Origin of the sequence: Luteimonas yanweni (genome assembly GCF_039548475.1) — a bacterium.
In the GTDB taxonomy this organism is placed as follows: domain Bacteria; phylum Pseudomonadota; class Gammaproteobacteria; order Xanthomonadales; family Xanthomonadaceae; genus Luteimonas.
This window is the reverse complement of record NZ_JBCLVC010000011.1, coordinates 56976-111999: the sequence shown is the minus strand read 5'-3', so window position 1 is coordinate 111999 and position 55024 is coordinate 56976. Positions and strand designations below refer to the sequence as shown.

Here is a 55024-nt window from a genome sequence, read left to right as displayed (position 1 = left end):
TGAAGATCTTGGTGCCGGTGATGGAGTACGCACCGTCGCCGACGGGCTCGGCGCGCGTGCGCAGCAGGCCCAGGTCGGTGCCGCAGTGCGGCTCGGTCAGGCACATGGTGCCGGTCCAGCTGCCTTCCAGCAGCGGTTTAAGGAAGACCTCGCGCTGCCAGTCCTCGCCGTGCTGGCGCAGTGCTTCAACCGCGCCGTGCGAAAGCAGCGGGAAGTTGCCCCAGGCAAGGTTGGCGGAGTTGATCATCTCGCTCACCAGGGTGCCCACCAGGTGCGGCAGGCCCTGGCCGCCGTACTCCGGCGCCGCGGTCAGGCCAGGCCAGCCGCCTTCGACGTACTGCGCATAGGCGGCCTTGAAGCCGTCGGGCGTGGTGACGTCGCCGGTGGCGGGGTCATGGCGGCAGCCCTGCTGGTCGCCGATCGCGTTGAGCGGCGCGAGCACGCTGCCGCTGAAGCGCGCGGCTTCCTCGAGGACCGCATCGATGACGTCGGGCGTGGCATCGGCGTAGCCGAGGCGGGCGAACTGCGTCGGTGCCTCGAGCACCTCGTTGAGGACGAAGCGGATATCGTCGAGCGGGGCGGTGTACTGGCTCATGTCCGGGGACGTGTCCTTGCGATGGGGTGGAATGGGATGGCGGGGCTCAGCGCAACACGCCCGGCAGCCCCGGTGCGGGGCTGAGCGCGCTCTTGCGCGTCACCTTGTAACTGCGGGCGGACCCCTTGTCCGCCGGTGCGGCCTCGATCCTGCCTTCGAGCCCGTAGTCGACGCCGCGGCCCGCGGCGAGCGCGTCGGCCAGCACCATGCGTGCGCTGGAGGCCGGCACCATCGAGACCGCGACCACGTCCGCCGATTCGGGCCCGACCTCGAGTGCCGGCGCGTGCCGCAGCGCGCCGGCTGCCTGGCCACCGACGGCAACTTCCAGGTCCACCGATTCGAAGCGCATCGGGATGCTGCTGTAGTTCTGCAGGCGCAGGTTGATCGACCAGCTGCCGTCGGCCTGCACGGTCAGCTGCTGGATGCTTGCCGCGGGCTCCGAAATGCGGCGCACCGGACCGCTGGAACAGGCGGTCGCAAGCAGCACGACCAGCGACGTGAACGCGAGGATTCGACGGCCCATTGCTGCCTCCGGAACGGTTGGCCCGAGCATAGCATCGCTAGATACGGTGGCGGATGGTCCTTCCACCTGTCGGGAACCGCCATCGTTTAGCGTTTAAAGTGACTCCCGGACATCACGGAGCTGCGACAGAGATGAGTGCCGATCACACCCGGAACGGTTTCAAAGAGCGCTTGCCATGGACCATCGCCGCCATCGCGGTGGTCGCGCTGGTGGCGAGCCTGGTCTGGGACCGTCCGGACAAGACGGACGCGGACGCGACGCTGGCCCAGCTGACCGAACGCATGGACGCCCTGGAAAGCACGCCGCGGACCCCGGCGCGACGCGCACCGGTGGGCATCCGGCCCGAGTTGGCCGGCGGCATCGGTGGCGACCTCGGCTCCGGTTTCGGCGTCGGGGAGCCGCAGACGCCCGAAGAGATCGCCGCGGCGCGCGACCAGCAGCTCAAGGAGCTCGAGGCCAGCTTCGCCCGCGACGTGCCCGATCCGGTCAGCGGCCCGCGCACCGAGAACCTCCTGGTCGAGACCATTTCGGGTGACACCATGGCCGGCACCGGCCTGCGCCCGGGCAACGTCGACATCGCCTGCAAGCAGTCGAGCTGCCGCATCGTCGGCAGTTTCGACAGCATGGGCGACGCCCAGGACTGGGGGCTGTTCTACGTCACCGCCGCGGGCGGCAACGTGCTGTCGCAGACGCGGATGGTGTTCGTGCCCAAGCCGGGCGGAAAGACCGAAGTGCGCATCTATTCGGAGCGCGCGAAGGGCTGAGCGGAGGCGCGGCGAAGGGAACTCGGCACGCTGCGCCCGGCCCAGCCCTCAGCCCGCGACGGCCGCGCGCTGGCTGATGCGCAGCGCGATGCCCAAGGCGGCGGTTTCCGCAGACTCCCCCGCAAGGTCGGCCTGCAGCAAGGGCCGTTCTTCGAGGTAGCGCGCGGGCAGCTGCAGTTCCAGCGCGTCGTCGACGGCCACTGCGGCCAGTCCCGGGATGTCGGGACTCTCATGTCCGCGGTGCAGCAGCACCGCCAGCCGCAGCAGGGTCGACAGCCTGCGCGCAGCCGGCAGCAAGCGGTCGGGCAGGGCTTCGAACACGGTCTTCGGCACCTTGCGCCGGTGCGCGCGAACCAGCGCCGCGAGGAACTGCTGCTCCTGGCGCGAGAAGCCGGCGATGTCGGACTGCGCCAGGATGTATGCGCCGTGCACCTGGTAATGGCTGTGCGCGATCGTCAATCCCAGTTCGTGCAGCTGCGCCGCCCAGGACAGCATGACCCGGTCGTCGAGCGTGAGCGCCCAGGTGGTCGCGACCTGGTCGAACAGCCTGCCCGCGGTGGCCTCGACCCGGAGCGCCTGCGCGCGGTCCATGCCATAGCGCTGGGCCAGCGCATCCACCGAAGCCTCGCGCGGATCCTGGTCGCCGGCACGGCCGAGCATGTCGTACAGCACGCCTTCGCGCAGCGCGGCCTTGCTTACCGCCATCCGCTCCAGGTCCAGGCTGCCAAAGGCCGCTTCGAGCACCAGCAGCCCGCCGGCGATGATCGGCCGGCGTTCGGCAGACAGGCCCGGCAGCTTGATGTCGTCGATATGGCCGGCGCGCAGCAGTTCGTCGCGGACCACGGGCAGGGCGGCGGCCGTGACCGCGCCCTTGGTGAGCTTCATCGCCGCGCAGATCTCGCCGATGGCCTTGTTGGTGCCCGATGCGCCGATCGCCTCCTGCCAGCCGAGGCTGCGGTAGGTCGCCGCGAACTGCTGGAATTCCACGGAGGCTTCGATCAGGGCGTCGCGCCACTTGCGCCGCGACAGCCGCCCGCTGCCGAAGTAGCGCATCGTGCTCGCTACCGCGCCCAGCTGCATGCTCTCGCGCTCCAGGGTCTCGAAGCCGCGGCCGATGATGCATTCGGTCGAACCGCCGCCGATGTCGATCACCAGGCGGCGGTGCCCCGCCTTCGGTGGTTGCGCGTGTGCGACCCCCAGGTACACCAGGCGCGCCTCCTCGCGTCCCGCCACGATCTCGATGGCATGGCCGAGCGCGGTCTCTGCCGGCATCAGGAAGGCCTGCGGCGCCGCCAGCTTGCGCACGCTGTTGGTGGCCACCGCGCGCACCCGATGCGGCGGGATGTCGCGGATGCGCTGGCCGAAGCGCGCCAGGCACTGCAGTGCGCGCTGTCGCACCTCCGTGACCAGGCCGCCGCGGGCGTCCAGGCCCTCGGCCATGCGCACGGTCTCGCGCAGCCGGTCGACGATGCGCAGCTGGCCCAGCGTGTAGCGGGCCACGACCATGTGATAGCTGTTGGAGCCGAGGTCGATCGCGGCAAGCATGTCGCCATCGACCAGCGGCTGGCTCTGCGAAGCCGGGGGCGCCGTCAGCGGGCTCATCCGCAGATGTCCGCAAGCAGCGACGCCTGCGCGGAATGCGCGGCCTCGCCCTTGGCCGGCGCGAGTTCGCGGTAGCTGCCGTCCGGCTGCAACTCCCAGGCGTTGGTGTTGTCGGCAAGATAGGTTTCCAGCGCCTCCCGGCGGACGCGGTCGGCGACTGTCGGGTCCAGGATCGGGAAGCAGGTCTCGACCCTGCGCAGCAGGTTGCGCTCCAGCCAGTCGGCGCTGGCACACCAGGTTTCCGGCGCGCCATCGTTGCCGAACCAGTACACGCGGCTGTGTTCAAGGAAGCGGCCGACAATGGAGCGCACGCGGATGTTGTCCGAGACGCCGGGCACGCCAGGGCGAAGGGTGCAGGCGCCGCGCACGATCAGGTCGATCTGCACCCCCGCCTGCGAGGCCGCGTACAGGGCGCGCACCACCTGCGGCTCGTTGAGCGCGTTCATCTTGGCGACGATGCGCGCCGGGCGGCCGGCGGCGGCCAGCCGGGCTTCGCGCCTGATCGATGCCAGCACCGCGGCGTGCAGGGTGAACGGCGACTGCAGCAGGCGCTTGAGATGGATCGCCGGCGCGAGCCCCGAGATCTGCTGGAAGATCTGGTGCACGTCGCTGCCGATGTCGGCATCGGCGGTCATCAGGCCGATGTCGGTATAGGCCCGCGCGGTTCCGCTGTGGTAGTTGCCGGTGCCCATGTGCACGTAGCGGCGCAGGCGGCGACCCTCGCGGCGCACCACCAGCAGCATCTTGGCGTGGGTCTTGTAGCCGACCACGCCGTAGACCACCTGCACGCCGGCGTCCTGCAGGCGGTCGGCCAGGCCGAGGTTCGCCTCTTCGTCGAAGCGCGCGCGCAGCTCGACCACCACGGTGACGTCCTTGCCGTTGCGCGCGGCCTGCACCAGGTGCTCGACGATCGGCGAATCGCGCCCGGTGCGGTACAGGGTCTGTTTGATCGCGAGCACGCCGGGATCGGCCGCGGCCTGCTTGAGCAGTTCGAGCACCGGGCTGAAGGCGTCGAAGGGGTGGTGGAGCAGGATGTCGCCCTCGGCGATGCGTTCGAACATCGCGTCGCCACCCGGCAGCTGTCGCGCCTGGAAGGGCGGGAACTTGAGCTCGGGGCGATCGACGTCGTTGTAGACGTGGATCACCCGGTTGAGGTTGACCGGGCCGTTGATGCGATAGACGGCGTTCTCCGGCAGGTCGAAGTTCCGCAGCAGGTCCTCGACGATCGGCGCCGGGCAGTCGGCGGCGATCTCGAGCCGCATCGCGCGCAGGTAGCCACGGCCGAGCAGTTCGTCGCGCAGCGCCAGGGCGAGGTTTTCGACCTCGTCCTCGTCGAGGATCAGCTCGGAGTTGCGCGTCACCCGGAACTGATAGGCGCCCTGGACCTTCATTCCCGGGAACAGGTCTTCCACGAACTCGGACAGCATCGCCGAGAGGAACACGAAGTCGTGCTCGCCACCCGACACGCGCGGCGGCAGGCGGATGATCCGCGCCAGGGAACGCGGCGCGCGGACGATGGCCAGATGCCCGCTGCGGCCGAACGCATCCTTGCCCTTGAGCACCACTACCAGGTTGAGCGATTTGTTGAGGATCTTCGGGAACGGGTGCGACGGATCCAGCCCCAGCGGCGACAGCACCGGCAGGATCTCTTCGCGGAAATACGCGCGCAGCCAGCGGCGCTGGCGCGTGTTCCAGGTCTCGCGCGCCAGCACGCGCACGCCGGAGTCGGCCAGGGCCGGGCGCAGCACGTCGTTCCAGCAGGCGTATTGCGCGGCCACCAGTTCGGCGGTGCGCTCATGGATCCGGCGCAGCACGGTGCCGGGCGAAAGGCCGTCCGGCGGCAGCGGCACGTCGAAGTCCTGCGCATGGCGCACGGTGGCCGCGCGGATCTCGAAGAACTCGTCGAGGTTGGTGCAGGAGATACACAGGAAGCGTAGCCGCTCGAGCAGCGGCATGGTCGCGTCCTGCGCCTGCGCGAGCACGCGGAAGTTGAAGTCGAGCTGCGACAGCTCGCGGTTGAGGTACAGCGCGGGATCGCGGAGCGAGTCCGCGACCGGGTCCGAGGCAGGGTCACTTGCCTTGGCGGTGGCCGCCTGCGCGCGCGCCGCGAACGTGCGCGTCGTGCGGGCGTCAGGCGGATTGGCCGGTGATGGTCTGGTCATGGGGTTCTTCATGGTGGTCCGGCGTTCGCGCCAGGACGCGTTCGGCGCCGAAATGGCAGGAGAATGTGCTGCCGCGCCCGACTTCGCTGCTGATGTCCAGCCGCGCCTGGTGCAGCTGCAGCACGTGCTTGACGATCGCCAGGCCCAGGCCGGTGCCGCCGGTTTCGCGGGTCCGGCTGCTGGAGACACGGTAGAAGCGTTCGGTCAGGCGTGAGAGGTGTGCGGCGGGAATACCGTAACCGCTGTCCTCGACCGACAGCGAAACCCCGCCCTGCGTCGCGGGCTCCAGGCGGACGGATACCGTGCCGCCGCTGGGCGTGTAGCGCACCGCGTTGGCGACGAGGTTGGAGAACGCGCTGTGCAGTTCGCGCGTGGAGCCGAGCAGGTCGACCCCGGCCAGGTCCTCGACCTTGACCTGGTGGCGGCCCTGGCTGATCGCTTCGGCCTCGCGGCGCAGGGTGGCGAGCATCGGCACCATCGCGACTTCATCGTCTTCGATGGTCTCCTGGGCCTCCAGCCTGGACAGCATCAGCAGGTCTTCCACCAGCCGGGTCATGCGCTGCGACTGGCGCCGCATCTCGCCGATGATCGGCTCCCAATCGGCGGTTTCGGCGGCCTCGGCCGGGTCGAGCATGTCCAGGTAGCCGTGGATCACCGTCAGCGGGGTGCGCAGCTCGTGGGAGACGTTGGCCACGAAATCGCGGCGCATCTTCTCCAGGCGCATCAGCTTGCCGACGTCGCGTGCGACCAGCAGCCACAGCGCGTCGGAGTAGGGGATCAGGCGCAGGCTGATGCGGATCGCCGGATCCGCGGGCGAGGCGGCGTCGACGATCGGCTCGGCGTGGCGGCCGGCGCTCAGCCAGTGCGCGATCGGCAGCGGCTGCAACCGTTCGCAGAGGCTGGCGCCGCGGTCCTGCGGGTACTCCAGGCCGAGCAGCCTGCCGGAAGCGGCGTTGCACCAGATCACCCGCTGGGTATTGCGGTCGACGACCACGAGCGCATCCGGCAGGGCGGCGGCGACCGCGCGGTAGGCGCGCATCATCTCCACCAGCCGGCGCTCCCGGGTGCGGACTTCCTGGCGTGCACGATGCAGCAGGCGCTCCACGGCGGACCAGACACCACCGCGCGCGCTGGGTGGCGGCAGGCGCATCCGTGCGTCCAGGTGGCCCATGATCCGGCGCAGGCGCAGCAGGTGCGCCGCCAGCAGCGCCAGCGCCGCCAGCGCCACCGCGGGCCAGGGCTGGCCCACCGCCAGGCCGGTCAGCAGGGCGGCAACCAGCACCCCCGCCAGCGTTGCCAGGGTCCGCTGCCACGAAATCTTGAGGGTCGGCGGCATGCCGCCAGTCTAGACCGAGGCGGAGAATCGGTAACCCGCGCCCCGCACCGTCTGCACCATGCCGTCGAGCGCGAACGGCTCCAGGGTCTTGCGCAGGCGGCGGATGTGCACGTCGACCGTGCGTTCCTCGACGTAGACGCTGCCGCCCCAGACGTGGTCAAGCAGCTGCGAACGCGAATACACGCGGTCGGGATGGGTCATGAAGAAGTGCAGCAGGCGGTACTCGGTGGGTCCGATCGACACCGGCTCCCCGTCCGCGAACACCCGGTGCGCGGCGCCGTCGATGCGCAGGCCGCCCACGGTCACGCTGCCGTCCTCGTCGTCCTCGCGGGAGCGACGCATGACCGCGCGGATGCGTGCCAGGAGTTCGCGCGACGAGAAGGGCTTGACCACGTAGTCGTCGACGCCGGCCTCGAGGCCGCCGACGCGGTCGTTTTCCTCGCCGCGGGCGGTGAGCATGATGATCGGGATCTCGCGGGTCAGCGATTCGCGGCGCCAGCGCCGGGCCAGCTCGATCCCGGTGGTGCCCGGCAGCATCCAGTCCAGCAGGATCAGGTCGGGTACGCGGTCGGCGATCGCCTCCTGGGCCTGGCGGGCATCGGCCGCATGGACCGGCTCGTAGTCGCCCTTGCGCACGGCGAACGCCACCATGTCGCGGATGGCGGGTTCATCGTCGACGATCAGGATGCGCTTCTGCACGCTGCTACCGCTCGCTCTTGGCCATGGCGGTCATTAGACGACGGTTTGGTGACAGTGCGGTGACAGCGCCGCGCGGCGCAAGGCGTCAGCGCCTGTGCAGGTCAGGATCGCGGATGCCCTGGCGGCGGAGCTCGAGGACGGTGGGGGTGATCGCGGCGATGCGTGCGTCGATGCGGGCGCGCGCGTAATAGTCGAGGTCGTCGCGCTTGCGCAGGGTGTTGAGCTGGAGCAGGGCCTGCTCGGCACGGCCGCTCAGGAAGGCGGTTTCGGCCCAGGCCTCGCCGGCGCGGATCGGGTCGCCGGCGCTGTCGCTGGCGCGCGCGAACACGCGGTGGAATACGGGGTCCTCGCCGGAGCCGGCCATCAACGGGCGCAAGATGTCCTGCGCGCGGCGGCCCGATGCGGCGTTGTTGCGCTCGACCAGGGTCTCGGCATAGCCCAGCACCACGGCGCGGTTGCGCGGCATGCGCCGCACCAGGCTTTCATAGCGCGCGTCGGCCTGGGCGTGCAGGCCCTGGCGTGACTCCGCGCGCGCAAGTCCCAGCAGCAGCCAGGTGTCGCCGGGATGCGAGGCCAGCAGTGCTTCGAAACCGCGGGCGGCGTCCGCGCTCTGGTCGGCCAGGAGCTGCGCCACCGCCAGGCCGTAGCGCTGGGGATCGGTGAGCGTGCCGCCGCGGGCCAACTGGCCATACTCGGCGATGGCCCGCCCCGGCGTTTCCGCGCTGAGCGCGCGCAGGCGCTCGCGCGCCCAGCCGAACTGGTCGCCGGTGGCGGCATCCATGGTGCCGGGGCGCAGCAGGGGCGGAAGCAGGGGGTTGTTCCCGGCCAGCCCGGTGGTCGCGAAGCTGCCGGTGCGCCGGTCGGCGTGCTGCTCGGCCAGCTGCCGCGCTTCGCTGATGCGGACCGTGGTGACGGGGTGGGTGCGCAGGTAGTCCGGCGCGCGTTCGCGCTCGCCGCCCTGGTTGGTGCGCGACAGCGCCTGCATGTGTTCGAACATCCCGGCCATGGCCGTGGGCTCGTAGCCGCTGCGCGCCAGCGTGCGCATGCCGACGCGGTCGGCCTCGGATTCATTGGACCGGGTGTAGTCGATCTGGCGCTGGACCAGCAGGCCCTGGGCACTGGCGACGGCCGCGATCGCGGCGTTTCCGGCGGAATCGCTGCTGGTCTGCGAAGCCACCGCCATCGCGCCCAGCATCGCCAGCAGGATCGGGATGCTGTCCCGCTGGGCGCGCTCGGCGCCGCGCAGCACGTGGGCCTGGGTCACGTGCGCGATCTCGTGGGCGAGCACGCCTGCGACCTCGTCCTCGCTTTCGGCGATCAGCACCAGGCCGGCGTTGGTGCCGATGTATCCGCCCAAGGTGGCGAAGGCGTTGACCGAGCGGTCCTTGATCATGAAAAACGTGAACGGCTGCTCGGGCTGGTCGCTGGCCTCGGCCAGCCGGTTGCCCATGTGGCGCAGCCACGAGTCGATCAGCGGGTCATCCAGCACGTAGTCGTAATGGCGCAGCTGCGCCAGCAGCATCTGGCCGTACTCGCGCTGCTGCGCCGGGCCGAGCAGGGTGTCGGCGGAGGAACCGATGTCGGGCAACCTCTGCTGCGCAGGTGCCGCCGAGGCGGCCAGGGCGAGGGCGAAGGCGAGGGTGGCGGGAAGCAGGCGCATGCGGGATCGGATGGGTCGGGCCGATGAGGGTGTGTGGGTGACAGGATGGGGGCGACGCCTGCTGCAGGCGTGAACACCCCGTTAATCCGTCCGGTCGATCCGGCCCCGATGCGTGGCGTGCACGTCGCACCGCGCAAGATCGGTGAAAATGCGGTCTGCCCGCGCGGAGTCGGTTCCGCGCGACATCCAGTACCCGCCACGGCACCGACCGCAGCCGGCGGCACACGTTCCCGGAGATCCCTCTTGAACGACAACGCTTCCCCCGAGATCACCCTGTACACCAGCGCCGTCTGCGCCTACTGCGTGGCGGCCAAGAACTTCCTGCGCAGCAAGGGCCTGGAATGGACCGAGGTGCGGATCGACACCGATCCCGCAGAGCGCGAGCGCATGGTGTCGCGCGCCGGCCGGACCTCGGTGCCCCAGATCTTCGTCGGCGACGCCCACGTGGGCGGCTACGACGACATGATGGCGCTGCACCGGGCGGGCGGGTTCGAGCCCCTGCTGCAGGGAAAGGGCGCGTGAGCGGGAGTGGTGAAGGCGACCGCGTCCGCGAGTTCGCCGCCTTCCGCGAGCGCATGAACGAGCGCATCCTGGCCGAGCCCAACCAGGTGGTGCGGCGCTTCTTCGCGCTCGATACGCAGGCCTACCAGGCGGGGGCGCTGGACGTGAAGACCAAGGAGCTGCTGGGACTGGTCGCGTCGCTGGTGCTGCGCTGCGATGACTGCATCAGTTACCACGTGGCCAAGTGCCGCGACGCAGGGGTCGGCCGCGACGCCATGTTCGAGGCGTTTTCGATCGGCCTGGTGGTGGGTGGCAGCATCGTGATCCCGCACCTGCGCCGGGCCGTGGACTTCCTGGACCAGCTGGAAGCCGGCGCCGAGGCGCCGCCGAGCCACGCCCACGACTGAGTGCCCCGCAGGCGACGACCGACGGCGCCGGGCGGCTTTTGGCATAATCGGGCGCTGCATTCCGCCTCCCCCGACGCCCCGCCTTGTGCCCGGCGTCCCCCCAGCATGGACCCCACACTCATGACCCAGACAATCACGGTCATCCGCGGCGATGGCATCGGCCCGGAGATCATGGACGCCACCCTGCACGTGCTTGACGCGATGAAGCTCGGGCTTGTGTACGAAGAGGCCGATGCCGGCCTGGTGGCGCTCGAGAAGCACGGCGACCTGCTGCCGCAGGCCACGCTGGATTCGATCAGCCGCAACCGGGTCGCGCTCAAGAGCCCGCTGACCACGCCGGTGGGCGGCGGCTTCTCGTCGATCAACGTGCAGCTACGCCGCCACTTCGACCTGTACGCCAACGTGCGCCCGGCGACCTCGTTCCCGAATACGCGCTCGCGCTTCACCGAGGGCGTGGACATCATCACCGTGCGCGAGAACACCGAAGGCGCCTACACCGCCGAGGGCCAGGAAACCGCGCCCGACGGCAGCTGGGCGGTCTCGATCACCCGCAACACCCGCAAGGGCTCGGAGCGCATCGTGCGCTACGCCTTCGACCTGGCGCGCCGGGTGGGCCGCAAGAAGGTCACGGTGGTGCACAAGGCAAACATCCTGAAATCGACCTCGGGCATCTTCCTCAACGCCGCGCGCGACGTGGCCAGGGAATACCCGGACATCGAATGCGACGAGATGATCGTGGACAACACCTGCATGCAGCTGGTGATGCGTCCGGAGCAGTTCGACGTCATCGTGACCACCAACCTGTTCGGCGACATCATCTCCGACCTCTGCGCCGGCCTGATCGGCGGCCTGGGGCTGATTCCCGGCGCGAACATCGGCAAGGACGCGGCGATCTTCGAGGCCGTGCACGGCTCCGCGCCGGACATCGCGGGCAAGGGCGTGGCCAACCCCTGCGCGCTGCTGCTGGGCGCGGTGCAGATGCTCGAGCACATCGGCATGGTGGAAGAAGCCGCCAGGCTGCGCGCGGCGATCGTTGCCACCCTGGAAGCCAAGGATTCGCTCACCCCGGATCTGGGCGGCACCGGCACCACCATGGGCTTCGCCCAGGCGATCGCCGGCCGCGCCGCGGCCTGACACCGGCAAGCGAAACGGCATGGCAGACGGGCGCTTCGGCGCCCGTTCCGTTTCTGGAACACCGCTGTGCCGGTGCTCGCCTCGACAGTGGGGATCGCGCGGCCCACAATCGCCAATCCTTTCATGCGGATAAAGAGATGGATACCCGTCCCAGTGCCCTGGCGCTGACCCCGCTGCTGCTGTTCCTGGCGCTGTTCTTCGGATCCGGACTTTATTTCACGCTGCAGGGCGAGCCCATGGGCTTCTATCAGCTGCGCGCGCCGGTGGCGATCCTGCCGGCGCTCGCGCTGGCCGCCTGGATCGCCCACCGCCGGGGCCTGAGGCCGGGCGAGGTGCTGCTGCGCGGCATGGGCGACCCGAACATCATGACGATGTGCCTGATCTTCCTGCTCGCGGGTGCGTTCGCCTACGTCTCGCAGGCTGTCGGTGCCGTGGATGCGGTGGTCTCCCTCGGCATCGGCGCGGTGCCTCCGGCACTGCTGCTGCCCGGCCTGTTCGTGGTGGCCTCGCTGATCTCGCTGGCGATCGGCACGTCGATGGGCACGATCGCGGCAGTGGTGCCCATCGCGCTCGGCGTGGCGGACGCGTCGGGCCTGGATCGCGCGCTGGTCGTGGGCGCGGTGATCGGCGGCGCGATGTTCGGCGACAACCTGTCGGTGATCTCGGACACCACCATCGCCGCCACCCGCAGCCAGGGGGCGGAGATGCGCGACAAGTTCCGCGAGAATTTCAGGATCGCCCTCCCGGCTGCGCTGGCGACGATGGCGCTGCTCGCATTGCTCGGCGATCCGGCCCCTGTGGCCACCGACGAGCCGGCCTCGGCCTGGCTCGTGCTGCCCTACGTGCTGGTGCTGGTCCTCGCACTCAGCGGCCTGGACGTGATCCTGGTGCTGGGCATCGGGGTGGCGCTGGCCGGGGTAACCGGGCTGGTGCTGGCGCCGGACTACGACCTGGTGCAGTACGCCGGTGACATCTGGACCGGCTTCGAGGGCATGACCGAAATCCTGCTGCTGTCGCTGCTGATCGGCGGTGTGGGCGCGCTGATGAAGGCGGCCGGCGGGCTGGAGTGGCTGGCGCGCGCGATCGCCCGCTTCGCGCGTGGCCAGCAGGGGCCGCGGACCGGCGAGTGCAGCATCGCCGCGCTGTCTGCGACGGCCGACGTGTTCACCGCCAACAACACCGTTGCGATCCTGGTCAGCGGCGAGGTTGCCCGCGACATCGCCGCCCGCCACGGCATCAGCCCGCGCCGCGCGGCGAGCCTGCTCGACATCTTCGCCTGCGTCCCGCAGGGCCTGCTGCCCTATGGCGCCCAGATCCTGCTCGCCGCGGGCCTGGCCTCGGTCTCCCCGCTGGCCCTCTCCGGCAGCGTCTTCTACTGCTGGATCCTGGCCCTGGTCGCGGTCGGCTTCATGGCCTGGCCGCGCCGCGTGCCCGCGCCTGCCGCGGAGCCGGCGGCTCCCCGCGCGCCGTAGCGAGGGAATGCAGTAACAGCTGCAGCTGCGGAAAAGCGGAGGCCTTTGCCACGGACCCACACGGATCTTCCGCGGATCCACTCGGACAGGGCAAAAGCGATTCCTGCCAAACGCACGACCGCCACAAGCGCGAAGGGCGCCCCCTGGGGCGCCCTCCTGAAGCGTGCCGCGTCGCGCCAGCCGTCAGTTGCGTGACTGCAGCTTGGACAGAAGGCGCAGGAACTCGATGTACAGCCACACCAGGGTGACCATCAGGCCGAAGGCGCCGTACCACTCCATGTACTTCGGCGCGCCCTGCTCGGCGCCGGCTTCGATGAAGTCGAAGTCCAGCACCAGGTTCAGCGCCGCGATCACGATCACGAACAGGCTGAAGCCGATGCCGACGATGCCGTTGCCGTGGATCATCGGGATGTTCACCCCGAAGAAGCCCAGCACGATCGTCGCCAGGTACACGAGGAAAATGCCGCCCGTGGCCGCGACCACGCCCAGCTTGAAGTTCTCGGTGGCCTTGATCAGCCCGGACCGGTAGGCGAACAGCAGCGCGAACAGGGTGCCGAAGGTCAGCATCACCGCCTGGATCACGATGCCTTCGTACAGATGGTTGTACAGCGCCGAAATCGCGCCCAGGAAGAATCCCTCGACCAGGGCGTACAGCGGCGCGGTGACCGGTGCCCAGGTCTTCTTGAAGACCGTGACCATCGCCAGGATGAAGCCGCCGATCGCGCCGCCCCACATGTAGACGGAGAAGCCCGGGGCGATCTCGCCGCCGGGCGTGAACGCCTGGCTCCAGGCGAAGGCTGCCGTCAGGACCGTCAACAGCAGCAGGAAGGCGGTCTTGTTGACCGTTCCGTTGATGGTCATGGTCCCGCCGCCATCGCGGGTCACGACCGTGCCGCTGCCCAGGTCTAGGAAGGTGGAGTCGGATAGGACCGGGTTGCCGCTGCGCATGGATTCCCCCCAAGGGTCTGGTGTGCGTGTGCCAACGCCGAGAATACACGGCCGGGCCCGACAGGGCGCCGCGGGGATGGTGCGAAAGGGGGGACTCGAACCCCCACGCCTTGCGGCACTGGTACCTAAAACCAGGGCGTCTACCAATTCCGCCACTTTCGCATCGGTCCGGACCGGGTCCCGGAACAAAAAACGCCCGGCGGGGCCGGGCGCTTCGGGTCTTGGTGGGCCGTCAAGGATTCGAACCTTGGACCTATTGATTAAGAGTCAACTGCTCTACCAACTGAGCTAACGGCCCCGAGCGGGAAATCTTAGCAAAACGATGGCCGGCGGATCAATACCGCTGGCCATCGGGAAAGCTGGGGTGGAAGACGGGATTTGAACCCGCGACCCCCGGAATCACAATCCGGTGCTCTAACCAACTGAGCTACATCCACCATATGGGTCCCGCGTCGAACCGACGGGGCCGCGCATTGTAGCGCGGTCGTCAGCGAAGTGCGACGGTCGGATACACGGCTGGTCTGGCGCGCCCGGCAGGACTCGAACCTGCAACCACCGGCTTAGAAGGCCGGTGCTCTATCCGGTTGAGCTACGGGCGCAGAAGAGTGGTCGGGGTAGAGGGATTCGAACCCCCGACATCCTGCTCCCAAAGCAGGCGCGCTACCAGACTGCGCTATACCCCGACGAATGCCGCCCGCCGGTACTGCCGCGGCTGGCCCGGGGCATTGTCGGGAGGGCTCCAGACGGTGTCAACGCGCGGTGCTGGCGGCAGCGGCCGGATTCCGCCAAAATGTCCCGTTCCGTCGCCGGACCCGGGCCCGCCCGTCGTCCGGCCAAACCAGACTATCAACGCCCGCGGCCCTGGCCGCGGTGGCAGGAGTGGGTATGCAAGTTTCAGTCGAGACCGTGGGCAGCCTCGGGCGCAAGATGACCTTCAGCCTGCCGGCCGGGCGCCTGCAGGACCAGGTGGGTGGCCGCCTACGCGAGATCGCGCGCACGGCGCGCATCAAGGGCTTCCGTCCCGGCAAGGTGCCGGCCAAGGTGATCGAGCAGCGTTTCGGCGCGCAGGTCCGCAGCGAAGTCCTCGACGGCATGCTGCGCGAAGGCTTCGACAGCGCCGTGCGCGAGAACGCGCTGCGCATCGCCGGCCAGCCCAGCATCGAGCGCGAGGGCGACGCCGACGACCTGTCCTACGTCGCCACCTTCGAAGTGGTGCCGGACTTCGGCGAGATCGACGTCTCCGGCCTCAAGGTCGAACGCGCGGTCGCCGAGGTCACCGAGGAAGACATCGATCGCATGATCGGGAACCTGCGCCAGCAGCGCCGCAGCTGGAGCGCGGTGACCCGCCCCGCGAAGCAGGGCGATGCGGTCGACATCGAGACCTGGTCCGAAGTCGACGGCGAACGCATGCCCGCCGAAGGCACCGAGCGCGGCGTGTCTGTTATCGGGTCCGGCGCGATGTTCGCCGATATCGAAGCGGCGCTGGTGGGCATGTCCACCGGTGACGGGAAGGAGGTCGAGGTGACCTTCCCCGAAGGCTGGCGCGTGCCGCAGCTGGCCGGCAAGTCGGCCAAGGTGCACCTGCGCGCCGAGCAGGTGTCCGAGGAAGTTCTGCCGGAAGCCGATGCGGCGTTCATCCGCAGCTTCGGCGTCAAGAGCGGTGAGATGGACCAGTTCCGCGTGGACATCCGCACCAACCTCGAGCGCGAGCTCAAGCACGCGCTGATGAACCGCCTGCGCCGCGCGGTCGGCGAGCAGCTGGTCGCGGCCTACGCGGAGGTGGAGCTGCCGCCGAAGCTGGTCGAGCAGGAGGCGCGCGCGCTGGTGGCCCAGGTGGCCGAGCAGGCCCGTCGCGAGGGTCGCCCCTCCGAGCCGCCGGCCAACGCGCACGAGAACTTCATGGAGCCGGCGCGCAAGCGCGTGCTGGTCGGCCTGCTGGTGGGCGAGGTCGCCCGCAAGCACCAGCTGATGCTGGACCGGAAGCGCCTGGACGAGAGCCTGCGACTGATCGCCTCGACCTACGAGGAGCCGCAGCAGGTCATTGACTTGTACCGGAACGATCCCCAGCTTATGGGTGGACTGCAGAACCGGGTGATGGAGGAGCAGGTGATCGACTGGATCGCCGAACGCGCCGAGCACACCGACACGCAGCTGACCTTCCAGGAGGCGATCGCGCCGCAGGCGTGACGCTTCCGCTGACACGGGATTGAAATGAGCATCGAGACCAAGGCCCTGAACCTCGTGCCGATGGTGGTTGAACAGACCAGCCGCGGCGAGCGCGCGTACGACATCTATTCGCGCCTGTTGAAGGAGCGGGTGATCTTCCTGGTCGGCGGCATCGACGACCACGTGGCCAACGTGATCGTGGCGCAGATGCTCTTCCTCGAGGCCGAGAACCCCGAGAAGGACATCAACCTGTACATCAACTCGCCCGGTGGCATCGTCACCGCCGGCATGGCGATCTACGACACCATGCAGTTCATCAAGCCGGACGTGAGCACGATCTGCGTCGGCCAGGCGGCCAGCATGGGCGCGCTGCTGCTGGCCTCCGGCGCGGCCGGAAAGCGCTACGCGCTGCCGAACTCCCGGGTGATGATCCACCAGCCGCTGGGCGGCTTCCAGGGCCAGGCCACCGACATCGAGATCCACGCGCGCGAGATCCTCTCGATGAAGCAACGCCTGAACGAGATCCTGGCGCGCCACACCGGCCAGTCGCTCGAAACCGTCGCGCACGACACCGAGCGCGACAACTTCAAGAGCGCCGAGGCCGCGCGTGAATACGGCCTGGTGGACGAAGTCCTCGAGCGCCGGCCCGAAGAGTCCATCCAGCCGTCCTGACGCGCAGGGCGCCACGCTGCCCGCGCCGCGGCACTGATGCCGCGGCGCCCCCGTATCCCGGTACGCTTGCGGCCCCGGGCCCGGGTGCTATTCTCGACTCCGACCCCCCGAAACACCGATTGGCGAACGCATGACCGAAGATAGACAGGGCCGTTCCGGCGACAGCAGCAAGATCCTCTACTGCTCGTTCTGCGGGAAGAGCCAGCATGAGGTCCGCAAGCTGATCGCGGGCCCGAGCGTGTTCATCTGCGATGAATGCGTCGAGCTGTGCAACGACATCATCCGCGAGGAGCTCGAGGAGAAGGCCCAGAGCGCGCGCAGTTCGCTGCCCAAGCCGAAGGAGATCCTCGAGGTCCTCGACCAGTACGTGATCGGGCAGCAGCGGGCCAAGAAGACGCTCGCGGTGGCGGTGTACAACCACTACAAGCGCATCGAGAGCCGCCAGAAGAACGACGAAGTCGAGCTCGCCAAGTCGAACATCCTGCTGGTCGGCCCCACCGGCTCCGGCAAGACGCTGCTGGCGGAAACGCTGGCGCGCATGCTCAACGTGCCGTTCACCATGGCCGATGCCACGACGCTCACCGAGGCCGGCTACGTCGGCGAGGACGTCGAGAACATCATCCAGAAGCTGCTGCAGAAGTGCGACTACGACGTCGAGAAGGCGCAGCAGGGCATCGTCTACATCGACGAGATCGACAAGATCTCGCGCAAGAGCGAGAACCCGTCGATCACCCGCGACGTGTCGGGCGAGGGCGTGCAGCAGGCGCTGCTGAAGCTCATCGAAGGCACCGTGGCCAGCGTGCCGCCGCAGGGCGGGCGCAAGCATCCGCAGCAGGAGTTCCTGCAGGTCGACACCCGCAATATCCTGTTCATCGTCGGTGGCGCGTTCGCCGGCCTGGACAAGGTCATCCAGCAGCGCAGCACGGACGCCAGCGGCATCGGTTTCGGTGCCAAGCTCAAGAGCTCCGAGCGCAAGGCCGAGGTCGGCAAGGTGCTGGCCGCGGTCGAGCCCGAGGACCTGATCAAGTTCGGCCTGATCCCCGAGTTCGTCGGCCGCCTGCCGGTGGTCGCCACGCTTGAGGAACTGGACGAGGCCGCCCTGGTCAAGATCCTGTCCGAGCCGAAGAACGCCATCACCAAGCAGTTCCGCAAGCTGTTCGAGATGGAAGGCGTGGAGCTCGAGTTCCGGCCTGATGCGCTGTCCGCGATCGCCCGCAAGGCGCTCAAGCGCAAGACCGGTGCGCGCGGCCTGCGCACCATCGTGGAATCGGTGCTGCTGGACACGATGTACGACCTGCCGTCGCAGGAGAACGTGAGCAAGGTGGTGGTGGACGAGTCGGTGATCGAACACAAGTCCGAGCCCTACCTGATCTATGAAACCCCTGCCGCGCCGCCGGCCAAGGCCGCCTCGGGCGACTGAGCGCAGCTTCCACGGGAGCGTTCCCATCGAGCCCGGGCCTTGCGGCCCGGGCTTTTTTCCGGGTCCCGGTTGTCCGCAAGGCATCGCCCGGGGCGCCGCCCGGGCGCCTGTCCGCCCGATGCCAGCTGGTCGATGAACGCGCGCCGCGGCAGGCGCCGGCGCATCCGGGGCGCAACGGCTGGCAGCGCTTGCATCCGCTTCCGCCGGGCCCCATAACCAGAACCATGCGGCAGCCGGCCGCCCGTATTCCAGGAGTCCAGATGAGCACCCAGGCCACCACTTTTGACCTGCCGGTCCTGCCGCTGCGCGACGTGGTGGTGTTTCCGCACATGGTCATCCCGCTGTTCGTGGGACGCGACAAGTCCATCCGCGCGCTGGACCTGGCGATGGAAGGCGACAAGCAGGTGCTGCTGGTCGCGCAGAAAGCCGCCGAAACCGACGACCCGGGTGCCGACGACCTGCATCCGGTAGGCACGCTGGCGCAAGTGCTCCAGCTGCTGAAACTGCCCGACGGCACGATCAAGGTGCTGGTGGAAGGCGTGCAGCGCGCTTCGGTCGATTCCGTGCGCGAGGTCGATGGCACGCTCGTCGGCACCGGCACCGCCGTGGATCCGGTCGAGAGCCGCGAGCCACGCGAGGTCGAGGCCATCGCGCGTTCGTTGATGGGGCTGTTCGAGCAGTATGTGAAGACCAACCGAAAGCTGCCGCCGGAGCTGCTGCAGACGCTCGCCGGCATCGACGAGCCCTCGCGCCTGGCGGATACGGTCGCCGCGCACCTGGGCGTGCGCCTCGGCGAGAAGCAGAAGCTGCTGGAAACCTTCGGCACGGCCGAGCGCCTGGAGATGCTGGTCGGCCTTGTCGACGGCGAGATCGACGTGCAGCAGATGGAGAAGCGCATCCGCGGCCGCGTGAAGTCGCAGATGGAGAAGTCGCAGCGCGAGTACTACCTCAACGAACAGATGAAGGCGATCCAGAAGGAACTGGGCGACATGGACGACGCGCCCAACGACCTCGAGGAGTTGGCGCGCAGGATTGCCGCCGCCGGCATGCCAAAGCCCGTTGAAGCCAAGGCGAAATCGGAGCTCAACAAGCTCAAGCAGATGTCGCCGATGGCGGCCGAGGCCGCGGTGGTGCGCAACTACCTGGACTGGCTGCTGGGCGTGCCGTGGAAGAAGCGCAGCAAGGTGCGCAAGGACCTCAAGGTCGCGCAGGACGTGCTCGACGCCGACCATTACGGACTGGACAAGGTCAAGGAGCGCATCCTCGAATACCTCGCGGTGCAGACCCGAGTGAAGCAGATGAAGGGCGCGATCCTGTGCCTGGTCGGTCCGCCGGGCGTGGGCAAGACCTCCCTCGGCCAGTCCATCGCCAAGGCCACCAACCGCAAGTTCGTGCGCATGTCGCTGGGCGGCGTGCGCGACGAGGCCGAGATCCGCGGCCATCGCCGTACGTACGTGGGTTCGATGCCGGGCCGGATCGTGCAGAACCTCAACAAGACCGGGGTCAGGAACCCGCTGTTCATGCTTGACGAGATCGACAAGATGTCGATGGACTTCCGCGGCGACCCGTCCTCGGCGCTGCTGGAAGTGCTGGATCCCGAGCAGAACAACGCCTTCAACGATCACTACCTGGAGGTCGACCTCGACCTGTCGGAAGTGATGTTCGTCGCGACCTCGAACTCGCTCAACATCCCGGGCCCGCTGCTGGACCGCATGGAGGTGATCCGCCTGCCCGGCTATACCGAGGAAGAGAAGATCAACATCGCCATGCGCTACCTGCTGCCCAAGCAGATCAAGGCCAACGGCCTGCGCGACGACGAGTTGAAGATCGCGGAAAGCGCGGTGCAGGACATCGTGCGCTATTACACGCGCGAGTCCGGCGTGCGCAACCTCGAACGCGAGATCGCGAAAATCTGCCGCAAGGTGGTGAAGGAGATCGCGCTCGCCGGCCCGCAGAAGAAGAAGCCGCGCGCGCTCAACGTCACTTCGAAGAACCTCGACCGGTACCTGGGCGTGCGCCGCCATGATTTCGGCCGCGCCGAAGAGGACAACGAGATCGGCCTGGTCACCGGCCTGGCCTGGACCGAGGTCGGCGGCGACCTGCTGCAGATCGAATCCACCCTGATCCCGGGCAAGGGCGGGCAGCTCACGCTGACGGGCCAGCTGGGCGACGTGATGAAGGAATCGGCGTCGGCGGCGCTGTCGGTGGTGCGCGCGCGCGCCGAGCGGCTGGGCCTCGAGCCCGACTTCCTGCAGAAGCGCGACGTGCACGTGCACGTGCCGGACGGCGCCACGCCCAAGGACGGTCCAAGCGCGGGCATTGCGATGGTGACGTCGCTGGTATCGACCCTGACCCGCATCCCGGTGCGCGCCGACGTGGCGATGACCGGCGAGATCACCCTGCGCGGCAAGGTCACGGCCATCGGCGGGCTGAAGGAGAAGCTGCTCGCGGCGCTGCGCGGCGGCATCAGCACGGTGATCATCCCGGAGGAGAACCGCAAGGACCTCGCCGACATCCCGAAGAACGTCACCCAGGGCATGAAGATCGTCCCGGTGAAGTGGATCGACGAAGTTCTCGACCTCGCGCTCGAGCGGCCGCTGCCCCCGTTGCCGTCGCCGGCGCCGGTGGAAGAGGTGGTGAGGAGCCCTCGCAAATCGTCGCCAAGGGCGGATGTCAAGCACTGACGTTGCAGTGTTTTTCTTGCGCGGCACCATGCGCACTGGTATAAATTCGCGCTCGCAGCGCGGCTTGTGGCCGCCGGCGATTCCGGAGCCGCGGCGGCCAGGCCGCCCGCAGGCCCGCCACCAATTCGAGCGACCGCAGGGTCGCGCAGGAGCACCGAATACATGAACAAGAACGATCTGGTCCAGGCCGTTGCCGACGAGGCCAACCTGTCCAAGGCCGATGCCGCACGTGCAGTCGACGCGGTGCTGTCCTCGGTGGGCAAGGCCCTGAAGCAGGGCGACACCGTTGCCCTGATCGGCTTTGGCACCTTCCAGGTCAAGGAGCGCGCCGCCCGCACGGGCCGCAATCCGCGCACGGGCGAAGAGATCGCGATCGCCGCCTCGAAAAATCCCGTCTTCAAGGCTGGCAAGGCTCTGAAGGATGCTGTAAACTAAGCGGCCCGCTTAGGGGTGTTTAGCTCAGCGGTAGAGCGTCTCCTTTACACGGAGAGGGTCGGGGGTTCGATCCCCTCAGCACCCACCACGGATTGACGTTCGCAACAGGTTCGACAAAGCGGAGTGGTAGTTCAGTTGGTTAGAATGCTGGCCTGTCACGCCGGAGGTCGCGGGTTCGAGTCCCGTCCACTCCGCCAGTCACACCAGGAAGGCGCCCGAAAGGGCGCCTTTCTTTTTTCCGGCGACGCGCGGCCTCGCGTTCCCGGCGCCTGCGGGTCGCCCTGCGTGCCGGAGCCGCTGCGGCAAGCCATGCGCTAGACTGCGCGGCTACGTCCAACGCGCGACCCCCGACATGCTGCAAGCACTTCGAGAAAAAACTTCCGGCTGGATCGCCCTCGTGATCGTGATCCTGCTCGCGATCCCGTTCGCGTTCTTCGGCATGGAGCAGTACCTGTTCCAGAATTCCGCGAACTACGCGGCAAAGGTCGAGGCACCGCCGTCATGGTGGCGTTCGGCGCCGGATATCTGGCCCGTGCGCAAGGCGTTCTGGGTGTCGCGTGAGGTATCGCCGGACGAGTTCCGCAACGAATTCGAGGCCGCGCGCCAGCAGGCGCGCGCCACTGAAGGCGAAGCCTACGATGCGCGCGCCTTCGAACAGATGGACAACAAGCTGCGCGTACTCGACCAGCTGGTCGACCGCACCGTGCTGGCGCTGGCGGCGCAGAACGCAGGCGTCGCGGTCGGCAACGCCCGCGTCGCCGAAGTCGTGTCGACGATGCCCGAGTTCCAGGTGGAAGGCCGCTTCGATCCACAGCGCTACCAGATGCTCCTGCAGGCGCGCGTGCCCGCGCAGACGCCGCGCGAGCACCAGGAGGAGATCCGCGAGCGCCTGCAGATGGCGCTCCTGCCCAGCCGCGTCGCCGGTACCGCCTTCGCCAGCACGGGGCAGGTGGAGCGCACGATGCAGCTCCTGGGCCAGCAGCGCGATGTCGACATGGCCCTGGTGCCGGCGCCGGCGCCGTACACCGGCGCGATCGCCGCCGCCGACATCCAGGCGTGGTACGACGACCACCGCGAAGACTACCGGGCGCCGGAGGAGGTCTCGATCGAGTACGTCGAGATCCTCGCCGACACCGTGCCCGAGCCGGCCCCGGCCGACGAAGCCACGCTGCGGTCGCGTTACGAGCTCGAGAAGGGGCGTTTCGTCGAGCCCGAGCAGCGCCTGGTGTCGCACATCCTGGTGCGGGTGCCCGAAGACGCCGACGCCGCGGCGCGTGAGGCCGCCAAGGCCGAAGCCGAGGACATCGCCGGCCGCGCGCGTGCCGAGGGCGCGGATTTCGCCGCCATCGCGCAGGCCGAGTCCGACGACGAAGGCTCGAAGGCCGCGGGTGGCGACCTGGGCTGGCTCGAGCGCGGGATCATGGGCGAGAGCTTCGACAACGCCGTGCACGCGGCCGCGCCGGGCATCGCCAGCGAACCGGTGCTGACCGATTTCGGCTGGCACGTGCTGCTGGTGCGCGAAGTGCGCGAAGGCAAGGAAGTGCCCTTCGAGGTCGCGCGTGCCGAGCTTGCCGCGGCGCAGGCCGTCTCCGACCGCGAGCGCGCGTTCAACGATCTGATCGGCCGCCTGGTCGACCAGGTCTATCGCAACCCGAGTTCGCTGGCGCCGGCCGCGCGCGAGGCCGGGCTGCCGGTGCAGAAGGCCGGTCCCTTCGTCCGTGGTGGCGGCGAGGGCATTGCCGCCGACCCGGCCGTGCAGCGCGTCGCGTTCTCCGAAGCCCTGGTCCAGGACGGTACCGTCAGCGATCCGATCGAGCTGGGCAGCAACCACAGCGTGCTGATCCGGGTGACGGCGCACGCGCCGGAACGCGAGCGCGCCCTGTCCGAGGTTCGCGACGAGGTGGTCGCCGCCATCCGCGCCGACCGGGCGCGCCTGGCCGTGCTTGCCGAAGCGGACGCGGCCGTGGCCGGCATCGCGGAAGGCAAGGCGCTGGCGGAGATCGCCGAAGCCAGGGGTTGGCAGCACCTGGCCCTGCCGGACATGCGCCGCGGCATGCCGATGCCGTCGGCCGAAGCCAACCAGGCCATTTTCGCCGCGCCCGAGCCCGCGGAGGGCGCCGTGTCCGCCGGGCGCGTGCTGCAGGACGACGGCAGCATCGTGGTCTATGCGGTGAACAGGGTCGTGCCCGGCGAGACCGGTCCCGCGGGCGCCGAGGAACGCGAGATGATCAGGACCCAGCTGACGCGCATGGCGGGAGACGAGGACGCCATGGCGCTGCTGCGTGTGTTGCGCGAACGGATGCGCGTGACCACGGTCGAGGCGCGCCTCTAGCCTGCGCCCGGCGGACCACGCCGTGCGGACGGCGGCCACGAAAAAGCCCGGCGAATGCCGGGCTTTTCCGTTCCACTTCGCGTCGGGTCCGTGGCCCGGCGCGCCGCAGCGGCTCGTCAGCCAGCGTCAGCCGCGGGCTCTTCAAGCCCGGTCATGCTGACGATGTTGTAGCCGGCATCGACATAGGTCACCTCGCCGGTGATGCCGGCGGCCAGGTCCGAACACAGGAACGCGGCCACGTTGCCGACGTCGTCGATGCTCACCGTGCGCCGCAGCGGCGCATGTGATTCGACGTGCCCGAGGATCTTGCGGAAGCCGCCGATGCCCGAGGCGGCCAGGGTCTTGATCGGGCCGGCCGAGATCGCGTTGACGCGCGTGCCTTCCGGGCCGAGGTTGTAGGCCAGGTAGCGCATCGTGGCCTCCAGGCTGGCCTTGGCCACGCCCATCACGTTGTAGCTGGGCAGGGTCCGCACGGCGCCCAGGTAGCTCAGCGTCAGCACCGCGCCGTTGCGGCCCTTCATCAGCGGGCGCGCGCCCTTGGCCAGCGCCGCGAGCGAATAGGCCGAGATGTCCTGCGCCACCAGGAAGGCGTCGCGGGTCAGGCCGTCCAGGAACTGGCCTGCGATCGCTTCGCGCGGGGCGAAGGCGATGGCGTGGATGAGGATGTCGAAACCATCGTCCCAGTGCTTGCCAAGGTCGGCGAACAGGGCTTCGATCTGCGCATCGTCGCTGACGTCGAGCGGGAACACGGGCCCGCCGCCCAGGCGCGAGGCCACGTCTTCGACCCGCGACTTGAGCTTCTCGTTCTGGTAGGTGAAGGCCAGTTCGGCGCCTTCGCGGTGCATCGCCTCGGCGATGCCGTTGGCGATGGAGCGCTGGCTGGCGATGCCGGTGATCAGTGCGCGCTTGCCCTGCAGGAATCCCATGGTGGTGTTCGACTCGGTGGACGGAGCGGGCTAGTTTGCCACGGGCGCAGCCGCCGGGGCCGCCGCGGCGCCGGCCGCGGGCACCAGGATCTGGCGACCGGCGGGGCGTGCACCCGCCTGCGCCGGGTTGAGGCGGCGGAGTCGTGCGGTATCCAGGCCCATGCGCCGCGCATAGCCCTCCAGTCCCCCGGGCTCGCCCGCAAGGTCGACCGCGACCAGCCGCGGCACCGGTCGCTCCAGGGATTCGCGCCACGCCTGGTCCGTGCCTGCTTCGACCATCAGGCACGACAGCGCGTGCAGCTTGCGCACGTAGGCGCGGGTGATGCCGGACAGGCTGTCCAGCGCCTCGGGCCGGGCGGCCGCGGCGCGCTGGTCGTGGCGGCGCAGCGCGCCAAGCACGCGGTATTCGCCGGCGTTGAAGGCCATCACCGCCAGTCGCCAGTCGCCTGCGAACATGCCGTGCAGCGTCTTGAGGTAGCGGACCGCCGCGCGCGTCGCGTCGACCGGCGACAGGCGGCCGTCGTAACCGCGGCGGATGGGGATGTCGTGGTTGCGCGCGGTGACCGCGATGAACTGCCACAGGCCCGCCGGCCCGCTGCCACTGCGCGCACCGGGGCGGTAGCCGCTCTCGACGAAGGGGATCAGCGCGTACTCGGTTGGGAGATGCGCGCTGCGCAGCGCGTCCACCACGTAACCGAACAGCGGCAGCACCTCGCCTTCGGAGGCCGCCAGCTGTTCGGGCACGTGGGCGTAATGCGCGCGCCAGCGCGGGCTGGCGTCCTCGCAGGCGGGCTGTGCCAGGCCATCGACGAAGCGCTGGTAGATGCCCGCGCCGCTGGTGGCCGCCGCCGGGACGGGCACGACGGCCAGGTGGCCAGCTGGACCCGCTGCGTCCAACGGCGCCGCGGCGGCGACCACCGCCTGCGGTTCCTGGTCGCCGGCATGCAGGGGTCCGGTTGCAGATGCCAGCAGCAGCGCCAGTGCAGCGCCCGCGCCGACCCTCATGCCCGGAACCCGTCCTTCCAGCGCCGCAGTGCGGCGAACGCGTCCACGCGCGACGGGCCGTCATCGCCGGACCAGGCGGCGATTGACGCACGCACCCCGGGTGCGTCCACGCGCAGGAACGGATTGCATGCGCGCTCGTCGGCAAGCGTGGACGGGAGCGTGGGCAGGGAGTCGTCGCGCATGGCGGCCACCTCTTCGCTGCGGCGCGCGAGCGCCGGGTTGTCAGGGTCGACCACCCGTGCAAAGGCGGCATTCGACTGCGTGTACTCGTGCCCGCAGCACACCAGGGTGTCGCCGGGCAGGGCGGCAAGCCGGTCGAGTGAAGCCAGCATCCGCGCCGGCGTATCTTCGAACAGGCGACCGCAGCCGAGACTGAACAGGGTATCGCCGCAAAACAAGAGCCCGTGACCGTGGAATGCGATGTGGCTCACGGTATGGCCCGGCACCGCGATCACTTCGAAGGTACGGCCGGCGGCTTCGACCTGTTCGCCGTCGCCCACCCGCCGGTTCGCGAGCGGGATCCTTGGGTCGTCCGGGGAGACCACGTCGAGGCCGGGCCAGCGCGCGCGGAGCGCCGCCACGCCGCCGATGTGGTCGTCGTGGTGGTGGGTAAGCAGCACCGCGTCGGGGCGCCAGCCACCGGCTTCGGCGGCCGCCAGCACCGGTGCGGCGTCGCCTGGATCGACCAGCAGCGTCCCGCGGCCGTCACCGGCCGGCAGCATCCAGATGTAGTTGTCGGCGAAGGCCGGGATCGCAACCGGTTGCATGGGCAGGGACGTGGCGGGGCAGGGCGTCTAGAATGGCGACCATGCTCCTCCGTTCCCGCCCCGGTCAACCCGACGCAACCCAGGCCTGGTTCGCGTCCAGCGAAGGCGCGGCGCTGCTCGCCAGCGAACACGACGTGATCGGTCACGCCCTTGCCGAGCGGCCGGCGCAGCCCTGGCTGTGGCTCGCGCCCCTGCCGCTGCCCCGCCCCGCGGATGGCCGCGGCCTGGCCCTGTACGTACGCGGCCAACGCTTTGCGGGCGACGTCGCCTGCGGACTGCCGCTGCCGCTGCCCAGTGAGACCTTCGGTACCGTCGTGTTGCAGCACGTGGTGGTGCCCGATGACCACGGCATCGCGCTGCTGGACGAGGTCGTGCGCCTGCTGGTCCCGGGAGGCCGCGTGCTGCTGTTCGCACTCAATCCGCTGTCGCCCTACCGCTGGCGCTGGCGCGGCCACGGGCTGCGCGCGGTCGAACCGCTGTCCTGCCGCCGGATGCTGCGCAAGACCGGCCTCGAGCCCGACGTGGTGTCCGAGGGACTGGGCCCACGCTGGGAGCCCGAGGTCGATGCGCGCCGCCAGCGCGGCGTGGGCCTGCGCGCGGCCTATCTGGTCCGGGCGGACCGGCGCAGCCTGCCGCTGACGCCGGTGCGCCCGCGGCGCCTGCTGGTGCCGCAAGGGGCCGCCACGGCATGAAGGCGGTCGAAGTGCATACCGACGGGGCCTGTCTCGGCAACCCCGGCCCCGGCGGCTGGGCCGCACTGCTGCGCTACGGCGCGCAGGAGCGAGAACTGGTCGGTGGCGAGCTGCTTTCGACCAACAACCGCATGGAACTGATGGCGGCCATCGTGGCCCTGGAAACGCTGACCGAGGCATGCAAGGTCACCCTGCATACCGACTCGCAGTACGTCCGCCAGGGCATCACCCAGTGGATGGCCAACTGGGTCCGCCGCGGCTGGAAGACCTCCGGTGGCGACCCGGTCAAGAACCGCGACCTCTGGGAGCGCCTGCACTCCGCCGCTGGCCGCCACGCCATCGACTGGCGATGGGTGAAGGGCCACTCCGGCGACCCCGACAACGAGCGCGTCGACGACCTGGCGCGCAACGAGGCCATCCGGTTCAAGGCCGCCGCGCGCTGAGCGCAGCGTCCGGTCCATCCCTCCCTCCAAGCCAGGCCCCGACACCCGCATATGCGCCAGATCGTCCTCGACACCGAAACCACCGGCCTGGAATGGCGCAAGGGCAACCGCGTCGTCGAAATCGGCTGCGTCGAGCTGGTCGAGCGCCGCCCCACCGGTCGCACCTGGCAGCGCTACATCCATCCCGAGCGCGAGTTCGAACCGGGCGCGCAGGAGGTCACCGGCCTCACCCTGGACTTCCTTGCCGACAAGCCGAAGTTCGCCGCGATCGCCGACGAGTTCCTGGAATTCATCGACGGTGCCGAGCTGGTGATCCACAACGCCGCGTTCGACGTCGGCTTCCTCGACTACGAGCTGTCACTGCTGGATGGCGGCGGCCGCCGGCGGATCGCCGAGCGTGCCGCCGTGCTCGACTCGCTGGAGCTGGCGCGCCAGCGCTTCCCGGGGCAGCGGAACTCCCTTGACGCGCTCTGCCGCCGCCTGGGCGTGGACAACACGCATCGCCAGCTGCACGGCGCGCTGCTCGACGCCCAACTGCTGGTCGAGGTCTATCTCGCGCTGACCTCGGGCCAGACCGAACTGGGCCTGGCCGGTCCGTCGCTGACCGAAGCCGAAGCGATCGCCGTCCAGCTGCCGCGCGCCGTGGCCCTGGCGCCGCGACCGCTGGTGGTGGTGGACGCCGCGGACATGGAGGCGCACCGCGCACGGGTTGACGCGATCAGCGCGCGCGCCGGGCAGGCACTGTGGGAAGCGGTGGGCGAGGATGCGGGAGTCGCCGAGCCGGCCTGAGCACCGGCGGCGCCACGCGCAGCGTGAACGTGGCGGGGGATACCGCCGTCAGTGGCGACGCACCAGCAGCACGGTCACGTTGTCCGAGCCGCCGCCATCCAGGGCTGCGGCGACCAGTCCGTCCACGCATTCCTGCGCGCTGCATTCGCCGTGAGCCAGCACGCGGGCGATGTCCTTGTCGTCGACTTCCTCGGTCAGCCCGTCGCTGCACAGCAGCAGCTGCATCCCGGGCGCCAGCTCGCCGGACATGGTCTCGACGTTGAGCGTCTGCGGATCGGTCACGCCCAGCGCCTGGGTCACTACATTGCGGTGCGGATGGCTGCGCGCCTGGTCGATGCTGATCGCGCCCTGGGTGATCAGTTCCTGCACGTAGCTGTGGTCCTGGGACAGCTGGGCCAGCTTGCCGTCGCGCCACAGGTAGACGCGACTGTCGCCTACCCAGGCCACTTCGAAGCGGTTGCCGTTGATCCGCGCCGCGACCACCGTGGTGCCCATGGGCAGCGCGTCCTGGCGCTTGCGGGAGGCGCCGATGATCTCTTCGTCGGCGATGCGGATGGCTTGCGCCAGCGACGTGCCCTGGCGCGTCTCGCGCACGATCGCCTCGCGCGCCAGCGCGCTGGCGACCTCGCCATACTCGTGGCCGCCCATGCCGTCGGCGACCAGCCACAGCCCGAGTTCGCTGTCGCCGTAATAGGTGTCTTCGTTCAGCTCGCGCCGCAAGCCGACATGGGAGAGGTGGCCGAATTCGATCATGCGAGGGCCGCGGCGGTTCCCGGAAAGGCTGAATGGGATAACGGCGACGGCCGGTCGGAGAGGTCAGCAGGCATGAAATTGCGGCGAATGTTGATGTGACGGAATGATGGCACAGGGATCCGTGAGCGGCGCGCGCAAGAGCCCGCGCGGTCCGGGTTCCGCCAGATACGCAAAAACCCCCTTGCGGGGGCTTCTGCGTATCTGGCGGAGAGGGGGGGATTCGAACCCCCGAGGCGCTATAAACGCCTGCCTGATTTCGAGTCAGGTACATTCAACCGCTCTGCCACCTCTCCGGTGTCCCGGCCAACGAAGGCCGGGGGCGCAATGATACGGGGCGCCGGCAGGCCCGACAAGACGAGGCGCTACACTGGCCGGCCCCCATGCCCGGTTGAAGCGATGTCCGAGATCACCGTCCCCGTGTCCTTCGGCGAGTTGCTCGACAAGATCGCCATCCTCCAGATCAAGTCCGAGCGCATGACCGACGCCGCCAAGCTGGCCAACGTCCGCAACGAACTCTCTGCGCTGGAAAAGACCTGGATGGCGCACCCCGTGGCCGGGCAGGACATCGTCCGCCTGCGCGCCGACCTCAAGGCCGTCAACGAACGGCTGTGGGTGATCGAGGACGACATCCGGCTGAAGGAGAAGGCGCAGGCCTTCGACGAGGAATTCGTGCGCCTGGCGCGCAGCGTGTACGTGCAGAACGACGAGCGCGCGCGGATCAAGAAGGAGATCAACCTCGCACTCGGTTCGAGCTACGTGGAAGAGAAGTCCTACCAGGACTACGGCGCCGGCCCGGAGTCCTGATCCCGTGTGTGGGAGCGGCCCTGGCCGCGGTCGCGTCTCTCGCGCTTGCTATGGATGGTCGGCGCGGTAACGCTCGAAGGCCGCGATCGCATCTTCCACGCTGATCAGGTCCATGACTCCGTCACGTTCGATCTTCGTCCCCCAGCGCAGCGCCATGGCCGGCTTGCCCAAAAAGCGTCGCGCCGCGTCGTCATAGCGGTCCACGCAGTAGCGCCGGTCCGAATACGGCCCGCTTCGCGACGGATCGGTTGCCGCGTGCAGGCCCAGCACCTTGGTGCCCATGGCGTTGGCGATGTGGGTCGGGCCGGAATCCGGCGTCATCACCAGGTCGGCGCGCTCCAGCAGCGCGGGCAGCTGCTTGAGCGTGTCCTTGCCCACCAGGTCCAGCAGCGGGACACCGGCATTGGCGATGATGGCGTCGGCGGTTGCCCGTTCCAGCTCGCTGCGGCCGCCGCAGAGCACCACCCGCCAGCCCTGTGCCACGGCGTGCGCGGCCACGGCCGCGTTGCGGCCGGCGCTCCAGTTCCGCAGCACGTGGCTGGAACAGGGCGAGACCACCAGGGTCGGCCGGCCGTCGTCGGACCACTGCGCACGGGCCCAAGCGCGGGCGTCGTCGGGTACCGGGAGCGCCCATTCGACGCGATCCTGGCGCAGGCCGAGCGGCCTGGCGAATGCGCCGAGCACGTCCAGCACGTGCGGGCCGGCATCGGCCGGGATGCGCTCGTTCACGAACAGCCCGTGCAGTTCCTTCGAACGTGCGCGGTCGTAGCCGATCCGCCGCCGCGCCCGCACCGCGCGCGACAGCAGGTTGGCGCGCAGCGCGAGTTGCATCAGCAGCAGGGCGTCGAACTCGCGGCCGGCCAGCTCCCGGCGCAGCATGCGCATGCCCTCGCGGCCGGTCTTCTTGTCGTAGACCACGAACTCCACGCCCGGCGAACCCTCGAGCAGGCGCTGCTCGCCCTTGCCGATGATCCAGGTCAGCGCAACGCCGGGCCAGGCCCGCTGCAGCGTGCGCACCAGCGGCAGGACATGGGTCACGTCGCCCAGGGCCGACAGGCGCAGCAGGCAAATCGAACGCGGTGGAGCGGTATCAGGCTGCGACAAGCTTGTTAGACTCGGAAGGATGGCAATTTTCGACGCCGCAGAGAGCCTGACGCCGTTCCGCGCCGGACCCGGCGGGCGCGGGCTTGGCTCGATTCTGTTCGACCAGACGCAGCTGCGGCAAGCGGATCCGCGCTGGTTCGATCCAGAGGCCTGGGGGCCGCGTGCCATCCCGGTGTCCGGCAGCGGTCGCGGCGGGGCCTGGTTCATCGAGGACACCAGCAACGGCCCCTGCGTGCTGCGGCACTACCTGCGCGGCGGGCTCGTCGCCGGCCTCAGCCGCGACCGCCACCTCTGGCGCGGCGCCGGGCGCGTGCGCAGCTTCGCCGAGTTCCGCCTGCTGCGCGAGCTGCGCAAGCGCGGCCTGCCGGTGCCGGAGCCGATCGCGGCATCCTACGTCCGCACTGGCGCCACGTACCGCGCGGCGATCCTGATGCAGCGGCTGCTGGACGTGCGTTCGCTGGCGGATTGGGCGGGAGACGACCCGGCAACGACGCCCTGGGAAGAGACCGGTCGCCTGCTTGCGCGGTTCCACCGCGAGGGCTTCGACCACGCCGACCTCAATGCCCACAACATTCTTTACGACACCACCGGCCAGGGCTGGCTGATCGACCTCGACCGCGGCCGCATGCACATCCCAGCGACCGGCTGGCGCATGCGCAATCTGGCGCGGCTTGAGCGCTCGCTGCTGAAAACGCGGGGCGATCGCAGCGAGGCCGGGGTCCGCGAGGACTTCGCGCGCCTGCGCCGGAGCTACGACAAGCGCTGGGAACGGGGCATCTGAGCATGGCCTGGGCGCTGAGGTTCCAGGGCGTGGGCAGCGCGTCGGCGGTGGCCCTGGGTTCGTCGATGGCGACCATCGAGCGCGATGGCGCGCCATGGCTTGCGATCGACTGCGGCGCCGAAGGCCTGACCAGCTTCCTGGCCCACTACCGCTCGCCGCCACCGGCGCTGTTCGTCACCCACGTGCACCTGGACCACGTCGCCGGCTTCGAGCGGCTGTTCGTGGCCAATTACTTCGATCCCGCGCGCCGCGGGCGCACGCCGCTGTACGTGCCGGTGGACGTGCTGCCGCTGCTGCACCGGCGTGTCGCCGACTATCCCAACGCGCTGGCCGAAGGCGGCGCGAACTTCTGGGACGCGTTCCGCGTGGTCCCGGTGGGCGAGTCCTTCTGGCACGACGGCGTGCGCCTGGAAGTGTTCGAATCCCGCCACCATTGGCCGCGGACCGCCTTCGGCCTGCGCCTGCGTGGCAGCCTGGTCTGGAGCGGCGACACGCGGCCGATCCCCGGGGTGCTGTCGGCAATGGCGGCCGCGGACGAACTCGTCGCCCACGACTGCGGCCTGGTCGGCAATCCATCGCACAGCGGCATCGACGACCTCGAGCGCGAATACCCGCCGGAGCTGCTCGCCCGGTGCGTGCTGTACCACTACGCAAGCGAAGCCGACGGTGACGTCCTGCGCGCGCGCGGCCACCGCGTGGCGCGCCCTGGCGAGGTGATCGCGCTGGCCGATCCGGTGCCGCATCCGGCATTGGCGCCCTGAATGGAGGCGGCCCCGCCAACTTGCCTCGGCACCCGCGTCGATCAATACCGTTGCTGCCTTCCGGCCCTGGCGGAGTTTTCGATCTAGCGTCGCGAGGGGCCGACGGGGCCACCATGGAAACCTGCGAGCGCGCCCGATGCACGGCGCGCTTGGAACTGGCGGAGAGAGGGGGATTCGAACCCCCGAAGCGCGGTTTAGACGCTTACACACTTTCCAGGCGTGCTCCTTCAACCACTCGGACACCTCTCCGCACCTGCCCCTGCGTCTTGCCTGCCTTGGCGCGGCCGCACGGGACCCGCAATTCTAGCCTTCCTCGGGTTGTGTCGACAAGGAACATCGGCGTGTCGGCGAAGGTTCGGGATCGGCGTGGCAGGGACGTGACAGGGACGTGGCACGGCGCGCGGTACGGCGGGCTGGTGGGTACTCCGCCGGCAATAAGGAGCAGCTCCACCGCGACGCCGGCGGAGTACCCGCCCATCCTCCGCCCCGCATCCAGCGACCCCCGACCACCTCACGCCGCATGGCAGAATGGCGCCATGTCCTACCTAGTCCTAGCCCGCAAGTGGCGCCCGAAGCGTTTCGCCGAACTCGTGGGCCAGGAGCACGTGGTCCGCGCTCTGGTCAACGCCCTTGATTCCGGCCGCGTCCACCACGCCTTCCTGTTCACCGGCACCCGCGGCGTGGGCAAGACCACCATCGCGCGCATCTTCGCCAAGAGCCTCAACTGCGAGCGCGGCGCCTCCAGCGACCCCTGCGGCGAGTGCGAAACCTGCCAGGCGATCGATGCCGGCCGCTACATCGACCTGCTGGAGATCGACGCCGCCTCGAACACCGGCGTCGACAACGTCCGCGACCTGATCGACAACGCGCAGTACATGCCCTCGCGCGGGCGCTACAAGGTGTACCTGATCGACGAGGTGCACATGCTGTCGAAGCAGGCGTTCAACGCGCTCCTGAAGACGCTCGAGGAGCCGCCGGAGCACGTCAAGTTCCTGTTCGCGACCACCGACCCGCAGAAGCTGCTGGTGACCGTGCTGTCGCGCTGCCTGCAGTTCAACCTCAAGCGCCTGGACGAGGAGCAGATCGGCGGCCAGATCACGAAGATCCTTGCCGCCGAAGGCATCGACGCGGAGGCGGGCGCGGTGCGCCAGATGGCGAAGGCCGCCGATGGCAGCCTGCGCGACGGCCTGTCGCTGCTCGACCAGGCCATCGCCTACTGCGGCGCCGGCGACGGCGTGGCGCTGACCGACCAGGCGGTGACGGGCATGCTCGGCTCGGTCGACCGCAATCAGGTGGCCGGGCTGCTGGCGTCGCTTGCCGAAGATGATGGCGCGGCGCTGATGGACACGATCGAAGTGCTGGCCGGCTTCTCGCCCGACTGGGCGGGCGTGCTCGACGCGATGGCCGAGGCCTTGCATCGCATCCAGATCAGGCAGCTGGTGCCGGGGAGCGTGGGCGAAGCCGACGGCGTCGACGTCGACGCGCTGGCTTCGACGCTGCGGCCCGAACTGGTGCAGCTCTGGTACCAGATGGCGGTCGGCGGCCGTCGCGACATCAACCTCGCGCCTAGCGCGCGCGTGGGCTTCGAAATGAGCCTGCTGCGCATGCTGGCGTTCCGGCCCGGCGAGGGCGGGGCGGCATCCGGTAGCGGCGCGGGTGGCCAAGCGACAGCGCCGGGCGCCGGCCGTTCGGCCGCGGCTGCGGCGCGCGCGGCGCTGCAGGGAGCCGTCGCGTCCCCGGCCGGCGCGTCCCTTGCTGCGCCATCGACAGCGCGTCCGGCCCCGACGGCGTTCGCGCCTGCGTCCGCGGAGGCGCTGCCGCCGCGAACGGAGGCCCCGGCGTTGCCCGCTGATCCGCCACCGTGGCCCGAGGCGGCCCCGGTCCATGCCGGTCCGACCCGATCGCAACCCTCGACCGGGCAGTCGTCCGCCAGGCCCGCTGCCGCGCCGGATGCCGCGCCGGTGGCGCCAAGGCGAGCCCAGCCAGCCGCTCCGGCAACGTCACACTCGGCAGCGCCGCCCCCTGCAGCGCCATCCCCTGCAGCGCCATCCCCTGCAGCGCCATCTCCGGCACCAGCCGGCGCGGCGACCATGTCGCCGGCCGCCGTCGATGCCGCCACATGGCCGGACTTCGTCGCCGGCCTCGGCCTTCGCGGGCCGGTGCGCGAACTTGCGGCCAGCTCGGGCTTCGTGGCCGCTGGCGATGGCGTGCTGCGGCTGTCGCTGCCAGAGGCGGACGACCATCTCCGCGCGCCGTTCCTGGTGCAGCAGCTTTCCGATGCGCTGGCCCCGGCCCTGGGTGGCGCGCCGCAGATCCGCTTCGAGGCCGGCGCGGCCGCCGCGGGTGAGACCCTGCACGCGCGCAACGAACGCGCGCGCGACGAGCGCCAGGGCGCCGCGGAATCGACCTTCCTCAATGATCCGGACGTGCAGCGCCTGATGGAGCGCCAGGGCGCACGCGTGGTCCCGGACTCGATCCGTCCCATACAAGAACAGGAGCACTGACATGCGCGGGAACATCGCCCAGCTGATGCAGCAGGCACAGAAGATGCAGGAGAACCTGCAGAAGGCCCAGGCCGAACTGGCCAACATCGAGGTCACCGGAAGCGCCGGCGGCGGCATGGTCACGGTCACGCTGACCGGCCGCAAGGAATGCCGGAAGGTGCGCATCGATCCCAGCGTGCTGGCCGACCCGGAGATGGCCGAGGACTTGGTGGCCGCTGCGTTCAACGACGCCAGCAACAAGGTCGACAGTGAGTCGCAGGCAAAGATGGGCGCCGCCACCGCCGGCATGCCGCTGCCCCCCGGCATGCAGATGCCGTTCTGAACCGGAACGCCGCGACGCCATGAGCGTGCCCCTGCTGGAACAGCTGGTCGAGGCCTTCCGCGTGCTGCCCGGCGTGGGCCAGAAGACCGCTCAGCGGATGGCCTACCACGTGCTTGAACGCGGGCGCGACGGCGGCCGGCGCCTGGCCGATGTGCTGGGCGAGGCGGTGGAAAAGATCGGCCACTGCGAGCGTTGCCGCGATTTCAGCGAAACGCCGCTATGCGTGACCTGTGCCAGCGCGTCGCGAGACACCCAGCTGCTGTGCGCGGTGGAGTCGCCCGCCGACCGCCTGGCGATCGAACAGGCCACGGGCTATCGCGGCCTGTACTTCGTGCTGCAGGGCCGGCTGAGTCCGCTCGATGGAATCGGCCCGCGCGAACTCGGCCTGCACGTGCTTGGTGAGCGCCTGGCCGAGGGCGGGGTGCAGGAACTGATCATCGCCACCAACCCCACCGTCGAGGGCGAGGCCACCGCGCACTATCTGGCGCAGCTCGCCCGCCAGCACGGCGTGCGGCCCAGCCGGCCGGCGCATGGCCTGCCGCTGGGCGGCGAACTCGAGTACGTCGACCGCGGCACGCTGTCGCACGCCTTTGGCAGCCGCGGCGAGATGGCCCAGGAGCCCCAATGACCATTTTCCACAAGATCATCGCCCGCGAGATTCCCGCCGACATCGTCTACGAGGACGAGCACCTGATCGCCTTCCGCGACATCGCGCCGCAGGCGCCGGTGCACGTGCTGTTCGTGCCCAAGGTCGACGTCGCCACGCTCAATGACCTGCAGGCCGACCAGGCCGTGGTCGTGGGCCGGCTGGCACTGGCCGCGGCTGCGTATGCGAAGCGGGAAGGCTTCGACGCGGAGGGCTACCGCATCGTCATGAACTGCAACGAGGACGGCGGCCAGACGGTGTTCCAGATCCACCTGCACCTGTTGGCCGGCGCGCCGCTGGGACGCTTCGGCACACCGGCCTGACGTCCCACGCCGGCTACCAGTAGCCCCACCACGGCCACGGCGCCGGCCGCGCCACCAGGTTGCGCGGCCGCTCGGGCCAGAGGTAGACCACGTCGGCATCCACCAGCGGGAAGCGGTAGCTGTAGCCGCCGATGCTGCGGCTTTCGTGCCCGGCCAGGCGCCCGGTGAAGGTCACCTCGCGGTTCCTTTCGAACACCGCCGGGTCGTAGAAGCCCGAACGGCAGGCGATGAAGCGGCCACCGGTGTCGTCGTCGGCCCAGTAGGGGCGGCCGTAGTGGTCCAGGCGGGTCGAGACCATTTCGAAGCAGGTGCTGTCGGCGCGCGGCTCGACCTGGACGATGCGCCCGCCCCAGCGGACCAGGCTGCCGCTGGCATCGGACTCGGCGGCCACGCGCGGGGTGAGCGCGGCGTACTCGCCCCGCAGCGGCCCGGGGTGGGACGCACAGGCGGCCAGCAGGACCGTGGCGGCCAGTGCGGGAAGGATGCGTTTGCGCATGGATGTCTCCGGATGGTGCGGCGTTCGCCGGCGTCAGGGGCGGTGCGCGAGCAGGTCGCGCAGCAGGGCGCGCTGTCCGCCCTCCTGCCCGGGAGCGTAGCGCCAATCGTCGAAACGCGTGCTGAGGGCGAGCAGGTCGGCCGACGCCGGGCGGGTCGCCACCACGCGCCTGGCCCAGTCGCCGGCGGTCTCGTGCCGGTGTCGCTCCAGGCCCATGCGCGCGTAGCGGGCGGCGAGCCGGTGCCAGGCGCGCAGGACCGGGTCGCGTTCGCGCTCGCCGCGGGCTACCAGCCAGAGCATCGCCGCCAGCGCGAGCGTGGCCACCAGCGCGAACAGCAGCGCCAGCTGGCCGCCGCCCAGCTCGCGGCCACCGAAGGCCTGCAGGATGCGCTGCTGGCGGTCCGCATCGAAACCGAGCACCAGGTCGTTCCAGCCGCGCCGCATCCAGTCGCCCACGCCCAGCATCGGGCCCAGCGCCTGCAGGCCGCCCGGGCTGCGCCCGGCGCGATCGGCGATGGTGTCGTAGATGCGTTCGGGCGCGACGGCCGCGGTCGGGTCCACGCGCACCCAGCCGCGCCCGGGCAGCCAGGCTTCGGCCCAGGCGTGGGCATCGGAGTTGCGCACGATCCAGTAGTCGCCCACGGGATTGCGGTAGCCGCCCACATAGCCGGTCACCACGCGTGCGGGGATGCCGGACGCGCGCATCAGCACGACGAAGGCCTGGCTGAAGTGCTCGCAGAAGCCTTCCCGGTGCTCGAACAGGAATTCGTCCACGGCGTGGCGGCCGGGCAGGGGCGTGCTCAGCGTGTAGCCGAACTCGGCGCGGATCCAGGCCAGGGCGCGGTCGACGATCGCCGCGTCGGCGGCGGCGCCCTCGCCGGCGTCCATCCGCCACTGCCGGGCCAGCGCCTGCGTGCGCGGATTGAAGCCCTCGGGCAGCCGCAGCGCGGCGCTGCGCAGGAGTGGCCGGAGCTCGGGTTCGAACGAGACCGGCACGGCCGACGTCATGCGCCAGCGCGTCACCGAGGCCAAGGGGCGGCGCGTGGCCAGCGTGTGGTCGTAGGCGCGCTGCACGCCGTCGGGCGTCGCCACCGGGAGCTCCAGGGCGACCAGCATGCGGCGTTCGGTGGGTTCGACGTCGACCTCGTAGCTGTAGCGCGTGGCGCCGTGCTCGATGGCGGCCGGCGGCAGCGCGCTGAACCACTGCGAGGCGGTCCACTCGCGGCCGTCGTAGTTCCACAGCACGGGACCGCGCCAGTACATCTCCGACGTCGGCGGCGTGGCGCCGTCGAAGGTGACGCGCAGGGCCGGGCTGTCGTCGACCAGCATGTCGATCCACTCGCCGGGCGACATGCTGTCCGACAGTCCGGTGCGGGTGATCGCGCGCTCCGGCATGCCCCACAGCGGCGTGGCCATGCGCGGGAACAGCCAGAAGGCGGCCAGCGCCAGCGGCAGGCCGATGGCGACCATGCCGCACACCCGCCGCAGGCGCTCGCGCGGCGGCATGGCGGCGGCATCCCCGCTTTCGGCCTCGGCCAGTCGCAGCATCGACGCAAGCGCCAGCAGCGCGGCACCGAGTCCGAGCAGCAGGCTCAGCGGCCCCTGGTCGAGGAGGAAGGTCGCGAACGGTGCGAACAGGGCAAAGCCCAGCAGGCTGCGCGCATCGCGCAGGGTGGCCAGTTCCATCGGCTTCAGCGCGAGCATGGCCGCCAGCAACGCGCAGCCGGTGTCGCGGCCGAAGTTGAACCCGGATCCGGCCAATACCACCGCCACCAGCGCCACGGACAGCAACAGGCGCAGCGCTGCCGGCAGGCGGCGGCGCCAGGACAGCACGCCGACCACGGCGGCGACCGCGGCCAACCCCGCGGCAAGCGGCCCCGGCAGCTGCAGCAGCAGCGGCAGCAGGCACGCGCCCGCCGCGGCCAGGGTCCAGCCCCGCGCCTGCACGTCGAGCGCCGGGCTGCGGCGGCCTGCCTCAGCCACGTCGGCCATCCGGCTCACCCGCGATGGACGGCAGCAGGGCCAGCGCGCGCAGGCAGGCATGCCGGTGCGCCACGCCGCGGCCCGGGCCGATCGCCTGCCGCGGCAGCTGCAGCCGGTAGCGGCGGCCCTCGCGTTCGGCCTGGTCCACCCAGCGCGCCAGGCGCCGGATGCGGTCCTCGTACGCAAGCGGCAACAGCGACCAGTCCAGCACCACGTCCGCGCCCTGCGCCTGCTCGTACTCGCGCACCAGCAGCGATCCGCGCCGCGCCGACGGCTTCCAGGCGATGGCCCGCCGCGAATCGCCGCGTCGATAGGCACGCAGGTGGTGCACGTCGTCACCCGACGGATGCAGCCGCGCCTGCGGCGCGTCGCCGGCACCGTGCGGCAGCGGCGGCCCGTCGGCTTCGGCGCGTGGATACACGAGCAGTGGCTCCGCCGGCCAGGCATAGGCCCAGGCGCGGGCGATGCCGAGCGGCCGCGTCGTCGACACGGTGATGCGCCCGGGACGCAGCCAGCCGCGGCGTTCCGTTGGCAGCATCAGCCGCGCCTCGCCGGCGCCGTCCACCAGCGAGCAGGTGGCCTCGGCGTCGCCGGTGCGCAGGCGCAGGCCACGGCGCGGGCGCGCTGCATCGGCGCGCAGATGCACGCGCAGCGTGATCGGCGCGCCGGCGGGCACGGGTTCGGCATCGACTGCCACCATCCGCAATCCCGACAGCTGCAGGTGCGCGGCGAACAGGCTGGTGTTGCCGGCCCCGGCCAGCAGCAGGGCCAGCAACAGGGCGGGGTTGTTGTTGTAGTTCAGGGCGCCCAGCAGCATCACCGCCAGCAGTGCGGCGAAGAAGGCGCCGAAGGCGGTGGGCAGGACGTAGATGCGCCGGCGGTCGAAGGCGACCGGCAGCGGCTCCCGGCTCCTCGGCCGCGCCAGCGCCCCCAGGCGTGCGCGCAGGCCGGAAAGCAGCCCCGCCGGCATGCTCAGTCGACCGCGACGGCGTGCAGGATCGCCTGCGCCAGCGCGGTCTCGTCGCCTGCGTCGGCGTCGGCCACCAGCCGATGCGCGGCCACCGCGGCGAACAGCGCCTGGATGTCGTCGGGCAGTACGTGGCCGCGCCCGAGCAGCAGCGCGTGCGCGCGCGCCGCGCGCAGCAGGGCGATGCCCGCGCGCGGCGACAGCCCAACGCGGACCCCGGCGTGGTGGCGACTGCGCTCGAGCAGCGCCTGCACGTAGCGCACCAGCGCATCGCTGGCGTGCACCGACAGCACCGCCTCGCGCAGGCGCAGGACGTCATCCCCGCCGAGCATCGGCATGGCCCGGGCGATCAGGTGGCGACGGTCGCTACCGGCCAGCAGCGCGCGCTCGGCCTCGGCGTCGGGATACCCCAGCTGCAGCCGCAGAAGGAAGCGGTCCAGCTGCGAGTCCGGCAGCGGATAGGTGCCCGCGAGGTCGACCGGGTTCTGGGTCGCGATCACGAAGAACGGATCGGGTAGCAGGTGCGTGCTGCCATCCACGGTGACCTGGTGCTCGGCCATGGCCTCGAGTAGGGCGCTCTGCGTGCGTGGCGGGGCGCGGTTGATCTCGTCGGCCAGCAGCACGTGCGCGAACACCGGCCCGGGATGGAAGGTAAAGCCCGCGGCCTGCGCGTCGTACACCGACACGCCGACGATGTCCGAGGGCAGCAGGTCGGAAGTGAACTGCACCCGCTGGAAGCCGAGGCCCAGCGTCGCCGCCAGCGCATGCGCCAGCGTGGTCTTGCCCAGGCCGGGCAGGTCCTCGATCAGCAGGTGGCCATCGGAGAGCAGCGCGGTGAAGGCGAAGCGCACCGCCTGCGCCTTGCCAAGCACCAGTGAGTTCACCTGCGACTCGGCAAGATGCAGGGACTTGCGCAGGGCGTCGGGTAGCATGTCCGGGTTTGCGGACCGTGCAGTCATGCCGGGCTCCGTAAGGGTCCACCGAAGTGTAACGAGGTCGTTGCCGGATGCGGGAAAAGATCGACGCACGTGCGACCTTCGTCGCCCTGTGGTGCGCGCTGCTGCTGCTCAAGGCGGTGGTTGCCGCGCGCCTGCCGCTGTTCGTGGACGAGGCCTTCTACTGGCAGGAGAGCCGGCACCTGGCCTGGGCCTATTCGGACCTGCCGGGACTGACCGCATGGCTGATCCGCATCGGCACCACGGTGTTCGGCGAAGGCACGCTGGCGCTGCGCATGCCCTTCCTGCTGCTGGCGTCGCTGGTGCCCTGGCTGGTGGCGCGGATCACCGCGCGCGAATACGGCGAGCGGTCGGGCTGGGTGGCCGGCATCGCGGCGCTGCTGTTGCCGCTGTCGGGCACCCTGGGGCTGATGGCGCTGCCGGATGCGGCGATGGTCGTGGCCACGCTGCTGTGCCTGGATGCGGGCACGCGCCTGCTGCGCGGGGTCGGCTACGGCGCCGCGCTGCAGCTGGCCGTGGGCCTGGCGATCGGTGCGCTGAGCCACTACCGCTTTGCGGCCGTGATCGGCGTGGGTGCGCTGGCCTTGCTGGCGCTGCCGCAGGGGCGGCAGGCGCTGCGCGACCCGCGGCTGTGGATCGCGATCGCCTTCGGGGCGGCCGCCTGGACGCCGCTGCTGGCCTGGAATTTCGAGAACGCGGAGGCCGGTCTGCGCTTCCAGCTGGTCGACCGCCATCCCTGGGCATGGCATCCCGAAGGCACGTGGTTCATCGCCATCCAGGCCCTGCTGGCGACGCCACTGCTGTTCGCCGCGCTGCTGTGGGCCGGCTGGCGCGGCGCGCGCGACGCGAGCGAGCCGGTGCGCTTCATCGCCTTGTCGGGCGGCCTGGTCGTGCTTGGATTCTTCGTGCTCGGCTTCTTCGCCGACACCGAGCGGGTCAGCTTCCACTGGCCGCTGCCCGGGCTCGTGGCGCTGCTGCCGCTCCTGCCGGCATTGCTGGCGCGGTGGCCGCGCTGGCTGCGCGTGCTGGCATGGGCCAGCGCAGGCATCGGGCTGGCCGCGGTGCTCGGCTACCACGCGCTGGTTTCGGTGCCGGAACTGAGGGCGCGCACGGCTTCGCTGAAATGGTATCCGTCCAATTTCGCCGGCTGGGACGTGCTTGCCGACGCCGTGCGCGAACTGCACGCGGAGATGCCGGCTGGCACGCGGCTGGTGGCGGACAACTTCAAGATCGGCGCCGAGCTCGGCTTCGCGCTGCACGATCCTTCGATCGAAGTGCTGGAGCATCCGGTCAACCGTCAGCACGGGCGCGCGCCGCAGCTGCGCCTGTGGGGCCTCGAAGCGACCGGGGCCACCGATGCCGGCGGTCCCGTGCTGCTGGTGATCGCCGCCAGCGAGGTGGAATACAAGCACCTGCTGCTGCGCTACCACGCGCTGTGCCGCCGCTTCGGGCCACTGCCGCCGCCGCGCGTGCTCAACGTCGACCACGGGCGCACGCGCTTTTTGCTGTTCGCGATCGCGGAGCGCGGGGACGCCGATGCGGCTTGCACGCTGCCGGCGATGGCCTGGATCGACGCACCCGCCGCCGACGCACGGGTCGGGACCGCCTTCGATGTCCGCGGCTGGGCGTTCAAGGACGGCGTCGGCATCGAGCGGGTCGAGGTGCTGCTCAAGGGCGCGGTGGTGGCGGAGGCCGATTACGGCATCGACAGCCCGGGCGTGGCCACGTACTGGGGCATCTCCACCGATGCCGGCCACCCCGCGGTGGGCTTCTCCGCGCGCGTGGACCTGCCCCCCGGCAGCGCCGGCGAGCACTGGCTCGGGCTTCGGCTGCATGGCCGGGACGGCAGCGTCGAGGACTGGTCGGAACAGCGCATCATCGTGGATGCCGCCGCCCCGGAGCGCGCCGCCGCGGACCAGCCGGTGGAGGTCGCGCGCTGAAGCTCAGGGCAGCGACAGTCCGGATTCGCGCAGCAGGCGGACGGTGTCCAGCAGCGGCAGACCGACCAGGGCAGTGGGGTCGCGGCTTTCGATGGCCTCGAACAGGACGATCCCAAGGCCTTCGGACTTGAAGCTGCCGGCGCAGTCGAAGGGCTGCTCGCGGTCGACGTAGCGTTCGATCTCGTGCAGCCCAAGCCGGCGGAAGCGCACCAGGGTAGTGTCGAGCGCCGTGGCCACGCCGCCGGCGCTGGCCAGGGCCACGGCGGTTCGGAAAGCCACCGCGTGTCCCGACATCGCCTGCAGCTGGGCGATCGCCGCTTCGCGGCCACCGGGCTTGCCAAGGGCCAGGCCGTTGAAATCCGCGACCTGGTCGGAGCCGATCACGCGCGCGGCCGGGTGCAGCGCGGCGACGGCACGGGCCTTGGCCCCGGCCAGGCGCAGGGCCAGCACAGACGGGGTTTCGCCTGCCAGCGGGGTTTCGTCCACCTCGGGCCGCACGGTGCCGAACGGCAGGCCCAGCCTGGCCAGCAGCTCGCGGCGGTAGGGCGAGGTGGAGGCCAGCACCAGGCCCGGATCGCCGGTCACGGCAGCGGCGCCCGGGCGCGTTCGATGTGCCGAAGCTGCTGGTCGATGCGCGCACGGGCGGCGTCGATCGAGCCGCGGACGGCGTCGAGCTGGTCCACGGACGCGGCGGATCCGTGCTGCTGCAGCCACAGGCGCTGGCGGAGCATTTCCTGCAGCGCTTCGCGCACCGGATCGCCGCCTTCGCCAGCCACGGCTTCGATCTCGCTGCGGGCGGCGCGCAACCGCGTTTCCAGCGCGTCGGCGGCGTCCAGCACGCCGGCCATCGCCTGGCGGTGCCGGATCCGGCCCGCGCGGCGGCCAAGCACCGCCCCGGCCGTCGCCACGATGAGTACCAGGAGTGCGATCGACAGCAGTGTGGGCGTCAAACCGGAGGCCTCGCGTGCGGGCCCGCAGTCTGCCGGGGAACCCGAGCCCGTGGCAAACCGGTGCCGCGGGGCGACTGGGCATGGATTCCCGGCGCCGGCCGGGTTTGACACGGGCCGGCCCGAGGCCTAACATTTTGCGGCTTATGTCCGCAGACGTGCCCGAAGTAGTGGACGCTTGGCGCATGGTTGCGGCCCGGCGGGAGTTCGTCGGCCGCCTGCCGCTGTCCGCGCTGCCGCGCCTGCGCGAAGCGCTGGCCGACGACGAAGGCGAGGTGTCCTGCACCGTCTCCTTCGATCGCGACGCGTTGCAGGTGCCCTACGTCGAGCTGGGGATCGAGGCGCGCCTGCCGCTGCTGTGCCAGCGCACGTTGCAGCGCTTCGAGCTCCCGGTGTCGCTGGTGCAGCGGCTGGGGCTGCTGCGGGCGGGGGATGACGAGGGCGAGGCTGCCGAAGCCGCGCTGCCTCCAGGGTACGAAGCCCTGGTCGTGGCCGACGACGGCGCCATCCGCCCCGTCGACCTCGTCGAAGACGAGCTGATCCTGGCGGTGCCGGTGGTACCGGTGGCGCCCGGGTCGGAAAGCGTCGAACGCGACTGGCCGGTCGCCGCCGACGAAGAGGCGCAGATCAACCCGTTCGCGGCGTTGTCTGCGCTGAAGAAGAAAGACTGACCGGATCCGGATCGCCCGGATCCCCGATTGATAATTCCTGCTGCTGGAGCACTCCCATGGCTGTACAGAAATCCCGTGTTTCCCCCTCGCGCCGCGGCATGCGCCGCGCACACGACGCGCTGAGCGCCAAGCAGCTGGCGACCGACCCGGTGTCGGGCGAGACCCATCTGCGCCATCACATGACCGCCGACGGCTTCTACCGCGGCCGCCAGGTGATCGTGCCCAAGACCCGCGTGGCCGAGGAAGACTGATCCTCAGCGCGCCCGCATCCATCGCGGGCGATGCCCTGGCCGTGGCGCCCCGTGCGCCACGCAGCCGTCGGCGCCATTCGTGGCGCCCAGCAACACGCGAGGTCCGTCTTCGTAATGAGTGAGTCCGCCGCACCGCGCATGTACGCGCGCATTGCAGGGACCGGCAGCTACCTGCCGGCCAAGGTCCTGACCAACGACGACCTCGCCAAGTTCGTCGATACCTCGGACGAATGGATCGCGGCGCGCACCGGCATCCGCCAGCGCCACATCGCCGCCGAGGGCGAGACCACCGGTGACCTGGCCTTCCATGCCGCCGTGCGCGCGCTGGAAGCCGCGGGTATCGAAGCCGCCGAGGTCGAGCTGATCATCGTCGGCACGACCACGCCCGATCTCATCTTCCCGTCCACCGCCTGCCTGGTGCAGGCGCGGCTGGGCGTGGCGGGCTGCCCGGCGTTCGACGTCAACGCGGCGTGCTCGGGCTTCATCTTCGCGCTCAGCGTGGCCGAGAAATTCATCGCTTCCGGCTCGGTCAAGACCGCGCTGGTGATCGGCTCCGAGACGCTGACGCGCATGATCGACTGGGGTGAACGCACCACCAGCGTGCTGTTCGGCGACGGCGCCGGCGCGGTAGTGCTCAAGGCCGATACCGAAACCGGCATCCTCAGCACGCACCTGCACGCGGACGGTGCGAAGAAGGAGTTGCTGTGGAACCCGGTCGGGGTCTCGGTCGGCTTCAAGGAAAACGAAAAGAACGCCGGCGTGCGCATCCAGATGGCCGGCAGCGACGTGTTCAAGCACGCGGTGCGCGCGCTGGACAGCATCGTCGAGGAGACGCTCGAGGCCAACGGCATCGATCGCAGCGAGATCGACTGGCTGATCCCGCACCAAGCCAACCTGCGCATCATCGAAGCCACGGCCAAACGCCTGGAAATGCCGATGGAACGCGTGATCGTGACCGTCGACAAGCACGGCAACACCTCGTCTGGCTCGGTGCCGCTGGCGCTGGACGAAGCGGTGCGTTCGGGCAAGGTCGAGCGCGGCCAACTGCTGCTGCTCGAAGCCTTCGGCGGCGGCTTCACCTGGGGCTCGGCTTTGCTGCGCTACTGAGCCAGGGCAACTGCACGCTGCATGGCGAAAGGGTCGCGGGAAACCGCGGCCCTTTTGCGTTTCCGGGGGATCCCTCCCGGCTGGGTCGAGGGTGGCGAGGAGCGAGCGGACCGGGTCGCTGCGGCGTGCAGGTCCGGCTCAATACGGGCGGGTACAGACGGGGCGGGTGGTTCGGGCTTATCATCGCCCGGCTTTTTTGATCTGGACCGCCTCTTGACCGCTTCGCAGCTTGCATTCGTTTTCCCGGGCCAGGGCTCGCAGTCGCCGGGCATGCTCGCCGACCTTGCCGGGCGCGGCGACGTGGTGCGCGAGGTCTTCGCCGAGGCCTCCGAGGGTGCCGGGATCGATCTCTGGGCGCTGTCGCAGGATGCCGATGCAGAGCAGCTCAACCGCACCGAGTTCACCCAGCCGGCGCTGCTGGCCGGGGGCGTGGCCGTATGGCGCGCCTGGCAGGCCGCGGGCGGGCCGGCGCCTTCGCTGCTGGCCGGCCACAGCCTGGGCGAGTACTCGGCGCTGGTCGCGGCCGGTGCGCTGCCGCTGGCCGATGCCGCGCGCCTGGTGCGCCTGCGTGGCCAGCTGATGCAGGCCGCGTCACCCGCCGGTACGGGCGCCATGGCCGCCGTCATCGGCGCCGAGGACGCGCTTGTTCGCGAGACCTGCACCGAAGCGTCGGGTGACGAAGTGGTGGTGCCCGCCAATTTCAATTCGCCGGGCCAGGTGGTGATCGGCGGCCATGCTGCTGCGGTCGACCGCGCGCTGGAACTGCTTGCCGCCAAGGGCGTGCGCAAGGCGGTGAAGCTCGCCGTCAGCGTGCCCTCGCATACGCCCTTGATGCGCGAGGCGGCCAACCGCCTGTCCGAGGCGATGTCGGGCCTGGCATGGCGCGAGCCCGCGCTGCCGGTGGTGCAGAACGTCGATGCCGAGGTCCACGAAGGCGTGCAGGCGATCCGCGACGCGCTGGTCCGCCAGCTGTACCTGCCCGTGCAGTGGACCGACTGCGTGCAGGCCCTGACCAGCCGCGGCGCCACCCGCATCGGCGAGTGCGGCCCCGGCAAGGTCCTCACCGGCCTGGCCCGCCGCATCGACAAGTCCCTCGACGCCCGCGCCCTCGGTACCGTCGCAGACTTCGACGCGGCACTGGCAGAATGGAACAGCTGATTCTTGCCACGGATTTACGCGCGTAAGGGCGGATCCACGCGGACAGGGCAAGTGCAGATGAAAAGGCACAAGCGGGGGACCGCTGCGGCCCTTTCCTGTTTTATCCGTGTAAATCCGTGAACAATCCGCGTAAATCCGTGGCAAAGCTCTTACTGATACAGGCAGAAGCAGAATGACCCAGGAACTGAAAGGCGAGATCGTGCTGGTGACCGGCGCAAGCCGTGGCATCGGGGCGGCGATCGCGGACGAGCTGGCCGCGCGTGGCGCGACGGTCGTCGGCACCGCCACCAGCGACGGCGGCGCCACCGCGATCGGCGAACGCCTCGCGGCGCAGGGCGGCCACGGCCGCGTGCTTGACGTGACCACGCCGGGCGCGATCGAAGCGCTGGTCGATTCGATCACCAAGGACATCGGCCCGATCTCGATCCTGGTCAACAACGCCGGCATAACCCGCGACAACCTGCTGATGCGGATGAAGGACGAGGACTGGCAGGCCATCCTCGACACCAACCTGACCAGCGTCTACCGCGCCTCCAAGGCGGTCATGCGCGGCATGATGAAGGCCCGCCGCGGCCGCATCGTCAGCATCGCTTCGGTGATCGGCGTGATGGGCAACGCCGGCCAGGCCAACTACGCCGCCGCCAAGGCCGGCATCATCGCCTTCTCCAAGTCGCTGGCGAAGGAGATCGGCAGCCGCGGGGTGACCGTGAACGTGGTCGCGCCGGGCTTCATCAGCACCGACATGACCCGCGACCTGCCCGAGGACGCCAAGGCCGCCATGGCGGCGCAGATCGCCCTCGGCCGCCTGGGCGAGCCCGCGGACATCGCCCGCGCCGTTGCCTTCCTGGCCGGCCCGGACGCCGGCTACATCACGGGCGAAACCCTGCACGTCAACGGCGGCATGTACATGCCGTGACGGGAGCGGTCGGCAGGTCCCTGAACGGAAAGGGACACACCCGGCCGCTACCACCTCCACCCGAATCCCTTACACTACCCACCGCAACAGCCTCCACCGGAGCCGGATACCTATGAGCAGCATCGAAGAGCGCGTCAAGAAGATCGTCGTCGAACAACTGGGCGTCAAGGAAGACGAGGTCAGCGCAAGCGCCTCCTTCGTCGACGACCTGGGTGCGGATTCCCTCGATACCGTCGAGCTGGTGATGGCGCTCGAAGAAGAGTTCGAGTGCGAGATCCCCGATGAAGAAGCCGAAAAGATCACTTCGGTGCAGCAGGCGATCGACTACGTCAAGACGCACGTCAAGGCCTGACTCGCCAGGCGGCGCAGCGCGCCGCAACGAGTAAAAAACCCGGGGCCGCTGATGCGGCCTCGGGCGTTTCCGGCGCGCCGCTCGGCGGCGTGTTCAACCGTCCAGGAGTCCACATGTCCAAGCGTCGCGTCGTCATCTCCGGCCTCGGCATCCTGTCGCCGCTTGGCAATGACCTGGCCTCGTCATGGCAGGGCATCGTGGACGGCCGTTCGGGCATCGGCCCGATCACCAATTTCGACGCTTCGGCTTTCGCCACCCGGATCTCGGGCGAGGTGAAGGACTTCGATCCCACGCAGTGGATCCCGCCGAAGGACGTCAAGAAGATGGATCCCTTTGTGCACTACGGCGTGGCCGCCTCGATGATGGCGATCGCCGACGCGGGGCTGGACGTGGCCGCCGACCCCGAGCGCATCGGCGTCGCGATCGGCGCCGGCATCGGCGGCCTGAAGGGCATCGAGGAAACCACCGTCAAGTTCCACGAAGGCGGCCCGCGCAAGATCTCGCCGTTCTATGTGCCCAGCACGATCATCAACATGATCGCCGGCCACGTGTCGATGATCACCGGCGCGAAGGGCCCCAACATCGCCGCGGTCACCGCCTGCACCACGGCCACGCACAACATCGGCCTGGCGATGCGCATGATCCAGTACGGCGACGCCGACGCGATGATCGCCGGCGGCGCCGAGTTCGCCACCACGCCGACCTCGCTCGGCGGCTTCTGCGCGATGAAGGCGCTGTCGACCCGCAATGACGATCCGCAGCGCGCCTCGCGTCCCTGGGACGAGGGCCGCGACGGCTTCGTCATGGGCGACGGCGCCGGCATCCTCGTGATCGAGGAATACGAACGCGCGAAGGCGCGCGGCGCCCGCATCTACGCCGAGCTCGCCGGCTTCGGCATGAGCGGCGATGCGTACCACATGACCGCGCCCAGCGAGAACGGCGAGGGTGGCGCGCGCTGCATGGTGGCCGCGATCCGCGACGCCGGCATCGATCCGTCCGCGGTCGGCTACATCAACGCCCACGGCACCTCCACGCCGGCCGGCGACCTGGCCGAGACCATGGGCATCAAGAGCGTGCTCGGCGCACACGCGCGCAAGGTGATGGTCAGCTCGACCAAGTCGATGACCGGCCACCTGCTGGGCGCCGCGGGCGGCGTCGAGGCGGTGTTCTCTGCGATGGCGCTGCATACCGGCGTGATCCCGCCGACCATCAACCTCGACAATCCTTCCGAAGGCTGCGACCTCGACTACGTGCCGCACACCGCGCGCGAGCAGCAGGTCGACGTGGCGATGTCGAATTCGTTCGGCTTCGGCGGCACCAACGGCAGTCTCGTCTTCCGGCGCATCTGAGCACGGTGCCGCTGCAGGCGGCGGAATCCGCATATGACCCACGTCCGCGCGCTCGCGCACGGCCTCGACCTGCTCGCGCTGCAGCGCCGTGCGCCCGCACGCTATCCGCTGCTGCTCGAATCCGTGGCGTCGGGCACCGCGCTCGGGCGCTGGGACATGCTGCTCGTGGCCGACGGCGCGCGCATCACGCTCGGTCGCGACGGCAGCACGCGGCGCAGCGACGGCACGTCTGCTGAGGGCACGCCTGCGGACGTATCGCTCGCAGACAGCACGCGCGAAGACAGCACGCGCGAAGACAGCACGCCCGTGAGCGATGACTTCCTGCGTAGCCTCGACGCCGACTGGGGCGCCTTGCGCCGGCCGCGCGCGCCTTCGCCGTGGCCATTCCAGGGCGGTTGGGCGCTGCTGCTGGGCTATGAGCTTGGCGCGCAGGTGGAGCCGGTGCTGCGCCTGCCGCCCGCGCCAGGTGCGCTGCCCGTGGCCGTGGCCTGCCGCTGTCCGGCGGCGGTGCTGCGCGACCGCGCCAGCGGCGAAACGGTGGTGCTGGCGGAACACGGCGCCGAGGCGTTGTTGGAGCAGGTGCTGGTGGATTCCGTGAAACCAAGCGCCGCCTCCACCGCCGCGCTGCACTGGCCGACGCTGCGCGACTGTCGCGAAGACCCGGACGGCGACTACCTCGCCGCCGTCGCCCGTGCGCTGGAGTACATCCGCGCCGGCGACGTGTTCCAGGTGAACCTGTCGCGGGGCTGGGAGGCGCGCTTCGACGCGCCGCTTGCACCCGCTGCGCTGTACGAGCGCCTGCGCCGCGCCAACCCGGCGCCGTTCGCCGGCCTGTTCGACCTGGGTGACGCCGGCGCGGTGGTCAGCGCCTCGCCCGAGCGCCTGGTGTCGGTGCGGGGCGACCTGGTCGAGACCCGGCCGATCGCGGGCACCCGGCCACGGCTGCCGGGCGACGACGACATCGAGCGCATCCGGGAGATGGTCGGCCATGCCAAGGAGCGTGCCGAGCACGTGATGCTGGTCGATCTCGAGCGCAACGACCTCGGCCGCGTCAGCCGCGCCGGCAGCGTCGAGGTCGACGAGCTGATGGTGGTGGAGAGCTACGCCCACGTGCACCACATCGTCAGCAACGTGCGCGGGCGACTGCGCGCGGATGCCACGCCCGGCGAGGTGCTGCGCGCGGTGTTCCCCGGCGGCACGATCACCGGGGCGCCCAAGGTGCGCTGCATGGAGATCATCGCCGAGTTGGAGGGCGTCGGCCGCGGCGCCTATACCGGCGCCATGGGCTGGCTCGACCGCAGCGGCGACATGGACCTCAACATCCTGATCCGCAGCGCAGAGGTCAGCGGCCATGCGCTGCGCTTCCGCACCGGCGCCGGGATCGTCGCAGATTCCGACCCGGTGCACGAGCTTGACGAGACCCGCGCCAAGGCCCGCGGCATGCTGCAGGCCATCGGTGCCTGACCGGCGCCGCGGCGGGCACGGTATCCTTCGGCGCATGCATTCCGACCGCCATCGCCACACCGCCGGGCGCGCGCCATGAAGGCGTTCAAGCGCATCGTCCTCGTGCTGTTCCTGCTCTCGGCCATCGTGGCCGGCGCGGTCGGCTACCAGGCCTGGAGCAGCTACCAGCGCTTCGCCACCGGGCCGCTGCCGGGCGTCGAGGCCGGAGACAACCTGATGGTCGAGCGCGGCGACACGCTGCGCAGCGTGGTCACGCGCCTGCGCGGGCAGGGCATCGACGCAGGCCGCGACCTCGAGTGGCGCCTGCTGGCGCGGCAGCTCAGGACCGACGGCCATATCCAGGTGGGCGAGTACGCGCTGGAGCCCGGCATCACCGCCAGGCAGCTGCTCGGGCACATGCGCGACGGCAAGGTGGTGCACCATCGCTTCACCATCGTCGAGGGCTGGAACATCCGCGAGCTGCGCGCCGCGCTGGCCCGCGCCACGCCGCTGGTGCAGACCCTGCACGAGGTCGATGACGCCGCGCTGATGGCGACGTTGGGCCGCGAGGGCGTGCATCCCGAGGGCCGGTTCCTGCCGGAAACCTACGCCTATGACCGCGGCGACAGCGACGTCGACCTGCTGCGCCGCGCCGCCGCCGACCTCGATGCTGCGCTGGACGCCGCCTGGCAGGCACGCGCCGACGACCTGCCGATCCATACCCCCGAGGAGGCGCTGGTGCTGGCCTCGATCGTGGAGAAGGAAACGGGCATCGCCGAAGAGCGGCCCATGATCGCCGGCGTGTTCACCCGCCGGCTTCGCATCGGCATGCGCATGCAGACCGACCCGACGGTGATCTACGGCATGGGCAGCGGCTACGACGGCAACATCCGCCGCCGCGACCTGCTCACCGACACGCCGTACAACACCTATACCCGCGACGGCCTGCCGCCGACACCGATCGCGATGGTCGGCGCCGCCGCGCTGCGTGCGGCCACGCAGCCGGAGGAGACCGACGCGCTGTACTTCGTCGCCATCGGCGACGGCAGCGGCCGCCACGTGTTCTCGCCCTCGCTCGAGGCGCACAACGCCGCCGTGCGCCAGTACGTGCAGCGCTATCGCGAACAGCACGGGCCGCGATGAGCGCAGTGCCCATGCATCCGCGCCTGGTCTCGCTGGAAGGCGGCGAGGGCGCCGGCAAGACCACGGTGCTGGCCGCGCTGCGTGACGCGCTCATGGCCGACGGCGGCGAAGTGGTGGTCACGCGCGAACCCGGCGGCACGCCGCTGGCGGAGAAGATCCGCGAGTTGCTGCTGCACCCCGGCGAGGAGGCGGTCGCAGCCGAGACCGAGCTGCTGCTGATGTTCGCCGCGCGCGCGCAGCACGTGCGCGCGACCGTGCTGCCGGCGCTCGAGCGCGGTGCCTGGGTGCTGTGCGACCGCTTCACCGATTCCAGCTATGCCTACCAGGGCGGCGGCCGCGGCCTGGACGTGGACTTCATCGCCGCCCTCGAGCGCCGCGTGGTCGGCGTCCGCCCCGGACTGACGCTGCTGCTTGATATCGACGTGGCCCACGGCCGCGCGCGCATCCTCACTCGTGACCCGCAGCCCGACCGCATCGAGCGCGAACGTGACGCGTTCTTCGAGCGCGTGCGCGCGACCTTCCTCGCGCGCGCAGCGGCCGAGCCCGCGCGCTTCCGCGTGGTCGACGCGTCTCGCCCGGTGGACGAAGTGGTGGCGGCGGCGCTTGCCGCGCTGCGCGCATCGCGGAGCGGGGCATGAGCTTCGACGCGCCGCTCGCGCCCTGGCAGCAGCGGGTATATGACCACGCCGCCGCCGCGCTCGAGGGCGGACGCATGGGCCACGCGCTGCTGTTCACCGGTCCGGCCATGCTCGGCAAGCGCGTGGTCGCCGAACGCCTCGCGGCACGCCTGCTCTGCCAGGCGACCGACGGCACCGCGCGCCCCTGCGGCCAGTGCCGCCCCTGCGTGTTGTACCGCTCGCGCTCGCAGAAGGATCCGCTGGAGCAGCGGCCCGATGGCACGCTGTCGCAGCCCTGGGGCCACCCGGGCCATCCGGACGCGATCTTCGTCGGCCATGCCTGGCGCCACACCCCCTCGCCGGCGCGGCAGATGACGGTGATTCCCGTGGACCAGGTGCGCGAGCTCTCTGCGCGCCTGGCCACCACCCCGCAATACGGCAGCGCGAAGGTCGCGATCATCGATCCCGCCGACGACATGAACGATGCCGCCGCCAACGCCCTGCTCAAGACCTTGGAAGAGCCGGTGCCCGGGCGCTACCTGTGGCTGCTGAGCGCCAACCCGGCGCGCCTGCCCGCAACCATCCGCAGCCGCTGCCAGCGGCTCGAGTTCCGCCTGCCGCCGGCAGACGAGGCCGCGGCCTGGCTGCAGGCACAGGGCCATGCGCCTGCAGTCGCCACCGAAGCCCTGGCTGCGGCGCGCGGCCATCCCGGCCTGGCCGATGCCTGGCTGCGCGACGGTGGCATGGCGCTGCGCCGCGAGGTCGCCGCGGACCTGGCCAAAGTGGCATCGAACACGGCCTCGCCGCTGGAGGTCGCCAAGGCCTGGACCGCGGACGAATCGGCGATGCAGCGCCTGCTTCACGCCGCGGACCTGTCGCGCGACCACGCCGCCGGCTTGACCGATCCCGCGGGAATCCGGAAGCTGGCGGCCTGGTTCGACGCGGCCAATCGCACCCGCGAACTGCTGCGCAGCACGGTCCGCGCCGATCTCGCGGTGGTGGACCTGCTGCTCGCATGGCGCGACGCGGCGGGCGACAAGGCAAGGGGAGTTACGCGATGAGTGCAACCGGCGGCGGCGCGCGGCAGGGCATCCTGTCCCTGGCAGTCAAGGACAAGGCCCAGCTGTACGCGGCCTACATGCCCTATCTGAAGCACGGCGGCATCTTCGTGCCGACCACGCGGCGCTATTTCATCGGCGACGAGGTCTTCGTGCTGCTGACCCTGCCGGAATCCAGCGAGCGCCTGCCGGCCGCGGGCAAGGTGGTCTGGGTGACTCCGCCCGGCGCCCAGGGCAACCGCACCGCCGGCATCGGCGTGCAGTTCGCCGACACCGCCGAAGGCGAGAACGTGAAGGGTCGCATCGAGACCCTGCTGGCCGGAAGCCTGACCGCCGAGAAGCCCACGCATACGATGTAGCCCTCCGGAGTGCAGGCTCGTCGGCAGCGGCGGCGGGCCGTGGCCGATGGCGACGATCCGGCGCGTTGTGTTCGATTGCAGGGGGCTCTGGAGCAGGCCCATGGAATCCCGCTTACGCATCGCGCCAATCGTTTTTGCACTCGCCCTGGCCTCGGCCTGTTCGACACCCGGCAACGACCCGGCGATGTTGTCGCAGGCGCCGGTATCGCCCCCCGAAATGGCGCTGGGCGCCAACCTGCTGGAGGGACTGGGCGACTACAGTTTCCCGGTCACCAGCTCGCATCCCGAGGTGCAGCGCTGGTTCGACCAGGGGCTGAGCCTCACCTACGGCTTCAACCACGACGCCGCGGGCCGTGCCTTCGGCAAGGCCACCGAACTCGATCCCGCCTGTGCGATGTGCTGGTGGGGCGCGGCGCTGGTGCTCGGCCCGCACGTCAACGCCGGGATGGACCCGGCCGACAACGCGCGTGCCTGGGAGCGCCTGCAGAAAGCCGTGGCCCTTGCCGACCGCGCCACGCCGCGCGAGCAGGCGTTCATCCATGCGCTGGAGGCGCGCTACGCCCGGCAGCCGCCGGAGGATCGCCGCCCGCTGGACGAGGCCTATGCCGCCGCCACTCGCAGCCTGATGCACGCGCGTCCGGGCGACCCCGACGCCGCGGTGTTCCACGCCGAGGCGCTGATGGACCTGCAGCCCTGGGACTACTACGACGCGCAGCTGCAGCCCCAGGGGCATACGGCGGAGATCGTGTCGGTGCTCGAATCGGTGATGGGCGATCATCCCGACCACTCCGGCGCGCTCCATCTGTACGTGCATGCAGTCGAAGCCTCGGCCATGCCCGAACGGGGGGTGGTCGCCGCCGACCGGCTGCGCGAACTGATCCCCGGCTCCGGTCACCTGGTGCACATGCCGGCGCACATCTATGCACGCGTCGGCCGCTGGCATGACGCGGTGATCGCCAACCAGCGTGCGATCGAAGCCGACGACGCCTACCTCGCGCTGTGCCGCGGCAACGTGGCCGGCGTATACCCGCTCGGCTACGTGCCGCACAACCATCACTTCCTGTGGTTCGCGGCCAGCATGGAAGGCGACAGCGCGGTCGCGCGCGAGGCGGCGAAGCACACCGCCGAACGCACCGACCTCCCCGACCTGATGCGCCAACCAGGCTTCGCGGGCCTGCA

54 protein-coding genes, 9 tRNA genes and 1 other RNA gene (2 of these 64 only partly in view) are annotated in these 55024 nt (G+C 70.2%); 37 read left to right on the top strand and 27 right to left on the bottom strand.

Annotation, left to right across the window (positions count from 1 at the left end):
• Both WCE39_RS07845 and WCE39_RS07840 read right to left on the bottom strand, forming a co-directional pair.
• Nucleotides 1-595 carry the 5' portion of an acyl-CoA dehydrogenase C-terminal domain-containing protein gene (locus WCE39_RS07845; protein ID WP_343276128.1) on the bottom strand. Its footprint begins 1196 nt before the window's first position, so the window shows 595 of its 1791 coding nt (coding positions 1-595); its start codon is at nt 593-595; its stop codon lies beyond the left edge, outside the window.
• A 46-nt stretch (nt 596-641) separates the two neighbouring features.
• Complete coding sequence (locus WCE39_RS07840) at nt 642-1118, bottom strand: NDR1/HIN1-like protein (protein WP_343276127.1); 477 nt, start codon at nt 1116-1118, stop codon at nt 642-644.
• Nucleotides 1119-1249: 131 nt separating this feature from the next.
• Between WCE39_RS07840 and WCE39_RS07835 the strand changes: the two genes are divergently transcribed.
• Nucleotides 1250-1882 (top strand): hypothetical protein, encoded by a 633-nt coding sequence (locus WCE39_RS07835; protein WP_343276126.1) that lies wholly within the window; start codon nt 1250-1252, stop codon nt 1880-1882.
• A 48-nt stretch (nt 1883-1930) separates the two neighbouring features.
• Here the strand turns inward: WCE39_RS07835 and WCE39_RS07830 are convergent, their stop codons facing one another.
• The 5 genes from WCE39_RS07830 to WCE39_RS07810 all read right to left on the bottom strand — a co-directional run bounded on the left by WCE39_RS07830 (nt 1931) and on the right by WCE39_RS07810 (nt 9341).
• Nucleotides 1931-3484: a Ppx/GppA phosphatase family protein gene (locus WCE39_RS07830; RefSeq protein ID WP_343276125.1), complete on the bottom strand. Its 1554-nt coding sequence runs from the start codon at nt 3482-3484 to the stop codon at nt 1931-1933.
• A complete protein-coding gene (gene ppk1, locus WCE39_RS07825) occupies nt 3481-5646 on the bottom strand; it encodes a polyphosphate kinase 1 (RefSeq protein ID WP_343276124.1) in 2166 nt (721 codons plus the stop codon). Before ppk1 ends, WCE39_RS07830 begins: the two co-directional genes overlap by 4 nt.
• Complete coding sequence (gene phoR / locus WCE39_RS07820) at nt 5615-6982, bottom strand: phosphate regulon sensor histidine kinase PhoR (RefSeq protein ID WP_343276123.1); 1368 nt, start codon at nt 6980-6982, stop codon at nt 5615-5617. The genes ppk1 and phoR overlap by 32 nt, the downstream gene beginning before the upstream one ends.
• 9 nt (nt 6983-6991) lie before the next feature.
• Nucleotides 6992-7681, bottom strand: a complete 690-nt coding sequence (gene phoB / locus WCE39_RS07815; protein WP_343276122.1) for a phosphate regulon transcriptional regulator PhoB — start codon at nt 7679-7681, stop codon at nt 6992-6994.
• An 85-nt stretch (nt 7682-7766) separates the two neighbouring features.
• Nucleotides 7767-9341: a M48 family metalloprotease gene (locus tag WCE39_RS07810; RefSeq protein ID WP_343276121.1), complete on the bottom strand. Its 1575-nt coding sequence runs from the start codon at nt 9339-9341 to the stop codon at nt 7767-7769.
• A 243-nt stretch (nt 9342-9584) separates the two neighbouring features.
• On the opposite strand from WCE39_RS07810, the gene grxC reads away from it, so the two are divergent.
• The 4 genes from grxC to WCE39_RS07790 all read left to right on the top strand — a co-directional run bounded on the left by grxC (nt 9585) and on the right by WCE39_RS07790 (nt 12855).
• On the top strand, nt 9585-9863 hold the full coding sequence (grxC, locus tag WCE39_RS07805) for a glutaredoxin 3 (protein ID WP_343276120.1): 279 nt from the start codon (nt 9585-9587) through the stop codon (nt 9861-9863).
• Entirely contained in the window at nt 9860-10249 is a 390-nt protein-coding gene (locus WCE39_RS07800; protein ID WP_343276119.1) for a carboxymuconolactone decarboxylase family protein, read from the top strand. Before grxC ends, WCE39_RS07800 begins: the two co-directional genes overlap by 4 nt.
• Nucleotides 10250-10369: 120 nt before the next feature.
• Nucleotides 10370-11383, top strand: a complete 1014-nt coding sequence (locus WCE39_RS07795) for an isocitrate dehydrogenase (RefSeq protein ID WP_343276118.1) — start codon at nt 10370-10372, stop codon at nt 11381-11383.
• Nucleotides 11380-12855 (top strand): Na+/H+ antiporter NhaC family protein, encoded by a 1476-nt coding sequence (locus WCE39_RS07790; protein ID WP_343276192.1) that lies wholly within the window; start codon nt 11380-11382, stop codon nt 12853-12855. The genes WCE39_RS07795 and WCE39_RS07790 overlap by 4 nt, the downstream gene beginning before the upstream one ends.
• A 183-nt stretch (nt 12856-13038) precedes the next feature.
• Here the strand turns inward: WCE39_RS07790 and WCE39_RS07785 are convergent, their stop codons facing one another.
• From WCE39_RS07785 to WCE39_RS07760, 6 genes are all read right to left on the bottom strand, one after another.
• Nucleotides 13039-13803 carry a Bax inhibitor-1/YccA family protein gene (locus tag WCE39_RS07785; RefSeq protein WP_343276117.1) on the bottom strand — a complete coding sequence of 255 codons (765 nt, stop codon included), beginning with the start codon at nt 13801-13803 and terminating at the stop codon, nt 13039-13041.
• 77 nt (nt 13804-13880) lie between these two features.
• Nucleotides 13881-13965 (bottom strand) — tRNA-Leu (locus tag WCE39_RS07780).
• A 60-nt stretch (nt 13966-14025) separates the two neighbouring features.
• Nucleotides 14026-14101, bottom strand: a tRNA-Lys gene (locus WCE39_RS07775).
• A gap of 62 nt (nt 14102-14163) precedes the next feature.
• Nucleotides 14164-14240 (bottom strand) — tRNA-His (locus tag WCE39_RS07770).
• An 85-nt stretch (nt 14241-14325) separates the two neighbouring features.
• A tRNA-Arg gene (locus WCE39_RS07765) sits at nt 14326-14402 on the bottom strand.
• Between the two features lie 7 nt (nt 14403-14409).
• Nucleotides 14410-14486, bottom strand: a tRNA-Pro gene (locus tag WCE39_RS07760).
• Nucleotides 14487-14688: 202 nt separating this feature from the next.
• On the opposite strand from WCE39_RS07760, the gene tig reads away from it, so the two are divergent.
• The 8 genes from tig to WCE39_RS07720 all read left to right on the top strand — a co-directional run bounded on the left by tig (nt 14689) and on the right by WCE39_RS07720 (nt 23512).
• Entirely contained in the window at nt 14689-15990 is a 1302-nt protein-coding gene (gene tig, locus WCE39_RS07755) for a trigger factor (RefSeq protein ID WP_343276116.1), read from the top strand.
• Nucleotides 15991-16014: 24 nt separating this feature from the next.
• The gene (clpP, locus tag WCE39_RS07750; RefSeq protein ID WP_343276115.1) at nt 16015-16641 is read left to right on the top strand and encodes an ATP-dependent Clp endopeptidase proteolytic subunit ClpP; all 627 of its coding nucleotides are present in this window, start codon (nt 16015-16017) and stop codon (nt 16639-16641) included.
• A 130-nt stretch (nt 16642-16771) separates the two neighbouring features.
• A complete protein-coding gene (clpX, locus tag WCE39_RS07745; protein ID WP_343276114.1) occupies nt 16772-18061 on the top strand; it encodes an ATP-dependent Clp protease ATP-binding subunit ClpX in 1290 nt (429 codons plus the stop codon).
• Between the two features lie 260 nt (nt 18062-18321).
• On the top strand, nt 18322-20745 hold the full coding sequence (lon, locus tag WCE39_RS07740) for an endopeptidase La (protein ID WP_343276113.1): 2424 nt from the start codon (nt 18322-18324) through the stop codon (nt 20743-20745).
• Between the two features lie 162 nt (nt 20746-20907).
• Entirely contained in the window at nt 20908-21180 is a 273-nt protein-coding gene (locus tag WCE39_RS07735; protein WP_343276112.1) for an HU family DNA-binding protein, read from the top strand.
• A 13-nt stretch (nt 21181-21193) separates the two neighbouring features.
• A tRNA-Val gene (locus tag WCE39_RS07730) sits at nt 21194-21268 on the top strand.
• A gap of 32 nt (nt 21269-21300) precedes the next feature.
• A tRNA-Asp gene (locus tag WCE39_RS07725) sits at nt 21301-21377 on the top strand.
• A gap of 155 nt (nt 21378-21532) precedes the next feature.
• The gene (locus WCE39_RS07720; RefSeq protein ID WP_343276111.1) at nt 21533-23512 is read left to right on the top strand and encodes a SurA N-terminal domain-containing protein; all 1980 of its coding nucleotides are present in this window, start codon (nt 21533-21535) and stop codon (nt 23510-23512) included.
• 116 nt (nt 23513-23628) lie between these two features.
• Here WCE39_RS07720 and WCE39_RS07715 read toward each other — a convergent pair whose 3' ends face one another.
• The 3 genes from WCE39_RS07715 to gloB are packed head-to-tail and all read right to left on the bottom strand — an operon-like array spanning nt 23629 to nt 26210.
• A complete protein-coding gene (locus WCE39_RS07715; protein WP_343276110.1) occupies nt 23629-24438 on the bottom strand; it encodes an enoyl-ACP reductase FabI in 810 nt (269 codons plus the stop codon).
• A 30-nt stretch (nt 24439-24468) separates the two neighbouring features.
• Nucleotides 24469-25443, bottom strand: a complete 975-nt coding sequence (locus tag WCE39_RS07710) for a lytic transglycosylase domain-containing protein (protein WP_343276109.1) — start codon at nt 25441-25443, stop codon at nt 24469-24471.
• Entirely contained in the window at nt 25440-26210 is a 771-nt protein-coding gene (gene gloB / locus WCE39_RS07705) for a hydroxyacylglutathione hydrolase (protein ID WP_343276108.1), read from the bottom strand. The genes WCE39_RS07710 and gloB overlap by 4 nt, the downstream gene beginning before the upstream one ends.
• Nucleotides 26211-26251: 41 nt before the next feature.
• On the opposite strand from gloB, the gene WCE39_RS07700 reads away from it, so the two are divergent.
• The 3 genes from WCE39_RS07700 to dnaQ are packed head-to-tail and all read left to right on the top strand — an operon-like array spanning nt 26252 to nt 28134.
• Nucleotides 26252-26902, top strand: coding sequence for a class I SAM-dependent methyltransferase (locus tag WCE39_RS07700; protein WP_343276107.1), 651 nt, complete (start codon nt 26252-26254; stop codon nt 26900-26902).
• Entirely contained in the window at nt 26899-27345 is a 447-nt protein-coding gene (rnhA, locus tag WCE39_RS07695) for a ribonuclease HI (RefSeq protein ID WP_343276106.1), read from the top strand. The genes WCE39_RS07700 and rnhA overlap by 4 nt, the downstream gene beginning before the upstream one ends.
• 51 nt (nt 27346-27396) lie before the next feature.
• Nucleotides 27397-28134, top strand: coding sequence for a DNA polymerase III subunit epsilon (gene dnaQ / locus WCE39_RS07690; protein ID WP_343276105.1), 738 nt, complete (start codon nt 27397-27399; stop codon nt 28132-28134).
• A 48-nt stretch (nt 28135-28182) separates the two neighbouring features.
• On the opposite strand, the gene WCE39_RS07685 is transcribed toward dnaQ, so the two are convergent.
• Both WCE39_RS07685 and WCE39_RS07680 read right to left on the bottom strand, forming a co-directional pair.
• Nucleotides 28183-28887 (bottom strand): PP2C family protein-serine/threonine phosphatase, encoded by a 705-nt coding sequence (locus tag WCE39_RS07685; protein ID WP_343276104.1) that lies wholly within the window; start codon nt 28885-28887, stop codon nt 28183-28185.
• 202 nt (nt 28888-29089) lie between these two features.
• A tRNA-Ser gene (locus WCE39_RS07680) sits at nt 29090-29180 on the bottom strand.
• 103 nt (nt 29181-29283) lie between these two features.
• Here WCE39_RS07680 and WCE39_RS07675 point away from each other — a divergent pair.
• Entirely contained in the window at nt 29284-29691 is a 408-nt protein-coding gene (locus tag WCE39_RS07675) for a DUF6165 family protein (protein ID WP_343276103.1), read from the top strand.
• A 48-nt stretch (nt 29692-29739) separates the two neighbouring features.
• On the opposite strand, the gene WCE39_RS07670 is transcribed toward WCE39_RS07675, so the two are convergent.
• Complete coding sequence (locus WCE39_RS07670; RefSeq protein WP_343276102.1) at nt 29740-30795, bottom strand: glycosyltransferase family 9 protein; 1056 nt, start codon at nt 30793-30795, stop codon at nt 29740-29742.
• 19 nt (nt 30796-30814) lie between these two features.
• On the opposite strand from WCE39_RS07670, the gene WCE39_RS07665 reads away from it, so the two are divergent.
• Both WCE39_RS07665 and WCE39_RS07660 read left to right on the top strand, forming a co-directional pair.
• The gene (locus tag WCE39_RS07665; RefSeq protein ID WP_343276101.1) at nt 30815-31576 is read left to right on the top strand and encodes a 3-deoxy-D-manno-octulosonic acid kinase; all 762 of its coding nucleotides are present in this window, start codon (nt 30815-30817) and stop codon (nt 31574-31576) included.
• A 2-nt stretch (nt 31577-31578) separates the two neighbouring features.
• On the top strand, nt 31579-32337 hold the full coding sequence (locus WCE39_RS07660; protein ID WP_343276100.1) for an MBL fold metallo-hydrolase: 759 nt from the start codon (nt 31579-31581) through the stop codon (nt 32335-32337).
• Between the two features lie 9 nt (nt 32338-32346).
• Here the strand turns inward: WCE39_RS07660 and ffs are convergent.
• Both ffs and WCE39_RS07650 read right to left on the bottom strand, forming a co-directional pair.
• Nucleotides 32347-32443: signal recognition particle sRNA small type (gene ffs / locus WCE39_RS07655), an RNA gene on the bottom strand.
• Between the two features lie 50 nt (nt 32444-32493).
• A tRNA-Ser gene (locus WCE39_RS07650) sits at nt 32494-32586 on the bottom strand.
• Nucleotides 32587-32873: 287 nt separating this feature from the next.
• On the opposite strand from WCE39_RS07650, the gene dnaX reads away from it, so the two are divergent.
• The 4 genes from dnaX to WCE39_RS07630 are packed head-to-tail and all read left to right on the top strand — an operon-like array spanning nt 32874 to nt 36132.
• Entirely contained in the window at nt 32874-34841 is a 1968-nt protein-coding gene (gene dnaX, locus WCE39_RS07645; RefSeq protein ID WP_343276099.1) for a DNA polymerase III subunit gamma/tau, read from the top strand.
• A gap of 1 nt (nt 34842) precedes the next feature.
• Nucleotides 34843-35163 carry a YbaB/EbfC family nucleoid-associated protein gene (locus tag WCE39_RS07640; RefSeq protein WP_343256127.1) on the top strand — a complete coding sequence of 107 codons (321 nt, stop codon included), beginning with the start codon at nt 34843-34845 and terminating at the stop codon, nt 35161-35163.
• 19 nt (nt 35164-35182) lie between these two features.
• Entirely contained in the window at nt 35183-35791 is a 609-nt protein-coding gene (gene recR / locus WCE39_RS07635; RefSeq protein ID WP_343276098.1) for a recombination mediator RecR, read from the top strand.
• Nucleotides 35788-36132 (top strand): histidine triad nucleotide-binding protein, encoded by a 345-nt coding sequence (locus WCE39_RS07630; RefSeq protein ID WP_343276097.1) that lies wholly within the window; start codon nt 35788-35790, stop codon nt 36130-36132. Before recR ends, WCE39_RS07630 begins: the two co-directional genes overlap by 4 nt.
• A 13-nt stretch (nt 36133-36145) precedes the next feature.
• On the opposite strand, the gene WCE39_RS07625 is transcribed toward WCE39_RS07630, so the two are convergent.
• Genes WCE39_RS07625 through WCE39_RS07610 form a run of 4 tightly spaced genes read right to left on the bottom strand, consistent with a single transcriptional unit; the run spans nt 36146 to nt 40537 of the window.
• Nucleotides 36146-36628, bottom strand: a complete 483-nt coding sequence (locus WCE39_RS07625; RefSeq protein ID WP_343276096.1) for a Slp family lipoprotein — start codon at nt 36626-36628, stop codon at nt 36146-36148.
• A gap of 33 nt (nt 36629-36661) precedes the next feature.
• On the bottom strand, nt 36662-38611 hold the full coding sequence (locus tag WCE39_RS07620) for a transglutaminase TgpA family protein (RefSeq protein ID WP_343276095.1): 1950 nt from the start codon (nt 38609-38611) through the stop codon (nt 36662-36664).
• Nucleotides 38604-39581, bottom strand: coding sequence for a DUF58 domain-containing protein (locus WCE39_RS07615; protein ID WP_343276094.1), 978 nt, complete (start codon nt 39579-39581; stop codon nt 38604-38606). The genes WCE39_RS07620 and WCE39_RS07615 overlap by 8 nt, the downstream gene beginning before the upstream one ends.
• Nucleotides 39582-39583: 2 nt before the next feature.
• Complete coding sequence (locus tag WCE39_RS07610; RefSeq protein WP_343276093.1) at nt 39584-40537, bottom strand: AAA family ATPase; 954 nt, start codon at nt 40535-40537, stop codon at nt 39584-39586.
• Between the two features lie 47 nt (nt 40538-40584).
• Here WCE39_RS07610 and WCE39_RS07605 point away from each other — a divergent pair, with 47 nt between their 5' ends.
• Entirely contained in the window at nt 40585-42474 is a 1890-nt protein-coding gene (locus WCE39_RS07605) for a glycosyltransferase family 39 protein (RefSeq protein ID WP_343276092.1), read from the top strand.
• 3 nt (nt 42475-42477) lie between these two features.
• On the opposite strand, the gene WCE39_RS07600 is transcribed toward WCE39_RS07605, so the two are convergent.
• The gene (locus tag WCE39_RS07600) at nt 42478-43059 is read right to left on the bottom strand and encodes a Maf family protein (RefSeq protein WP_343276091.1); all 582 of its coding nucleotides are present in this window, start codon (nt 43057-43059) and stop codon (nt 42478-42480) included.
• Nucleotides 43056-43424, bottom strand: a complete 369-nt coding sequence (locus WCE39_RS07595) for a hypothetical protein (RefSeq protein ID WP_343276090.1) — start codon at nt 43422-43424, stop codon at nt 43056-43058. Before WCE39_RS07595 ends, WCE39_RS07600 begins: the two co-directional genes overlap by 4 nt.
• Nucleotides 43425-43567: 143 nt before the next feature.
• Between WCE39_RS07595 and WCE39_RS07590 the strand changes: the two genes are divergently transcribed.
• The 13 genes from WCE39_RS07590 to WCE39_RS07530 all read left to right on the top strand — a co-directional run.
• Nucleotides 43568-44092 carry a YceD family protein gene (locus tag WCE39_RS07590; protein WP_343276089.1) on the top strand — a complete coding sequence of 175 codons (525 nt, stop codon included), beginning with the start codon at nt 43568-43570 and terminating at the stop codon, nt 44090-44092.
• Between the two features lie 56 nt (nt 44093-44148).
• The gene (rpmF, locus tag WCE39_RS07585; RefSeq protein ID WP_343255971.1) at nt 44149-44343 is read left to right on the top strand and encodes a 50S ribosomal protein L32; all 195 of its coding nucleotides are present in this window, start codon (nt 44149-44151) and stop codon (nt 44341-44343) included.
• A 114-nt stretch (nt 44344-44457) separates the two neighbouring features.
• Nucleotides 44458-45450 carry a beta-ketoacyl-ACP synthase III gene (locus tag WCE39_RS07580; protein WP_343276088.1) on the top strand — a complete coding sequence of 331 codons (993 nt, stop codon included), beginning with the start codon at nt 44458-44460 and terminating at the stop codon, nt 45448-45450.
• A gap of 213 nt (nt 45451-45663) precedes the next feature.
• The gene (fabD, locus tag WCE39_RS07575; protein WP_343276087.1) at nt 45664-46608 is read left to right on the top strand and encodes an ACP S-malonyltransferase; all 945 of its coding nucleotides are present in this window, start codon (nt 45664-45666) and stop codon (nt 46606-46608) included.
• A 172-nt stretch (nt 46609-46780) separates the two neighbouring features.
• The gene (gene fabG / locus WCE39_RS07570) at nt 46781-47524 is read left to right on the top strand and encodes a 3-oxoacyl-ACP reductase FabG (protein ID WP_343276086.1); all 744 of its coding nucleotides are present in this window, start codon (nt 46781-46783) and stop codon (nt 47522-47524) included.
• 112 nt (nt 47525-47636) lie between these two features.
• Nucleotides 47637-47876 carry an acyl carrier protein gene (gene acpP / locus WCE39_RS07565; RefSeq protein ID WP_343255975.1) on the top strand — a complete coding sequence of 80 codons (240 nt, stop codon included), beginning with the start codon at nt 47637-47639 and terminating at the stop codon, nt 47874-47876.
• Between the two features lie 113 nt (nt 47877-47989).
• Nucleotides 47990-49225 carry a beta-ketoacyl-ACP synthase II gene (fabF, locus tag WCE39_RS07560; protein WP_343276085.1) on the top strand — a complete coding sequence of 412 codons (1236 nt, stop codon included), beginning with the start codon at nt 47990-47992 and terminating at the stop codon, nt 49223-49225.
• A gap of 33 nt (nt 49226-49258) precedes the next feature.
• The gene (locus tag WCE39_RS07555) at nt 49259-50689 is read left to right on the top strand and encodes an aminodeoxychorismate synthase component I (RefSeq protein WP_343276084.1); all 1431 of its coding nucleotides are present in this window, start codon (nt 49259-49261) and stop codon (nt 50687-50689) included.
• A gap of 75 nt (nt 50690-50764) precedes the next feature.
• On the top strand, nt 50765-51811 hold the full coding sequence (gene mltG / locus WCE39_RS07550) for an endolytic transglycosylase MltG (protein ID WP_343276083.1): 1047 nt from the start codon (nt 50765-50767) through the stop codon (nt 51809-51811).
• On the top strand, nt 51808-52449 hold the full coding sequence (gene tmk / locus WCE39_RS07545; protein WP_343276082.1) for a dTMP kinase: 642 nt from the start codon (nt 51808-51810) through the stop codon (nt 52447-52449). Before mltG ends, tmk begins: the two co-directional genes overlap by 4 nt.
• Nucleotides 52446-53489, top strand: a complete 1044-nt coding sequence (gene holB, locus WCE39_RS07540) for a DNA polymerase III subunit delta' (RefSeq protein ID WP_343276081.1) — start codon at nt 52446-52448, stop codon at nt 53487-53489. Before tmk ends, holB begins: the two co-directional genes overlap by 4 nt.
• Nucleotides 53486-53845 (top strand): PilZ domain-containing protein, encoded by a 360-nt coding sequence (locus WCE39_RS07535; protein WP_343276080.1) that lies wholly within the window; start codon nt 53486-53488, stop codon nt 53843-53845. Before holB ends, WCE39_RS07535 begins: the two co-directional genes overlap by 4 nt.
• 100 nt (nt 53846-53945) lie before the next feature.
• A protein-coding gene (locus WCE39_RS07530) for a tetratricopeptide repeat protein (RefSeq protein ID WP_343276079.1) crosses the window boundary here: on the top strand, nt 53946-55024 show its 5' portion. 619 nt of this gene lie beyond the right edge of the window; only the first 1079 of its 1698 coding nucleotides appear in the window; the start codon lies at nt 53946-53948; the stop codon falls past the right edge of the window.

Bases quoted from the DNA above. Each gene is read 5' to 3' on its own strand.
- WCE39_RS07840 (WP_343276127.1), bottom strand. From the start codon at position 1,118: ATGGGCCGTCGAATCCTCGCGTTCACGTCGCTGGTCGTGCTGCTTGCG.
- WCE39_RS07835 (WP_343276126.1), top strand. From the start codon at position 1,250: ATGAGTGCCGATCACACCCGGAACGGTTTCAAAGAGCGCTTGCCATGG.
- WCE39_RS07830 (WP_343276125.1), bottom strand. From the start codon at position 3,484: ATGAGCCCGCTGACGGCGCCCCCGGCTTCGCAGAGCCAGCCGCTGGTC.
- ppk1 (WP_343276124.1), bottom strand. From the start codon at position 5,646: ATGACCAGACCATCACCGGCCAATCCGCCTGACGCCCGCACGACGCGC.
- phoR (WP_343276123.1), bottom strand. From the start codon at position 6,982: ATGCCGCCGACCCTCAAGATTTCGTGGCAGCGGACCCTGGCAACGCTG.
- WCE39_RS07810 (WP_343276121.1), bottom strand. From the start codon at position 9,341: ATGCGCCTGCTTCCCGCCACCCTCGCCTTCGCCCTCGCCCTGGCCGCC.
- WCE39_RS07795 (WP_343276118.1), top strand. From the start codon at position 10,370: ATGACCCAGACAATCACGGTCATCCGCGGCGATGGCATCGGCCCGGAG.
- WCE39_RS07785 (WP_343276117.1), bottom strand. From the start codon at position 13,803: ATGCGCAGCGGCAACCCGGTCCTATCCGACTCCACCTTCCTAGACCTG.
- tig (WP_343276116.1), top strand. From the start codon at position 14,689: ATGCAAGTTTCAGTCGAGACCGTGGGCAGCCTCGGGCGCAAGATGACC.
- clpP (WP_343276115.1), top strand. From the start codon at position 16,015: ATGAGCATCGAGACCAAGGCCCTGAACCTCGTGCCGATGGTGGTTGAA.
- clpX (WP_343276114.1), top strand. From the start codon at position 16,772: ATGACCGAAGATAGACAGGGCCGTTCCGGCGACAGCAGCAAGATCCTC.
- lon (WP_343276113.1), top strand. From the start codon at position 18,322: ATGAGCACCCAGGCCACCACTTTTGACCTGCCGGTCCTGCCGCTGCGC.
- WCE39_RS07735 (WP_343276112.1), top strand. From the start codon at position 20,908: ATGAACAAGAACGATCTGGTCCAGGCCGTTGCCGACGAGGCCAACCTG.
- WCE39_RS07720 (WP_343276111.1), top strand. From the start codon at position 21,533: ATGCTGCAAGCACTTCGAGAAAAAACTTCCGGCTGGATCGCCCTCGTG.
- WCE39_RS07715 (WP_343276110.1), bottom strand. From the start codon at position 24,438: ATGGGATTCCTGCAGGGCAAGCGCGCACTGATCACCGGCATCGCCAGC.
- WCE39_RS07710 (WP_343276109.1), bottom strand. From the start codon at position 25,443: ATGAGGGTCGGCGCGGGCGCTGCACTGGCGCTGCTGCTGGCATCTGCA.
- gloB (WP_343276108.1), bottom strand. From the start codon at position 26,210: ATGCAACCGGTTGCGATCCCGGCCTTCGCCGACAACTACATCTGGATG.
- WCE39_RS07700 (WP_343276107.1), top strand. From the start codon at position 26,252: ATGCTCCTCCGTTCCCGCCCCGGTCAACCCGACGCAACCCAGGCCTGG.
- rnhA (WP_343276106.1), top strand. From the start codon at position 26,899: ATGAAGGCGGTCGAAGTGCATACCGACGGGGCCTGTCTCGGCAACCCC.
- dnaQ (WP_343276105.1), top strand. From the start codon at position 27,397: ATGCGCCAGATCGTCCTCGACACCGAAACCACCGGCCTGGAATGGCGC.
- WCE39_RS07685 (WP_343276104.1), bottom strand. From the start codon at position 28,887: ATGATCGAATTCGGCCACCTCTCCCATGTCGGCTTGCGGCGCGAGCTG.
- WCE39_RS07675 (WP_343276103.1), top strand. From the start codon at position 29,284: ATGTCCGAGATCACCGTCCCCGTGTCCTTCGGCGAGTTGCTCGACAAG.
- WCE39_RS07665 (WP_343276101.1), top strand. From the start codon at position 30,815: ATGGCAATTTTCGACGCCGCAGAGAGCCTGACGCCGTTCCGCGCCGGA.
- WCE39_RS07660 (WP_343276100.1), top strand. From the start codon at position 31,579: ATGGCCTGGGCGCTGAGGTTCCAGGGCGTGGGCAGCGCGTCGGCGGTG.
- dnaX (WP_343276099.1), top strand. From the start codon at position 32,874: ATGTCCTACCTAGTCCTAGCCCGCAAGTGGCGCCCGAAGCGTTTCGCC.
- WCE39_RS07640 (WP_343256127.1), top strand. From the start codon at position 34,843: ATGCGCGGGAACATCGCCCAGCTGATGCAGCAGGCACAGAAGATGCAG.
- recR (WP_343276098.1), top strand. From the start codon at position 35,183: ATGAGCGTGCCCCTGCTGGAACAGCTGGTCGAGGCCTTCCGCGTGCTG.
- WCE39_RS07630 (WP_343276097.1), top strand. From the start codon at position 35,788: ATGACCATTTTCCACAAGATCATCGCCCGCGAGATTCCCGCCGACATC.
- WCE39_RS07625 (WP_343276096.1), bottom strand. From the start codon at position 36,628: ATGCGCAAACGCATCCTTCCCGCACTGGCCGCCACGGTCCTGCTGGCC.
- WCE39_RS07615 (WP_343276094.1), bottom strand. From the start codon at position 39,581: ATGCCGGCGGGGCTGCTTTCCGGCCTGCGCGCACGCCTGGGGGCGCTG.
- WCE39_RS07610 (WP_343276093.1), bottom strand. From the start codon at position 40,537: ATGACTGCACGGTCCGCAAACCCGGACATGCTACCCGACGCCCTGCGC.
- WCE39_RS07605 (WP_343276092.1), top strand. From the start codon at position 40,585: ATGCGGGAAAAGATCGACGCACGTGCGACCTTCGTCGCCCTGTGGTGC.
- WCE39_RS07590 (WP_343276089.1), top strand. From the start codon at position 43,568: ATGTCCGCAGACGTGCCCGAAGTAGTGGACGCTTGGCGCATGGTTGCG.
- rpmF (WP_343255971.1), top strand. From the start codon at position 44,149: ATGGCTGTACAGAAATCCCGTGTTTCCCCCTCGCGCCGCGGCATGCGC.
- WCE39_RS07580 (WP_343276088.1), top strand. From the start codon at position 44,458: ATGAGTGAGTCCGCCGCACCGCGCATGTACGCGCGCATTGCAGGGACC.
- fabG (WP_343276086.1), top strand. From the start codon at position 46,781: ATGACCCAGGAACTGAAAGGCGAGATCGTGCTGGTGACCGGCGCAAGC.
- acpP (WP_343255975.1), top strand. From the start codon at position 47,637: ATGAGCAGCATCGAAGAGCGCGTCAAGAAGATCGTCGTCGAACAACTG.
- fabF (WP_343276085.1), top strand. From the start codon at position 47,990: ATGTCCAAGCGTCGCGTCGTCATCTCCGGCCTCGGCATCCTGTCGCCG.
- WCE39_RS07555 (WP_343276084.1), top strand. From the start codon at position 49,259: ATGACCCACGTCCGCGCGCTCGCGCACGGCCTCGACCTGCTCGCGCTG.
- mltG (WP_343276083.1), top strand. From the start codon at position 50,765: ATGAAGGCGTTCAAGCGCATCGTCCTCGTGCTGTTCCTGCTCTCGGCC.
- tmk (WP_343276082.1), top strand. From the start codon at position 51,808: ATGAGCGCAGTGCCCATGCATCCGCGCCTGGTCTCGCTGGAAGGCGGC.
- holB (WP_343276081.1), top strand. From the start codon at position 52,446: ATGAGCTTCGACGCGCCGCTCGCGCCCTGGCAGCAGCGGGTATATGAC.
- WCE39_RS07535 (WP_343276080.1), top strand. From the start codon at position 53,486: ATGAGTGCAACCGGCGGCGGCGCGCGGCAGGGCATCCTGTCCCTGGCA.